The sequence below is a fragment of the Pseudomonas sp. P9_2 genome (assembly GCF_034008255.1).
Classification (GTDB): Bacteria; Pseudomonadota; Gammaproteobacteria; order Pseudomonadales; family Pseudomonadaceae; genus Aquipseudomonas; species Aquipseudomonas synxantha_A.
On sequence record NZ_CP125376.1, the window covers coordinates 285,286 to 342,956 of the forward strand.

Genomic DNA, 57,671 nt, shown 5'->3' on the forward strand with positions numbered 1-57,671 from the left:
AAGGAAGCTGAGGTTCAGGCTATCTGCGCCACCGGCGTCAATCTGTTCCGCCAGTTGGTGATCTTCCTCAAGCCGGTGCTGCCATTGCTGGCCGCCGATGCCGAGGCGTTCCTGAATGTGACGCCGCTGACCTGGAACGATCACGCCACCTTGCTCGGTAATCATCAGTTGAACGCGTTCAAGCCCTTGATGACCCGCATTGACCCGGTGAAAGTCCAGGCCATGACCGATGCTTCGAAAGAAGACCTGGTCGCCAGCCAGACCGATACCGGCCAATCCGCGCCTGCGGGCAATGGCGAACTGGCCAAGGACCCGATTTCTCCGGAAATCGATTTCGACGCCTTTGCCGCCGTGGACCTGCGCGTAGCACTGATTATCAAGGCCGAAGCCGTGGAGGGCGCCGACAAGTTGCTGCGCCTGACATTGGATATCGGTGACGAACAGCGCAACGTGTTCTCCGGGATCAAGAGCGCTTACCCGGACCCGTCCAAGCTCGATGGGCGCCTGACCATGATGATCGCCAACCTCAAGCCACGGAAAATGAAGTTTGGCATTTCCGAAGGCATGGTGATGGCGGCTGGCCCTGGCGGCGAAGAAATCTACCTGCTGAGCCCCGACAGCGGCGCCAAGCCGGGCCAACGCATCAAGTAACCCCTGCAAAATGCCCCGCTGTTGCCACGGCGGGGCTTTTCAGCTTGCCCACCTCCCTGGGCCGGGCGTCAACGCTATGATCACAGCATGAACCTCATTCAACGTATCGACGCGCTGCTGCCGCAGACTCAATGCGGCAAGTGCGGGCACCCGGGTTGCAAGCCTTATGCAGAAGGCATCGCCAAAGGCGAGGCCATCAACAAGTGCCCGCCCGGTGGGCAGGAAACCATCGCCGGGCTTGCGCAACTGCTGCGCCTGCCAATGCTGGACCTGGACACCAGCCGCGGGGAAGCGCCCGCGCAGATTGCCTATATCCGTGAGGCCGAATGCATCGGTTGTACCAAATGCATCCAGGCTTGCCCGGTGGACGCCATTGTGGGCGCCGCCAAGCTGATGCACACCGTGATTACCGACGAGTGCACCGGTTGCGACCTGTGTGTCGCCCCCTGCCCCGTCGACTGCATCGAGATGCGTGCGCTCGCTGACGTGCTGCCTATCGTGGGCGGCTTGGCAGCCAACGAGGAGGAGCGGCGTGAACGCGACCGCAAACGTGACCGGGCGCGGCGGCGTTTCGAACAACGTAACGCCCGCCTGCAACGTGAGGAAGCCTGCAAGCTCGCCGAACGCCTGACACGGGCCAAACGCGCAGCTGCGGTGGAAACGGCACAGGTCAATAATCATCAGGCCGCTCAGGACGCCGCAATCAAGCAGGCCAAAATCAGCGTCACCATGAGTCGCGCTCAATTGCACAAGTCGTTGAAGGCGTTTGGGCATCCCCCGACCTTTGAGCAACAGTCACAACTGATTATGCTGCAACGGCAGTTCGAGGCTTGCGAACAGGCGCTTGCTGCGCTGGAGGCCAACAGTGCGCCGCCGACAACGCCCCCAAAGAGCGCCGACCTCAAGCGTGCAAAGATCCAACTGGCCATGCGCCGAGCCGAGTTGAAAAAGGCCCAGGCCGAGCAGGCTGGCGAGCAGCAACTGGCAGCCTTGAGCGCTGCGTTGAACGCCGCCGAGCAGACGCTGCAGGATGCCGAGGCCAACACCGACGCCTGAACCTGCGCTTTGCATTGCTAACATCACGTCGACCGCCAGCAAGGAAACGTCCGCCCCTATGAATGCCGCAAAACGCCTGGAAATCTTCCGCAGGTTTCATGAAGACAATCCGGAACCGAAAACCGAACTGGCCTACTCCTCCCCCTTCGAATTACTGATTGCGGTGATCCTGTCAGCCCAATCCACGGACGTCGGTGTCAACAAGGCCACGGCCAAGCTGTATCCCGTGGCCAATACCCCGGCCGCGATTTACGCCCTGGGTGTGGAAGGCTTGTCCGAGTACATCAAGACCATCGGCCTGTATAACAGCAAGGCCAAGAATGTGATCGAAACGTGCCGCCTGCTGGTAGAGCTGCATGGTGGTGAAGTCCCGCAAACGCGCGAAGCCCTGGAAGCCTTGCCAGGGGTGGGCCGCAAAACGGCCAACGTGGTGCTCAATACCGCATTCCGGCAGTTGACCATGGCTGTGGATACGCACATCTTCCGGGTCAGTAACCGAACCGGCATTGCGCGGGGCAAAAATGTAGTCGAGGTGGAAAAGCAACTGATGAAGTTCGTGCCCAAGCCGTATTTGCTCGACTCCCATCATTGGCTGATCCTGCATGGGCGCTACGTTTGCCAGGCTCGCAAGCCCCGCTGCGGCAGCTGTCGCATCGAAGATTTGTGTGAATACAAGGACAAGACGTCCGACGATTGAGCGACCATTGCTTTTTTTGATCAGTCGATTGAAAAAATCTTTTTTACCCGTTCGCAGATTATCGCTATAAGGAGCCCCAATGGCAGTCTTAGCCCGGAGTTAATCTTATGAGCGCTGGCAAAGAACAACTGGAAGTGGAAGACGACCTCGCTGAGTCGGATGAGGACGCGGTAGAGACACCTGTAGAGGTAGCCAAGACCAATTTGAGCAAACGTCGCACTATCGACAATCTTCTGGAAGAGCGACGCTTGCAAAAACAGCTGGCCGATTACGACTTCGATCTGTGATCGATGCGTGAACGACCGGAAGCCTCCCTGACGGAGGCTTTTTTCTGCCGGATACACGGGTTTTGAGCGTTGCAACGTCCTCCTACACCAAGCCGTTGCGCTGGGCCAACTCGATCAGGTCCACAAGGGAGCGGGCATTGAGCTTGAGTAGCAGGCGGGTCTTGTAGGTACTGACGGTTTTGTTGCTGAGGAACATGCCGTCGGCAATCTCCTTGTTGGTTTTGCCACGTGCCAGTTGCTGCAGCACCATCATCTCTCGCCCCGACAAGCGTTCAACCATTTCAGCTTCACTGGCGTTGCCCATGGTTGAGCGCACTGAATTGAGCGCCTGGTTCGGGAAGTAGCTGTAGCCGGAGAGCACCGCCTTGATGGCGCTCAACAACTCGGTAAGATCCTGCTGTTTGCAGACATAGCCGGCCGCCCCTGCCTGCATGCAGCGCATGGAAAAATGGCCAGGGGCCTGGGACGTCAGCACCAGCACCTTGAACGATATGGCCTGCTTGGTTGAAGCCAACCGACAAATCACCTCCAGGCCGTCGAGCTTGGGGATTCCGATATCCAGTATCACAATATCCGGCATGTGTTCCCGTGCAAGTTGCAACGCATCGACACCGTTATCGGTCTCGGCAACGACCTCATAACCATGACGCTCCATTAGCATGCGCACAGCAAGACGAATGACGGGATGATCATCCACGATCAGCACTTTATTCATGAGAAAGTCCAATTTCGCTGTTCGAATTATTTAGAGCAAACACAATAGCCTAGTCGATTACTAGTTGGCATAGCATTCCACCCCGAGCAACGGCAGGGAGAGACCCAACCCACAGGAAGTTAGGAATTAGCCTACAAAAAATCGCAAACTTAGATGTATAGGGCTTTATGGATGCTTTCAGACTTTTCTCGACGCGCACATATTTTGAGTGAAATGTCCTTGGCATAAGCCTATGAAGGTAAACGCACCGCACAAGACTTTCAGGAAATGCCCCTTGCCTGGAGCCAGGCTGCACGCAGAACGACAAGGAAAGCCCGTCTGTATTAGTTCCATTTAACATATTTATAGAATTCCATAATTCCTACAGAAGATTCAACGAATAACCTCGCCATTGCAGTTATATGAGTGAATTTTCTGTCAGACATAGTTCCTCTGCAGATGTAAAAAATCATTCAGCGTTAAAAACAAAACGCAAAAAAGTAAAACAACCGGCAAAGTTTCAGAAAAAACACACTCAAGCACTCGCTAAACGCGGATAAACATCAGCGTCCTATTTATGTTCATCCAATAATAAACAAGCAAAAAAAATGGCCCCTTGGATAAGGGGCCATTTTTCACAACCGAGGCAACACTCAGAACAACGAGCGGCCCTTGTTGGCAGCAATCCGCATACGCAGGGCGTTCAGCTTGATGAAGCCCGCCGCATCCGCCTGGTTGTAGGCGCCACCATCTTCTTCAAAGGTCGCAATGTTGGAGTCGAACAGCGACTCATCGGATTTACGACCCGTGACGATCACGTTGCCCTTGTAGAGTTTCAGGCGCACAACGCCATTCACGTGGGCCTGGGAGGCGTCGATCATCTGTTGCAGCATCAGACGCTCAGGGCTCCACCAGTAACCGGTGTAGATCAGGCTGGCGTACTTGGGCATCAGCTCGTCTTTAAGGTGTGCGACTTCACGGTCCAGGGTGATGGATTCGATGGCACGGTGGGCACGCAGCATGATGGTGCCGCCCGGGGTTTCATAGCAGCCGCGGGACTTCATGCCCACATAGCGGTTCTCGACGATGTCGAGACGGCCGATACCATGCTGGCCACCGATACGGTTGAGGGTCGCCAGCACGGTGGCCGGAGACATTTCAACGCCGTCCAACGCGACGATGTCGCCGTTGCGGTAAGTCAGTTCCAGATACTGTGGCTTGTCTGGAGCGTTCTCCGGGGAGACCGTCCATTTCCACATGTCTTCTTCGTGCTCGGTCCAGGTGTCTTCCAGCACGCCGCCCTCATAGGAGATGTGCAGCAGGTTGGCGTCCATCGAGTACGGCGACTTCTTCTTGCCATGACGCTCGATCGGGATCGCGTGCTTTTCAGCGTAATCCATCAGCTTTTCGCGGGAGAGCAGGTCCCATTCACGCCAAGGGGCGATCACTTTTACCCCTGGCTTGAGTGCATAGGCACCCAGTTCGAAACGCACCTGGTCGTTGCCCTTGCCAGTGGCGCCGTGGGAAATGGCATCAGCGCCGGTTTCGTTGGCGATCTCGATCAGGCGTTTGGCGATCAGCGGACGTGCGATGGAGGTACCCAGCAGGTACTCACCTTCGTAGACAGTGTTGGCGCGAAACATCGGGAATACGAAATCGCGGACGAACTCTTCGCGCAGGTCGTCAATGTAGATCTCTTTCACGCCCATGGCTTGCGCCTTGGCACGTGCAGGTTCGACCTCTTCGCCCTGACCCAGGTCAGCGGTGAAGGTCACCACTTCACAGTTATAAGTATCCTGCAGCCACTTGAGGATCACCGAAGTGTCCAGGCCGCCGGAATACGCGAGAACGACCTTGTTTACGTCGGCCATGCCATCACTCCACGGGGTTGTACGGAAAGGCAACGATTCTACCGATCAAAACCGCGAAATTACAGGGGCGCGACAGCAAATGAAGATAAAGCGACAGATTATGTCGAGTGGGCGACCGATGGTCGCACCTACGAGGTAACCGCCGGGTTGCTCGGTACCGTGGCCTGGGGTGCCGGTTTCTCGGGGGCAGCGACCCGCTCAAGCTGGATATTCACACGGCGGTTGCGGGCGCGGTTGGCGGCACTGGTGTTGGGTGCCAGAGGGTAGCTCTCGCCGTGGAAACGCAGGGTGATCTGCGATTCCTGAATGCCATTGGCCTTGAAGTAATCCATCACCGCCAGGGCACGCCGGCGCGAGACGTCGCGATTGGTCAGGCGATTGCCACTGTTATCCGAGTGGCCGTTCAACTCGACATGATTGACGGTAGGGTCGGCCTTCATGAACGCAAGAATCACAGACAGCTTCTTCTTGGCGGCAGCGTCCAGCTCAATGCCGCCACCGGGGAATCCGACTTCAGTCTGCTTGACCTGATCGTAATTCATGGGCAACAGCTTGGCAGTGCACGACTGATAGTCGCTGTAAGCCTTGCTGAACCTCACCGGCAGCAGACGCACCTCCGAGTACCCGCCCTCGCGCGCGTAATGCCGTACGGTCGGGCTGCGCCCCTCAAGCAATCCAGTGAACAGGCGCCCGGCCTGGGCCTGGGAGCTATTGAACAGTACGTCGCCACTGCCGACACGTACCGCCCCGAGGTTGATATCGCCTCGGCCCGGCTGCCAGGGCGCAGCGGCGGCCAACAAGGTTGCCGAGCCTGCGCCGAACGCACCGTTATAGGCTTTCAGGCGAAACGTCGCCTGCTCGCCGGCCCGGCGCACGAACTCCCCGGAACCAAAGTCGGTGATCGGCTGCGTCAGGCGGCACTCGAACTGGTCGCCCTCTACCTTCCACTCAATATTCTCCAGACGTGTCTGGAACGTGAGGGCCATAGCGGGCAGGCTGGCGAACACACTGAGCAGGGCTAGATAATGCTGGCGCACGGGAGGCTCCACTGGTTTCTACAACACTTCAAAGCGTCATACATCGTTAAGGCATACCCGGGGATATCGGTCGCATCCGGCAAAACTTGATAGCGAGTGCCTGCAAGAGTCTTTTCCGGTAGCATTCCCACCAGATTGACCCGCCTGGAATCCCCAATGTCCGACCGCCTGACCCTGCTGCGTCCCGACGACTGGCATATTCATCTTCGCGATGGTGCTGCGTTACCCCAAACCGTGGCCGATGTGGCGCGCACGTTTGGCCGTGCCATCATCATGCCTAACCTGGTACCTCCGGTGCGCAATGCCGCAGAAGCCGACGCCTATCGCCAGCGTATTCTCGCTGCACGACCGGCCGGCAGCCGCTTTGAACCGTTGATGGTGCTCTACCTGACCGACCGCACCCAGCCTGAAGAAATTCGCCAGGCCAAGGCTAGCGGCTTCGTACACGCTGCCAAGCTCTATCCGGCCGGCGCGACCACCAACTCTGATTCCGGCGTAACCAGTATCGACAAGATCCTGCCGGCGATCGAAGCCATGGCCGAAGTTGGTATGCCGTTGCTGATCCATGGGGAAGTGACCCGTGGCGATGTGGACGTGTTCGATCGCGAGAAAATCTTCATCGACGAACACATGCGTCGTGTGGTCGAGTTGTTCCCGACTTTAAAGGTAGTGTTCGAGCACATCACCACCGCCGATGCCGTGCAGTTCGTCACCGAAGCTTCGGCTAACGTTGGCGCGACCATCACCGCTCACCACCTGCTCTACAACCGCAACCACATGTTGGTGGGCGGAATTCGGCCGCACTTCTATTGCCTGCCGATCCTCAAGCGCAACACTCACCAGGTGGCCCTGCTGGATGCCGCCACCAGCGGCAGCCCGAAGTTCTTCCTGGGCACCGACTCGGCGCCCCACGCCCAGCACGCCAAGGAAGCCGCATGCGGTTGTGCCGGATGCTACACGGCGTTTGCCGCCATCGAGCTGTATGCCGAAGCATTCGAACAGCGCAATGCCCTGGACAAACTCGAAGGTTTTGCCAGCCTCAATGGTCCGCGTTTCTACGGCCTGCCGGCGAATACCGACCGCATTACCCTGGTCCGTGAAGATTGGACCGCCCCCGCCAGCCTGCCGTTTGGCGAGCTGACCGTTATCCCGCTGCGCGCCGGTGAAACACTGCGCTGGCGCCTGCTGGAGGAAAGCAAGTGAGTGAAGACCATTACGATGACGAACAAGAGCACAGTGGCGGCGGCTCGCGCCACCCGATGGCCGAGCGTTTTCGCGGTTATCTGCCGGTTGTCATCGACGTAGAAACCGGTGGCTTCAACTGCGCCACCGACGCCCTGCTGGAAATCGCCGCAACCACCATCGGCATGGACGAACAGGGTTTCGTGTTCCCGGAACACACCCACTTCTTCCGTGTCGAGCCGTTCGAAGGCGCCAATATCGAAGCCGCGGCCCTGGAGTTCACCGGGATCAAGCTCGACCACCCGCTGCGCATGGCCGTCAGTGAAGAAGCAGCACTGACCGATATCTTCCGTGGCGTGCGCAAGGCGCTGAAGGCCAATGGCTGCAAACGCGCGATCCTGGTCGGCCACAACAGCAGCTTCGACCTGGGCTTCCTGAATGCCGCCGTGGCGCGCCTGGACATGAAGCGCAACCCGTTTCACCCGTTCTCAAGCTTCGACACTGCCACCCTTGCAGGCCTGGCGTATGGCCAGACCGTACTGGCCAAAGCCTGCCAGGCAGCGGGTATCGACTTTGATGGTCGTGAAGCCCACTCGGCCCGCTACGACACCGAAAAGACCGCCGACCTGTTCTGTGGCATCGTCAACCGCTGGAAACAGATGGGTGGCTGGGAAGACTTCAACGACTGAGCCTGCACCGCCCCTCCCATAAAAAAACCGGCCTTTTCAGGCCGGTTTTTTTGTACCTCGACGCAGGCTTACAGCTTGCCGGCGTTCTCGGTCAGGTAAGCGGCAACGCCTTCTGGCGAAGCGTTCATGCCTTTGTCGCCTTTTTTCCAGTTGGCAGGGCAGACTTCACCGTGCTCTTCGTGGAATTGCAGGGCGTCAACCAGGCGGATCAGCTCTTCCATGTTACGGCCCAGCGGCAGGTCGTTGATGATCTGCGAACGCACGACGCCCTTGTCGTCGATCAGGAACGCGCCACGGAAAGCGACGCCGCCTTCGGATTCAACGTCGTAGGCCTTGGCGATGTCGTGCTTCATGTCGGCAGCCATGGTGTATTTGACTTTGCCGATACCGCCGTCGTTGATGGCGGTGTTGCGCCAGGCGTTGTGGGTGAAATGGGAGTCGATGGACACAGCAACCACTTCAACGTTACGCGCCTTGAAATCGTCCATGCGATGGTCCAGGGCGATCAGCTCCGAAGGGCAGACGAAAGTGAAGTCCAGCGGGTAGAAGAATACCAGGCCGTATTTGCCTTTGATGGCTTCAGACAGTTTGAAGCTGTCTACGATTTCGCCATTGCCGAGGACGGCTGGAACGTCAAAATCCGGGGCTTGTTTACCGACGAGTACGCTCATTGGATATCTCCTGATATAGGGGGTGACGATTGAAGTAAAAGGACCGGTCGAGTCTGCCTGTGGAAGCAGACAGAAATATGACGCAATCACGCTTCGTGAAGACCGATCATCATACACCGAAAAAACCGTTCGTCAGCGCACGGGCAATTCCTCTCGGATTGCTGCTGAAACTATTTTGACAATCATTCTCGTTAACATTAAGATCCATCGCACTTAAGCCATAAACCCGCGACGGTTCTCACTTATGTATGTCTGCCTCTGCACTGGCGTCACCGACGGACAAATCCGCGAAGCGATCTACGAAGGTTGCTGCAGCTACAAAGAAGTGCGTGAAACCACGGGCGTTGCCAGCCAGTGCGGCAAATGCGCCTGCCTCGCCAAGCAAGTGGTACGGGAAACCCTGACGCAGCTGCAAACAGCCCAGGCCGCGATCCCCTACTCGACAGAATTTACACACGCCTGATAGGCATGTTTTAAAGAGCCGGACCTTGTGTCCGGTTTTTTTATGCCTGTAATTCAATTAGTTAGCGCCAAGACGCGGAACACAAACATTCTTATTCCGATTAATTTTCATTTATTATTCAATAACTTAGGTTTGACACTGGGATTTTCACCGCTCAGACTCCCCCTTATACACAGCTATTACAGGGCAGGACCCCAGTCATGAAAGGCGACATCTCAGTCATCCAGCAACTCAACAAAATCCTTGCCAATGAACTGGTCGCGATCAATCAGTACTTCCTGCATGCGCGCATGTACGACGATTGGGGCCTGGAAAAGCTCGGCAAGCGTGAATACAAAGAATCGATCAAGGCCATGAAGGACGCCGACGCGCTGATCAAGCGCATCCTGTTCCTGGAAGGTCTGCCGAACGTGCAGGACCTGGGCAAGCTGAACATCGGCGAGCACACTCAGGAAATGATCGGCAGTGACCTGGGCTTTGAGCGCAAAAGCCACAGCGACATCAAGGCAGCGATTGCCCACTGTGAGACCAAAGGCGATTTCGGCAGCCGTGAGCTGCTGGAAGACATCCTGGAAGACCAGGAAGAGCATATCGACTGGCTGGAAACCCAGCTGGGACTGATAGACAAGGTCAGCCTGGAGAACTACCTGCAATCGCAGATGGGTGAATAACCCCTACCAGATACAAAAAAGCCCCGCTCTCGTCAGAGAAGCGGGGCTTTTTATTGCAGGTCAATCAAGCTTCAGTCTTGGCTGCCGCTTTTTCCGCTGCGTCTTTGATCAGCGCTTGCAGCGAACCGTCTGCTGCCATTTCAGTGATGATATCGCTGCCGCCAACCAGCTCACCGGCTACCCACAGTTGTGGGAAAGTCGGCCAGTTGGCGTACTTTGGCAGATTGGCGCGAATTTCCGGATTCTGCAGGATATCCACGTAGGCGAACTTCTCGCCACACGCCATGATGGCCTGGGAGGCTTTTGCGGAAAAACCGCACTGAGGAGCGTTAGGCGCGCCCTTCATGTAGAGCAGAATGGTGTTGTTGGCAATCTGGTCTTTGATCGTTTCGATGATATCCATGGAACACCTCGGCTGGAACTTTGCGACTCACAGGTCGGCACGGTGGCGCATTGTAACGCAAAATCCCAGCGCAGTGCTCGGGCACCTCACGCAGCCGCCACTTGCACCGGCACCCCATTGAGCGCCGCATTACCCGATAACTCATCCAATTGCCGCTCGTCGGTCAAGTCATTCGCACTCGCACCCGGCTGGCCGCTTGCGATGCTCATCTGCACGCCCGGACGATCATGACCCCAACCGTGAGGCAGGCTGACCACACCCTGCATCATGTCCGCGCTGGCCACGACTTCCACTTCGATCATGCCGATGCGCGAACTCACTCGCACCCGCTGGCCATCGCTCAACTGCCGACTGGCCAGATCGTCGGGGTGCATCAACAGTTGATGGCGCGGCTTGCCCTTCACCAGCCGGTGATAGTTATGCATCCACGAATTATTGCTGCGCACATGACGGCGACCAATCAGCAGCAGTTCGTCCACCGCAGGCACCGGTTGCGCGGCAAAACGCGACAGGTCCGCCAGGATCACCGGCGGTGCCGCCTGCACCTTGCCATCGGCGGTTTTCAGCCGCGCGCCCAAGTTTGGCTGGAGCGGCCCCAGGTCCACGCCGTGGGGGTGATCGGCCAGCATCGCCACCGACAGCTTATGTGCAGACGCATCCCCATAAGTACCGGCGCGCAGCCCGAAATCGATCATTTGCGCGGGCGGCATTGTCGGTTTTAGTGACACGCCGGTCTGCGCCGCAAAGGCTTTGGCCAAGCCGACGAAAATTTCCCAATCGTGCAGCGCGCCTGCGGGTTTTGGCAGGATCGCGCGGTTGAAGCGCGTGACATTGCGCACCGCGAACATGTTGAAGGTGGTGTCGTAGTGGTCATTTTCCAATGCCGACGTTGACGGCAGGATCAGGTCGGCATAACGCGTGGTTTCGTTGATGTAGAGATCGACACTGACCATGAACTCCAACCCATCCAGCGCCTGCTCAAGTTGACGGCCATTGGGCGTCGACAGGACCGGGTTGCCGGCCACCGTCACCAGGGCGCGGATTTGCCCTTCACCTTCGGTGAGCATTTCTTCGGCCAAGGCTGACACCGGCAGCTCTCCGCCGTACTCGGGACGCCCGGACACGCGGCTTTGCCAGCGATTGAAATGCCCGCCGCCAGTCGACGCCACCAGGTCCACCGCTGGTGTGGTGCACAACGCACCTCCCACCCGATCCAGGTTGCCGGTCACCAGGTTGATCAACTGCACCAGCCAATGACACAACGTGCCGAACGCCTGGGTCGAGACGCCCATGCGTCCGTAGCACACCGCTTTATCGGCGGCGGCAAAGTCTCGCGCCAATTGACGGATCTGCTCGGCAGGCACTGCACATTGGCGGCTCATGGCCTCGGCGGTAAAGTTGGCGATCGCCCGGCGTACGTCGTCCAGGCCTTCAACCGGCAAATGGCTGGCGCGGGTCAGCCCTTCAGCAAACAGGGTGTTGAGCACCCCGAACAACAACGCCGCATCACCGCCGGGGCGTACGAACAGATGCTGATCGGCAATCGCCGCCGTCTCGCTGCGTCGAGGGTCGACCACCACCACTTTACCGCCCCGTGCCTGAATGGCTTTGAGGCGTTTCTCCACATCGGGCACGGTCATGATGCTGCCATTGGACGCCAGCGGGTTGCCACCCAGAATCAGCATGAAGTCGGTGTGGTCGATGTCCGGGATCGGCAGCAGCAAGCCATGGCCGTACATCAGGTGACTGGTCAGATGGTGGGGCAACTGGTCGACGGAGGTTGCAGAGAACCGGTTGCGCGTCTTCAAAAGGCCAAGAAAATAATTGCTGTGCGTCATCAGCCCATAGTTGTGCACGCTGGGGTTGCCTTGGTAAACCGCCACCGCGTTCTGGCCATGCCGGGCCTGGATACCCGCAAGGCGTTCGGCTACAAGCGCAAAGGCACTTTCCCATGAGATCGGCTGCCATTCGTTGCCAACCCGCAGCATTGGCTGGTGCAAGCGGTCCGGGTCATTCTGGATATCCTGCAGCGCTACGGCCTTGGGGCAGATGTGTCCGCGGCTGAAGCTGTCCAGGGGGTCGCCCTTGATCGAGGTGATCGCCAGGCGACCGTCTTCGGCTTGAGTCGTTTCCAGGGTCAGGCCGCAGATGGCTTCGCACAGGTGGCAGGCACGGTGATGGAGAGTCTTGGTCATGGCCAGTCTCTTTATAAGGGCTTTGGCCCAACTATGGCCCGCGACCGCCCAGGGCGCCAGCAACCTTCGTGCTGTGAATCGACGGGCATAGGCAAAGGCATGGCTAACCATGAGCAAATGTTTCAGAAGCCTCCCGCGCACCGACTAAAACCGACACAACCTGGCCTGGGCCCGCCCCCGCGCATTGCAAAAGGTCTCGGCGCCAGTGTACAAATGGCCCGCTGCTGTCCGGAAATCGTCTTCAAACGCGCGTCAGCGCCCTGCTTGAACACTCTTAAAAACCGTAGCCCTATTGGTAAGACGCGACATTTAATGTCAATATCGCGCCTTCCCCTATTTCGTCGCCCCGTGCGGCTTTCGCCGCAGGTCTCGCCCGTTGTCACAATAAACAAGGCTTTGAGGATCTGCGGTCTGTTGCAAAAAGGTAGTTAATGATGAGCGCAAGGCACTTTCTCTCCCTGATGGATTGCACGCCCGAAGAGCTGGTCAGCGTGATCCGTCGAGGCATTGAGCTTAAAGACCTGCGTAACCGCGGCGTACTGTTTGAGCCCTTGAAAAACCGTGTACTGGGGATGATCTTCGAGAAGTCCTCGACTCGTACACGCCTGTCTTTCGAAGCCGGCATGATCCAGCTGGGTGGCCAGGCGATCTTCCTGTCCCCGCGTGATACCCAACTGGGCCGTGGCGAGCCGATCAGCGATTGCGCCATCGTCATGTCGCGGATGCTCGATGCCGTAATGATCCGTACCTTCGCCCACAGCACCCTGACCGAATTTGCCGCCAACTCGCGCGTGCCGGTGATCAACGGGCTGTCCGACGACCTGCACCCCTGCCAGTTGCTGGCCGACATGCAAACCTTCCTCGAACACCGCGGTTCGATCCAGGGCAAGACCGTGGCCTGGATCGGTGACGGCAACAACATGTGCAACAGCTATATAGAAGCGGCGATCCAGTTCGACTTCCACCTGCGTATCGCTTGCCCTGAAGGCTACGAGCCGAGCGCCGAGTTCATGGCCAGGGCCGATGGCCGCGTGCAGTTGCTGCGTGATCCGAAGGATGCGGTGGTTGGCGCACACCTGGTCAGCACCGACGTCTGGACCTCCATGGGCCAGGAAGACGAAACGGCCAAGCGCCTGGCCCGGTTCGCACCATTCCAGGTGACACGCGCCCTGCTCGATACAGCAGCGCCGGATGTACTGTTCATGCACTGCCTGCCTGCTCACCGAGGTGAGGAAATCAGCCTCGACCTGCTCGATGACCCACGCTCTGTCGCCTGGGACCAGGCCGAAAATCGCCTGCATGCGCAAAAAGCCTTGCTCGAGTTTCTCGTCCCACCGTCGTACCACCACGCATGAGCCAGCCATTACTGCTGAACCTGCGCAATCTGGCATGCGGCTATCAAGATCAACGGGTGGTGCAGAACCTCAACCTGCACCTCAATGCCGGTGACATCGGTTGCCTGCTTGGCTCGTCCGGTTGCGGCAAGACCACCACCTTGCGCGCCATTGCCGGCTTTGAACCGGTACACGAAGGCGAAATCAGCCTGGCGGGCGAAGTCATCTCCAGTGCTGGTTTCACCCTGGCACCGGAGAAACGGCGTATTGGCATGGTGTTCCAGGATTACGCACTGTTCCCGCACTTGAGCGTGGCAGACAACATCGTCTTTGGTATTCGCAAACATCCGCAAAAGGATCGTGTGGTCGCCGAGCTGCTGGAACTGGTCAACCTCAAGAATCTGGGCAAGCGCTTCCCTCATGAGCTTTCCGGTGGCCAGCAACAACGCGTCGCGCTCGCCCGCGCCCTAGCGCCAGAGCCGCAACTGTTGCTATTGGATGAACCCTTTTCCAACCTCGATGGCGAATTGCGCCGCAAGCTCAGCCATGAAGTGCGCGACATCCTCAAGGCACGCGGCACCAGTGCGATCCTGGTGACCCACGACCAGGAAGAAGCCTTTGCGGTCAGCGACCATGTCGGCGTGTTCAAGGAAGGTCGTCTGGAGCAATGGGACACGCCCTACAACCTTTACCACGAACCGCAGACGCCCTATGTCGCCAGCTTTATCGGCCAGGGTTACTTCATTCGAGGTCGCTTGAACTCACCGGAGTCAGTGAGCACCGAACTGGGAGACCTGCGCGGCAATCGCGCCTATACCTGGCCCACAGGTGGCGCGGTGGATGTTCTGCTACGCCCGGACGACATCGTCTACGCGCCGGACAGCGCATTGAAAGCCCGGATCGTCGGCAAGACGTTCCAGGGCGCCTCGACCTTGTACCGGTTGCAACTGCCAACGGGCGCTCAGCTGGAATCGATTTTCCCCAGCCATGTTGATCAACAGATGGGGACGGATGTGGGGATTCGAGTGGCGGCCGAGCATCTGGTGCTGTTCCAGGCGTAAGCGGTTATACATGTGGGAGTGGGCAAGCCCCCTCCCCCATTAGATCTCCAAAGGGCTGATCATCACGCCCGGCCGATGGCCGCGAATTTGGCTTGGGTATGTTCAGCCAGTACCGCGGCGGGCAATTCCACCTCCAGCCCTCGCCTCCCGGCACTGACAAAAATCGTTGCAAAGGGTTGCGCCGTTTCGTCGATAAACGTGCGCAAGCGCTTCTTCTGCCCCAGCGGGCTGATTCCGCCCAACAGATAGCCAGTAGACCGCTGTGCTGCCGCCGGGTCTGCCATTTCGACCTTTTTTACGCCAGCCGCATGGGCAAGCGCCTTCAAGTCCAGACTTCCGACGACCGGCACCACCGCCACCAACAATTCGCCCTTCTCGCTGCTCGCCAATAACGTCTTGAACACCTGCGCCGGGTCGAGGCCCAATTTCTCCGCAGCTTCCAGACCATACGACGCCGCCTTGGGGTCATGTTCATAACTGTGAATGCGATGTTCGGCGCGAACTTTTTTCAACAAATCCAGTGCGGGCGTCATGGCGTCTCCGGCAGGGAAAACAGGTGCCCAATTCTAGGCCAAGCGCCGGAAAAACGCTCTAGTCCAGGCACTGCTGGGTCAAAAGCTCGGTATGAAGGGCGTGATCATTCACCAGACCAATAGTTCGAAAGTGACCAATGGTTCACTTTCGACCTTTGACAGCGGTCATTCTTGTCTATATTTTTTCGTTTCCGAATACTGTAGGAATAGTCCATCAGTGCTCCAGCAGTAAGCCGCGGCTAAGGATGGGGATCCTCGTCACGGTGAAAATCGCGCAACCGCCCGTTGAGGCAGTGCGCCAGACAAGAACAACAACTGAGGTTTTCCATGACAACTGCTCTTCAACAGCCTTCACTTTCGAGCCAATGCATGGCCGAGTTCCTGGGCACTGCGCTGCTGATCTTCTTCGGTACCGGTTGCGTCGCTGCGCTCAAGGTCGCGGGTGCGAGCTTTGGCTTATGGGAAATCAGCATCATCTGGGGGATCGGCGTCAGCATGGCGATCTACCTGAGTGCCGGTATTTCCGGGGCTCACCTCAACCCGGCGGTCAGTATCGCCCTGTGCATTTTTGCCGACTTCGAAAAACGCAAACTGCCCTTCTATATTCTCGCCCAGGTCGCCGGCGCATTCTGCTCCGCCGCACTGGTGTACACGCTCTACAGCAATCTTTTTTTCGATTACGAACAAACCCACCAGATGGTCCGTGGCTCCCAGGCCAGCCTGGAACTGGCGTCGGTGTTTTCCACCTATCCCCATGCATTGCTGAGCACGGCCCAGGCATTTCTGGTGGAAATGGTCATCACCGCAATATTGATGGGCGTGATCATGGCCCTCACCGACGACAACAACGGCCTGCCTCGCGGCCCGCTGGCCCCGCTGCTGATCGGTTTATTGATCGCCGTGATTGGTAGCGCCATGGGCCCGCTGACCGGATTTGCGATGAACCCGGCACGGGACTTCGGGCCCAAGCTGATGACCTTTTTCGCCGGTTGGGGTGAAATGGCCTTTACTGGCGGTCGCGATATTCCTTACTTCCTGGTACCGATATTCGCCCCGATTGTCGGTGCTTGCCTCGGTGCTGCCGCCTATCGCGGGCTGATCGCTCGCCACCTGCCGAGCGCAGCACCTGCTATAGCTGAAACACCTGACACGGCTGTCAACGGCAAGACTCGTATTTCCTGAAAGCGCCAGCCTGGTCCCCTGCCCTTCACGGCCCAGGCTGATTTCTGACTTCCTTATTTCGTTCAAGGCAATTGACATGACCGACCTTCAGAATAAGAACTACATCATTGCCCTCGATCAGGGCACCACAAGCTCGCGGGCGATCATCTTCGATCGCGACGCCAACGTGGTGTGCACCGCGCAACGTGAATTCGTCCAACACTACCCGCAGGCCGGCTGGGTTGAGCATGACCCGATGGAAATCTTCGCCACCCAAAGCGCGGTGATGGTAGAGGCGCTGGCCCAGGCCGGCTTGCACCATGATCAGGTTGCCGCCATCGGTATCACCAACCAGCGTGAAACCACCGTGGTCTGGGATAAAATCACCGGTCGCCCGATCTACAACGCCATCGTCTGGCAGTGCCGACGCAGCACCGAAATTTGCCAGCAACTCAAGCGCGACGGCCATGAGCAGTACATCAGCGACACTACCGGTCTGGTTACCGACCCGTACTTCTCCGGCACCAAGCTCAAGTGGATCCTCGACAACGTCGAAGGCAGCCGCGAACGTGCGCGCAATGGCGAGCTGTTGTTCGGCACCGTCGACAGCTGGCTGATCTGGAAATTTACCGGCGGCAAGACCCACGTCACCGACTACACCAACGCGTCGCGCACCATGCTCTTTAACATCCACACGCTGGAGTGGGATGCGAAGATGCTGGAGATTCTCGACATCCCGCGGGAAATGCTCCCCGAAGTGAAGTCGTCCTCCGAAATCTACGGCCGCACCAAAAGTGGTATCGCCATTGGCGGTATTGCCGGTGACCAACAGGCCGCGCTGTTCGGCCAGATGTGCGTCGAAGCCGGCCAGGCCAAGAACACCTATGGCACCGGTTGCTTCCTGCTGATGAACACCGGCGACAAGGCGGTGAAATCCAAGCACGGCATGCTCACCACCATCGCCTGCGGCCCCCGCGGTGAAGTGGCTTACGCTCTGGAAGGCGCGGTATTCAATGGTGGCTCCACTGTGCAATGGCTGCGTGACGAACTGAAAATCATCAACGACGCCCACGACACCGAATACTTCGCCGGCAAGGTCAAGGACAGCAACGGCGTGTATCTGGTACCCGCCTTTACCGGCCTGGGCGCACCGTACTGGGACCCGTATGCCCGTGGCGCGCTGTTCGGCCTGACACGAGGCGTACGCGTGGACCACATCATTCGTGCGGCGCTGGAGTCGATTGCCTACCAGACCCGCGACGTACTCGACGCCATGCAGCAGGACTCGGGCGAACGCCTCAAGGCCCTGCGCGTGGACGGTGGGGCGGTCGCCAACAACTTCCTGATGCAATTTCAGGCCGACATCCTCGGCACTCAGGTCGAACGCCCACAAATGCGCGAGACCACGGCCCTCGGCGCCGCCTACCTGGCTGGCCTGGCGTGTGGTTTCTGGGGCAGCCTGGAGGAGTTGCGTGGCAAGGCGGTGATCGAGCGCGAGTTCGAACCACAGCTGGATGAAGCAGCCAAAGAGAAACTCTACGCCGGCTGGCAAAAAGCGGTGAGCCGCACCCGTGACTGGGAACCGCACGAAGGCGCTGAATAAGGTTGTAACTGGCAGGGAGCGGATTCCTGCGTCATCATGGGCCACTTTTGTATGGCAGCCCAAAGGACGCCCCATGAATCTGCCTCCCCGCCAACAACAAATCCTCGAACTGGTCCGCGAACGCGGCTACGTCAGTATCGAGGAAATGGCGCAGCTATTCGTTGTCACCCCGCAAACCATCCGCCGCGATATCAACCAGCTGGCGGACGCCAATCTGCTGCGCCGCTACCACGGCGGCGCGGCCTATGACTCCAGTGTCGAGAACACTGCGTACGCCATGCGGGCCGATCAGATGCGTGACGAGAAGCAACGCATCGGCGAAGCGATCGCCGCTCAGATTCCCGACCATGCCTCGCTGTTCATCAACATCGGCACCACCACCGAATCCATCGCTCGTGCGCTGCTCAATCACAGCCACCTGAAAATCATCACCAATAACCTCAACGTCGCCACCATGCTCAGTGCCAAGGACGACTTCGATGTGTTGCTGACCGGCGGCAACGTGCGCCGCGATGGCGGCGTGGTGGGCCAGGCCAGTGTCGATTTCATCAATCAGTTCAAGGTGGACTTTGCCCTGGTAGGTATCAGCGGGATCGACGAGGACGGCAGCCTGCTGGACTTCGATTACCAGGAGGTGCGGGTTTCCCAGGCCATCATCGCCAATGCGCGGCAGGTGATCCTGGCGGCAGACTCCAGCAAATTCGGGCGCAATGCCATGATTCGCCTGGGGCCGATCAGCCTGGTGGATTGCCTGGTGACTGACCAGCAGCCGGTGCCGGCGCTGGTGCAAGTGCTGAATGAACACAAGGTGCGGCTGGAAGTGGTGTAGCGCCTGTTCAGGCGTCATCGCGGGCAAGCCCGGCTCCCACAGTTTGAAATTCGATCAAATGTGGGAGCCGGGCTTGCCCGCGATGACGGCCTCACTAACACCAATACATTCACCTTTGTTCACAATTCTTCCTTTTCCCACCCTTCGATGAGTTTTTTCAATCGAAGTCAGCTGGCTGTGCCCGCATTTATCAGCTACCATTTTCGCAAATGAACATTAATGTTCGAATTCCAAGACGAAAAGATCGCGAGGCTAGCCGATGAACCCTTCCACCTTGCCTGCTCCACCGCTTGCCGAAGTCTATGACGTTGCCGTAATTGGTGGCGGGATCAACGGCGTCGGCATTGCAGCAGACGCAGCCGGTCGCGGGTTGTCGGTATTCCTTTGCGAAAAGGATGACTTGGCCAGCCATACGTCGTCGGCCAGCAGCAAGCTGATCCACGGTGGTCTGCGTTATCTGGAACATTACGAATTCCGCCTGGTGCGTGAAGCCCTCGCCGAGCGTGAAGTACTGCTGGCCAAGGCCCCGCACATCGTCAAGCAAATGCGCTTCGTCCTGCCACACCGCCCGCACCTGCGCCCGGCGTGGATGATTCGTGCCGGTCTGTTCCTTTATGACCACTTGGGCAAGCGCGAAAAGCTGGCGGGCTCCAAAAGCCTCAAGTTCGGCGCCGACAGCCCACTCAAAAGCGAAATCACCAAGGGCTTTGAATACTCCGACTGCTGGGTCGACGACGCCCGCCTGGTGGTACTCAACGCCATGGCTGCCCGCGAGAAAGGCGCGCACATCCACACGCAGACCCGTTGCGTCAGCGCCAAGCGCAGCAACGGCATGTGGGAAATGAACATGGAACGTGCCGACGGCAGCCTGTTCTCGATCCGCGCACGCGCGCTGGTGAATGCCGCCGGCCCGTGGGTAGCCAAATTCATCAGGGACGACCTGAAGCTGGATTCGCCTTATGGCATTCGCCTGATCCAGGGCAGCCACCTGATCGTGCCAAGACTGTACGAGGGTGCCCATGCGCATATCCTGCAGAACGAAGACCAACGCATCGTCTTCACCATTCCGTACCTGAACCACCTGACCATCATCGGCACCACCGATCGCGAATACACGGGCGACCCGGCTGCAGTTGCGATTACCGAAGGTGAAACCGACTACATGCTCAAGGTGGTCAACGCGCACTTCAAGAAGCAACTGAGCCGCGAGGATATCGTCCACACGTATTCCGGTGTGCGCCCACTGTGCAATGACGAATCGGACAACCCGTCGGCCATTACGCGTGACTACACCTTGTCGCTGTCCGGCGGTACCGGCGAAGCGCCGATCCTGTCGGTGTTCGGCGGCAAGCTGACCACCTATCGCAAGCTGGCCGAATCGGCCATGGCCCAACTGGCGCCGTACTTTACCCAGATGCGCCCAAGCTGGACCGCCACCGCCAGCCTGCCCGGCGGCGAAAACATGAGCACGCCTGAAGCGCTGGCCGAAGCCATCCGCAACAAGTTCGACTGGGTGCCGAGCGAGATCGCCCGCCGCTGGTCCACCACTTATGGCAGCCGCACCTGGCGCCTATTGGAAGGCGTGCAATCGCTGGCTGACCTCGGTGACCACCTGGGTGGCGGCCTGTATACCCGCGAAGTCGACTACCTGTGCGCCGAAGAGTGGGTGACCCAACCGCAGGACGTGCTGTGGCGCCGTACCAAGCTTGGCCTGTTCACCACACCGCAGGAGCAGGAAAACCTGCAGCGTTACCTGTCCAAGGTCGAGCAGAGCCGCAGCAAGATCGAAGCGGCCTGACCGCCCAATTGTAAGAGCGAGCTTGCTCGCGAAAAACCTGAGAGCGCCGCGTTTATTCAGCATAAACGCGGCGCTTTTGCGTTTTTCGCGAGCAAGCTCGCCCCTACGGACTATTCGGTTTTCCGAACACCCCCCCTCCACCCTATTCGGTTTGCCGGACCCCCGCCTGAAAATATCGCCGAAACAAAAAGTTAATCTCCATATAAATCATGTAGTTATCCTTTTATTTTCGGTATGGCACGACTCATGCTCTACACTCTCTGACGATTACCTGAGGCGCCTTAGGAGCCGTCACGGGCATTCGCTATACAAGAGAGCCGTTCACCTGGCTTCATAAAAAAAACAAATGTCGAGGAAGTATTGATGCGTATCGTTCCCCATATCCTGGGCGCAGCTATCGCTGCTGCTCTGATCAGCACTCCAGTTTTCGCCGCAGAACTCACCGGCACGCTGAAGAAAATCAACGACTCCGGCACCATCACTCTCGCTCACCGCGACAGCTCTATTCCGTTTTCCTACATTGCGGATGGTTCGGGCAAACCCGTGGGCTACTCCCACGACATTCAGTTGGCCGTCGTTGAACAACTGAAAAAAGACCTGAACAAACCCGACCTGAAAGCCAAATACAACCTGGTGACCTCGCAAACCCGTATCCCGTTGATCCAGAACGGCACCGCGGACCTGGAATGCGGCTCCACCACCAACAACGCCGAACGTGCCCAGCAAGTCGATTTCACCGTCAACATCTTCGAAATCGGCACCCGCCTGCTGGTCAAGAAAGACAAGGAAGGCAAGCCGTCCTACGCTGACTTTGCCGACCTCAAAGGCAAGAACGTCGTGACCACCGCCGGCACCACGTCCGAGCGCATCATCAAGGCGATGAACGCCGACAAGCAGATGGGCATGAACGTTATCTCCGCCAAAGACCACGGCGAATCCTTCCAGATGCTCGAAAGCGGCCGTGCCGTTGCGTTCATGATGGACGACGCGCTGCTGGCCGGTGAAGAAGCCAAGGCCAAGAAGCCGGATGACTGGGTTATCACCGGCACTCCGCAGTCCTTCGAAGCCTATGCCTGCATGGTTCGCAAAGGCGACCCGGACTTCAAGAAAGCCGTGGATGACGCCATTGTCGCCCTGTACAAGTCCGGCGAGATCAACAAGATCTACGCCAAATGGTTCGAAAGCCCAATCCCACCGAAGGGCCTGAACCTGAACTTCCCGATGAGCGACAAGGTCAAGGAGCTGATCGCCAACCCAAGCGACAAACCAGCGCCAGAAGTAAAAATCTGATACCTGACTAAGCTTATCTCCTGAGGGAGCCAACCCTCCCTCAGGCGTCTGTAATTACCTGCTGGCTTCAACTTGGAACACTCGACCTGGCGGTTTTCGAGCCGATCGCGTGTGCCTGGCATTCATTGTCGGGCGGAAAAGGATCTTCCCAAGCAGGTGCTTGTACATCGATCGATCTCGAGGGGAGACCCTAATGAATTACAACTGGGACTGGGGCGTGTTCTTCAAGTCCACCGGCGTGGGCAGCGAGACTTATCTCGACTGGTACATCTCCGGGCTGGGCTGGACCATCGCCATCGCCATCGTGGCATGGATTATCGCCTTGCTGCTGGGCTCCATTCTGGGGGTCATGCGCACGGTGCCAAACCGCCTCGTGTCGGGCATTGCGACCTGCTACGTAGAACTGTTTCGTAACGTGCCGCTGCTGGTTCAGCTGTTCATCTGGTACTTCCTGGTACCGGATATGCTGCCGCAAAACCTGCAGGACTGGTACAAACAAGACCTGAACCCGACCACCTCGGCCTACCTGAGCGTTGTGGTGTGCCTGGGCCTGTTCACCGCCGCCCGTGTGTGTGAGCAAGTACGTACAGGCATCCAGGCGCTGCCACGTGGCCAGGAATCCGCCGCGCGCGCCATGGGCTTCAAGCTGCCGCAGATCTACTGGAACGTGCTGCTGCCCCAGGCGTATCGCATCATCATTCCACCGCTTACCTCCGAATTCCTCAACGTGTTCAAGAACTCCTCCGTGGCGTCCTTGATCGGCTTGATGGAACTGCTGGCGCAAACCAAACAGACCGCCGAGTTTTCGGCCAACCTGTTTGAAGCCTTCACCCTGGCCACGCTGATCTACTTCACCCTGAACATGAGCCTGATGCTGCTGATGCGCGTAGTGGAGAAGAAAGTCGCAGTGCCCGGCCTGATCTCCGTGGAGGGTAAATAATGGACTTCGATTTCAGCGGCATCATCCCCGCCATCCCGGGCCTGTGGAACGGCATGGTCATGACCTTGAAGCTGATGGTCATGGGCGTGGTCGGCGGCATCATCATCGGGACCATCCTGGCCCTGATGCGCTTGTCGTCCAATAAACTGCTGTCGCGTGTGGCCGGCGCCTATGTGAACTACTTCCGCTCGATCCCGCTGCTGCTGGTGATCACCTGGTTCTACCTGGCGGTGCCGTTCGTACTGCGCTGGATCACCGGCGAAGACACGCCGATCGGTGCGTTCACGTCCTGCGTCGTGGCGTTCATGATGTTCGAGGCTGCGTACTTCTGCGAAATCGTGCGGGCCGGCGTGCAGTCGATCCCCAAGGGCCAGATGGCAGCGGCACAAGCGATGGGCATGACCTACGGCCAGACCATGCGCCTGATCATCCTGCCCCAGGCGTTCCGCAAGATGACGCCGTTGCTGCTGCAACAATCGATCATCCTGTTCCAGGACACCTCCCTGGTCTACACCGTGGGCCTGGTGGACTTCCTCAACTCCGCCCGCTCCAACGGCGACATCATCGGCCGCTCCAATGAGTTCCTGATCTTTGCCGGTGTCGTCTACTTCATCATCAGCTTTTCCGCCTCGCTGCTGGTCAAGCGTCTGCAAAAAAGGTTTGCCGTATGATCTCTATCAAGAACATCAACAAGTGGTATGGCGACTTCCAGGTGCTGACCGATTGCAGCACCGAGGTTAAGAAAGGCGAAGTGATCGTGGTGTGCGGGCCCTCCGGCTCGGGCAAGTCCACCCTGATCAAGTGCGTCAACGCGCTGGAACCGTTCCAGAAGGGCGACATTGTGGTCGATGGCACCTCCATCGCCGACCCGAAGACCAACCTGCCAAAACTGCGTTCACGCGTTGGCATGGTGTTCCAGCACTTCGAGCTGTTCCCGCACCTGACCATCACTGAAAACCTGACCATCGCGCAGATCAAGGTGCTGGGCCGCAGCAAGGAAGAAGCCACCAAGAAGGGTCTGCAACTGCTCGACCGCGTAGGCTTGTCGGCACACGCCCACAAGCATCCTGGCCAGCTCTCCGGCGGCCAGCAGCAACGTGTGGCGATTGCCCGCGCCCTGGCCATGGACCCGATCGTCATGCTGTTCGACGAACCGACCTCGGCGCTGGACCCGGAAATGGTCAACGAAGTGCTCGACGTGATGGTGCAACTGGCCCATGAAGGCATGACCATGATGTGCGTGACCCACGAAATGGGCTTCGCGCGCAAAGTGGCCGACCGCGTGATTTTCATGGACGCCGGCAAGATCATCGAAGACTGCCCGAAAGAAGAGTTCTTCGGCGACATCAGCGCACGCTCCGAACGCGCACAGCACTTCCTTGAGAAAATCCTGCAGCACTAAGTACTAAGCAGCTCCCACTGTAGGAATATGGCCAATGTGGGAGGGGGCTTGCCCCCGATAGCGGTGGATCAGTGACAGATGTATCGACTGACACACTGCTATCGGGGGCAAGCCCCCTCCCACACTGGATCGCACAGGCTGGCAGCTCTGGTTGACCCAAGGCATCTGTGATGAAATGCGACCCCAATCAATATCGCGCCGCACCGCCATCACTTGCCGTGAAGCCTCGTCTGATACGCCAACTGTTCCTTCCGCCGTTGATCATCGCCCTGATGATCGGCCTGGGTTATATCGGCTTTTGGGTCAGCGAGTACTATGGCATCCGCACCCTCAGCGACAACGGCGAACGCCAGTTGGAGTTGCACGCCCGCACCGTCGAAAGTGAACTGAGCAAATACACCTACCTGCCCAGCCTGCTGGAGCTGGAGTCCAGCGTGTCGCAATTGCTGGCCGAGCCGAATCAGGAAACCCGTAAAACGGTCAACGACTACCTTGAGGGCCTGAATCGTCGCAGTCGCAGCAGAGCCATCTACGTGATGGACACCACCGGCCGCGTGCTGGCCACCAGTAACTGGCGCGATGCCGACAGTTACCAGGGTGAGGACCTGTCTTTTCGCGCCTATTTCCAGAATGCCGTACGCGGCCAACCCGGCCGTTTCTACGGTATCGGCAGCACCAACGGCGAACCCGGCTATTACCTGGCCCATGGCCTGGAAGAGCACGGCAAGATCATCGGCGTCGCCGTGGTCAAGGTGCGCCTCGAAGCCCTCGAAGAACGCTGGCAGCGTGCCCGTCTCGAGGCGTTCGTGAGCGACGAGAACGGCATCATCATTCTGTCCAGTGACCCGGCGCGCCGCCTCAAGGCTGTACGCCCGCTGAGCGATGACACCAAGGATCGCCTGGCCCACAGCCTGCAATATTACTGGGCGACGCTCAATGAACTGCAACCCCTGGCCCGCGAGCGCCTGAACGAAGGCACCGAGAAACTGACCTTCCCGGCCAATTCGGAAGTGGTCAACGACCAGCACGCTGTCAGCTACCTGGCGCAAACCCGACCGCTCAACGACACGCCGTGGAATTTCACCCTGCTCACCCCGCTCAATGACCTGCGCCGTGCCGCGATCAATCAGGGCATTCTGGTAGCAGTTGCCTTCGGCCTTGTCGCCTTCCTGCTGATTGCCTGGAACGAGCGACGCAAGGTCATCGCCACCCGCCTCGCCGCTCGGGAAGCCCTGCAGGAAGCCAACAGCCAACTGGAGCGGCGGATCGCCGAACGCACCGCCGACCTGCGCGCCAGTAACGAACGGCTCAAGGGCCAGATCCGTGAACGGCGCCAGGCCGAAGAGACCCTGCGCCGCGCCCAGGACGAATTGGTACAGGCCGGCAAACTCGCCGCCATCGGCCAGATGTCCACCAGCATCGCCCACGAGTTGAACCAGCCGCTGGCCGCGCTGCGCACCCTGTCCGGCAATACCGTGCGCTTCCTTGAGCGCGGCGCCCTGGACACCGCCAGCACCAACCTCAAGACCATCAACGAACTGATCGACCGCATGGGCCGTATCACCGCCAGCCTGCGCTCGTTCGCCCGGCGCGGCGATGACCAGGGCGAAGCCAGCCTGGGCAAGGCCGTGGACGCTGCGTTCCAGGTGCTGGGCGCACGCCTGGACGGTTTGCCACTGACCTTGCACCGCGACTTCGCACCCGCCCAGTTGCAGATCGACCAGACGCGCCTGGAACAGATCCTGGTCAACCTGATCGGTAATGCTCTGGACGCGATGCAGGCGCAACCGGCGCCGCAATTGTGGTTGGAGGGCCAGAGTACCGAGGGCAAATACCGCCTGCTGGTACGCGACAATGGTCACGGCATCGCCCCTGAGGCACGCAAGCATTTGTTCGAACCCTTCTTCACCACCAAGCCCGGCGAACAAGGCCTGGGCCTGGGCCTGACCCTGTCCGCTAGCCTCGCAGCCGCGACCGGTGGCAGCCTGGCCGTGGAACACCCGGCCGGTGGTGGTACTGCCTTTGTCCTGAACCTGCCGCTGGCGGGCGCTAAAAAAGTTGAGTCGACATGAATACTGATCCCCAAGACCTGACCGTGCTGATCGTCGAAGATGATCCCCACGTGCTGCTCGGTTGCCAACAGGCCCTGGCGCTGGAAGACATCCCCAGCGTCGGCGTGGGCAGCGCCGAAGAAGCGCTAAAACGTATCGGCGAAAACTTTGCCGGCATCGTCATCAGCGATATTCGCCTGCCGGGCATCGATGGCCTGGAGCTACTGACCCGCCTCAAGGCGTTGGATAAAAGCCTGCCGGTGGTCCTGATTACCGGGCATGGCGACATTTCCATGGCCGTCGGCGCCATGCGCAACGGCGCCTACGACTTCATGGAAAAACCCTTCTCTCCCGAGCGCCTGGTCGATGTTGCCCGTCGCGCCCTGGAGCAGCGTGGGCTGGCGCGAGAGGTCTGGTCACTGCGCCGCCAGTTGGCCGAGCGTGATTCGCTGGAAGGCCGCATCATTGGCCGCTCGCCGGCGATGCAGAACCTGCGCGAGCTGATCGCCAACGTCGCCGACACATCGGCCAACGTGCTGATCGAAGGCGAGACTGGCACCGGCAAGGAGCTGGTTGCCCGTTGCCTGCATGATTTCAGCCGACGCCACTCCCATCAGTTCGTCGCCTTGAACTGCGGGGGCCTGCCGGAAAACCTGTTCGAAAGCGAAATTTTCGGCCACGAGGCCAATGCCTTCACCGGCGCCGGCAAACGCCGCATCGGCAAGATCGAACACGCCCACCAGGGCACGCTGTTCCTCGATGAAGTGGAAAGTATGCCGATCAACCTGCAGATCAAACTGCTGCGGGTGCTGCAGGAACGCACCCTGGAGCGCCTGGGATCGAACCAGAGCGTGGCGGTGGATTGCCGGGTAATCGCTGCCACCAAGTCCGACCTCGACGAACTGAGCCGCGCCAACCAGTTCCGCAGCGACCTGTACTACCGCCTCAACGTGGTCACCCTGGAACTGCCGCCTTTGCGCGAGCGGCGCGAAGACATCCTGCAACTGTTCGAACACTTCCTGCAGCAATCGTCGCTGCGCTTCGACCGGGCGGTGCCGGAGTTGGACAACCAGACCCTGTCGAGCCTGATGAGCCACGACTGGCCGGGCAACGTGCGTGAACTGCGCAACGTCGCCGAACGTTTTGCCCTGGGGCTGCCCGCCTTCAAGAAAAGCGGCGCCAGCAGCGGCAACCACGGCCTGGCCTTTACCGAAGCGGTGGAAGCCTTTGAGCGCAACCTGCTGGTGGACGCCCTGCAGCGTAGCGGCGGCAACCTGACCCAGGCCAGCCAGGAATTGGGCATGGCCAAGACCACGCTGTTCGACAAGGTCAAGAAATACGGGTTGAGTCACTGATGGATCTGTTCTTGAAGGCCGCACTTGGCGCGGCGGTGGTGCTGATCCTGGCGGCACTGGCCAAGACCAAAAACTATTACATCGCAGGCTTGGTGCCACTGTTTCCGACCTTCGCACTGATCGCCCACTACATCGTCGGCAAAGGGCGTTCGGTGGAGGATTTGAAGACCACCATCGTGTTCGGGATGTGGTCGATCATTCCGTACTTCGTGTACCTGGCGACCTTGTATGTGATGGTCGATCGGATGCGGCTGGAGGCATCACTGGCAGTAGCTGCCGTGGCCTGGTTGATGGCCGCGACGATCCTGGTCAGCATCTGGGTTCGCCTCCACTCCTGACTCAACTCGGTCAACAATGTGGGAGGGGGCTTGCTCCCGATAGCGGTGGATCAGTGAAATAGGTACTGACTGACACACTGTTATCGGGAGCAAGCCCCCTCCCACATTTTTTGCCCGCCGTGTGTCAGCGGACGATTTTGTCGACTTGAATCCCGAGTTTTTTCAGGCGATACCAGAAACTGCGTTCGGAAATGCCGATCCGCTGCGCCGCCGCAGCCTGCACCCCGTTGCTCTCCTGCAACGCCGCCAGGATGTAGGCTTTCTCCACCTCGGCCAGCGCCGCATCCAGATCCTGCGGCACGCCCGGGCCGTCGCTGAGGATCGCCGTCACATCGCCCTCGCTCGGTTTTGAAGCAAACAGATAACCCGGCAAATCAATATCCTCGATCACCGGCGACGCTGCGACGATGGTCGCGCGCTCCACGCAGTTTTGCAGCTCGCGGATATTGCCCGGCCAGTGATACGCCGCCATCGCCTGCAATGCCTCGGGGCTGAAGCCGGTAATGCGCTTACCGGCGGTGGCGCTCAAGGTCTGGGCGAAATGCCGGGCCAGGGGCGCGATATCTTCCACGCGCTCACGCAGGGCCGGCAATGGAATCGGGAAGACGTTGAGGCGGTAGTAGAGGTCTTCGCGAAACTCTTTGTTCGCCACTGCGTCCAGCAGGTTCTTGTTGGTGGCGGCAATGACCCGCACATCCACCTTGCGCTCGCGTGGGTCACCCACCGGCTCGATGACCCGCTCTTGCAAGGCGCGCAAAATCTTGGCCTGCAACGCCAGGGGCATGTCCCCCACTTCATCGAGGAACAACGTGCCCTTGTCGGCCTGCATGAAGCGCCCTACCCGGTCGGCCACGGCGCCGGTGAAGGCACCTTTGCGATGGCCGAACATCTCGCTTTCCAGCAAACCTTCGGGAATCGCCGCGCAGTTGACGGCCACAAAGGGTTTGTCGGCACGGCTGCCATGCTTGTGGATGGCGCGGGCGACCATTTCCTTGCCGGTGCCGCTTTCGCCGGTCAGCAGGATGGTTGCGCTGCTGTCACGCACCGAATCCACGGCTTGCAGCACCTTGCGAAACGCCGGGCTGTCGCCCACCAGGCTGTCGAACTGCGCATGTTCGTCCAGCTCGGCGCGCATCCGTGCGTTATCGCGCATGATGTCGCGAAATTGCAGGGCCTTGGCCACGGTGATGTCCAGCTCATCGATATCGAACGGCTTGGCGATGTAGTCATAGGCACCGTTGCGCATCGACTGCACGGCATTTTTTACCGTGCTGTAGGCGGTCATCACAATCACCGGCACCTGTGGATAGCGCACCTTGATCTCGGCCAGCAATGCCGGCCCGTCCATGCCCGGCATACGCCAGTCGCTGATCACCAGGTCGATGTCCTCCTCGCCCAGCACCTTGAGCGCATGCAGGCCGTTGCCCGCGCTGAACACCTGGATACCGTTCTGGCTCAGGGCCTGGGTCAGCAAATCACAGAGCTTGGGCTCGTCGTCGACCACCAATACGTTATGCGTCATGCCCGTCCTCATCCTCACCGTCGTCTTCACCGTTAGCCGGAATGTACAGGCTGAAGGTGGCGCCGGCATCTTTCTCACTGGCGCATTCGATGCTGCCGTCGTGACTTTCCATGATCGAATAGACTTTGGCCAGACCCAGGCCGGTGCCCGATGCCTTGGTGGTGACAAACGGCGTGAAGATACGCTCGACCATATCCGCCGGGATACCCTGACCGGTATCGGCGATGCTGATCACCGTGTTGTCGCCCACGTTGCGGATGCCCAGGGTCAGGCGCCCGCCTTCGGGCATCGCGTCGATGGCGTTGAGTATCAGATTGAGGCAAGCCTGCTTGAGCTGCTTGGCATCGGCATAGATCGTGGCGTCGGGCGCCTGGTCGTCAATCTGTGCATCAATATTGTGGGTGCTCAGCTCCGGGCCGCAAAAACCGAGGATTTCTTCCACCAGGGCACGTGCCGGCTGCAGCACGCGTATCGGTGGATTGGGTTTGGCGAAATCGAGGAACTCGGTAATCAGCTCGTTGATGCGGCTGACCTCGCTGATGACGTACTCCAGGTGACGCTTGTCGGTTTCCGCCAGGTCGGCACGCCGGTGCAACAATTGGGTGGCGGTCTTGATGATGCCCAGCGGGTTGCGGATTTCATGGGCCAGGCCCATGGCGACTTCACCCAGGGCATGCAGCCGATCACGCCGGCGCAGTTGGGCTTCCAGGTGGTGCAGTTCGCCGAGGCGCTCGGTCATGTGGTTGAAGGTACTGCTCAACTGCGCCAGTTCATCACCGCCACTGACCACCACGCGATGCGCGTAACTACCGGAAATCACCGCGTTCACACCTTGGGACAAGTCGCGCAGCGGTTTGGTCAGGCGCTGCGACACCAGCACCCCGGCCGCCAGTGACAGCGCCGAGCTGAGCAGGAAGATCAGCACGAACAGGTTGCTCTGGTTCACCAGCCCTACCAGGCTGGTGTGACGCAACAGGCCGCTGAATATAACGCCTTGCAGTTCGCCGGCATCATTGAAGATCGGCCAGTACAAACCGCTGTACTGGTTAGTGAATTGCTCGCTGGGCTGCTTGGTGCTGCGCAGCGCGGCCTCGACGTTCTTCGGGATGCGCGAAGGGTGATTCTCGAAACGCTGGGTGGAAAATATCTCGGAAAAACCCGCCGGGTTGGCCAGGTACAAACGCAGGTCCAGGGAGTGCACATCGGCCACGCTGGTGAGGAAACTGCTGTCCAGGTAGGTCGCCACCAACAACAGGTAATCAACGCCATCGCGGCTGGTCTCGAAGGTTGACACCACCAGCCCCGTGCTCACCCCCGCGACTTGCACGGTCTGCAGCACGGCATTGCTGGTCAGGTTGATCTGCCTGACGATGTCATCGGCGGCTGTGCTGAACACCACTTTGTGGTCGCTGGTGCGAATCAGCGCGACCACGTCGATATCGGTGGCATCGGCAATGTCGGCGGTCAGCCGGTCATGCCTGGCCGCCTGTTTCGACGACGGTGGGCTGGTATAGCGCAAGAACAGCTTGGCCATGCGCGCGTTGTCATGAAGGATGTCACCGATCTCATCCTTGACGATCTTGGTCGATTCTTGCAGCCAGATACGCACGTTGCTGTCGAAAATCTGCGACAGCGTGGTGGCGGCCAGCTCAGCGGCAATCATGGTCGGAATAACGCTGACCAGCCAGAACGCCAGCACCAGCTTGCGCTGGACGCTCCAACGCGAAATGGCAAAGGGGCGGGCTTTCTGGCGGGTCTTGGTGATCATCAGGTTTCGCTTATCGCAGCAGCCATGGCAGGGTCGGAACGATCCGGTCGAATAAACAGTTTTACAAGCTTGAGCAGGCCGTTGACCAGCCGGTTGCGATGGCGAAAGAACAGGCTGTTGCCCTCGAACTCGCACCCCAGCCGCAGTTTACTGGCATACCCGGCCTGGCCGCACTCGTACACCGGGATATTGTGTTCAATACAATAGTCGACATTGGTCAGCCAACTGCGAAAGTACAGGTTGTACTCACGGCTGAATTCGATGTCGTGGCCAAAGAACTTATCCACCAGCCGCTGCTCATCCAGCAGGATCAGGTTGAACGCCACCAGGCGTTCGTCCACCCAGTAAAGAACACAGACCGCCCGCTCGTGAAGGTGTTCAAGCACGCCGGTGAAGTAAGCGGCAGGCAGGCGCTCGAACTGTAGATCCGCGCGCGCAAGCGTGGCCTCGTACAGGCGCATGATCTCGGGCAGCACATCATCGACGTTGTGCCGCCACTCGATGCGCGGCCCGGGTGCCCGTAGCTTGCGGCGCAGGTCCTTGCGCGTGGATTTGCCCAGCGAGCCCAGGTACGCATCCACCGACCCGTAGGGCAACGGCAACACCCCGGTCGGCAAGCTCGGCATGGTCTGAAAGCCGGCTGCACGACAACTGTCGGCCCAATGCGGGTCGTTGGTCGGCGCGTCCTTGACCGCCACCAGCCCAATACCGAAGTGGTCGGCATCCCGACGCGCAGCCGCCAGTAACTGCTGCAACAACAACGCGCGGCGGCCCTCGGGCACATGGCTGGCGACCCCCGCATCACAACGCTCAGCCACCGGCGAACCAATGGCGTACAGCGCCAATTGCAAAGCCTGCGGCCACAGGCGAGCCAGGCGTTCGGTCACGCGCTTGCCCGCCCCCGACACCGTGGTGTCGAGGCGATAATGGGTAATGAACGCAGCAGCCACAGCCACCAGCGTTTCATCTTCGTAGACCGCCAGGTAACGCCACTGAAAATCATCGATAGCGGCGTTTTCTACGGCCAGGTAATAGTCCCAATCCTCCAGGGCACCGGGAAAACAGTCGTTCCAGGCATCGCGCTGGATAGCCCGGATGGTCGGGAAGGCTTGGGTGGTTATCACAGATTGCCCTTATTTCTATGGCGAACGCCGATCAAATGTGAGAGCTGGCTTGCCGGCGATGCAGGCCCCTCGGTGCGTCAGGCAGACCGCAGTGATGCCATCGCCGGCAAGCCAGCTCCCACCTTGACCGGCGTTGACCTGAAGGCTGTGTGCTGCTCGATAAACTCGACACTCAACTCGATCACCCGTCGGTATTGCAGGTCGACCGTGATCATGTGGTAGCAGTTATCCAGCAAAATCTTGGTCACCGGGCCGCCGAGGTGGCGTTCCACGTAGTCGGCGTTCCAGCGGCTGGTGATGTCGTCTTCGATGGAATGCAGCACCAGCGCCGGCACCTTGATGTCGGGCATGCGCTTCTTGACCACCGCGTTCATGCGGTGCAATTCGCGCACGGTGATGCCTTCCATGGTCAGCAACCCTGCCTCGCTGCTCTCCCCTTCCTTCATCTGCCGTTCGACGATGGCCCGCAGGCGCTCATTCTTGATGCCGTAGGGCGGCTTCTCTTCGAAGCTGCAAACGTGCACGCCGAATGGAATTTTCATCAGCAACGGCGTGAGGAACGCCAGCTTGTTGATGCTCCAGCCGTCGTACTTCAGGGTGGTGGAGTACATCAGCAGCCCGGCGACCTGGCCTGGGTGTTCGGCGGCCACATACATAGACATCACCGCGCCCATGGACAAGCCGCCGACAAACACCTGCCCGTGGCGTTGCTTGACCTGCAGGAAGGTCTTGCGCACGCCTTCGTACCAGTCACGCCAGCCGGTAGCCTGCAAGTCGCTGTTATCGCCGCAGTGCCCGGCCAACGTGGGCACATACACCGTGCAATTGCCTGTCTTGGCCAGGCCCTTGGCGACCTGGCGCAACTCGGTCGGTGTGCCGGTCAAGCCGTGGATCAACAGGATCCCGACCGGACCTTCACCGAGAACGAAGCCGGCGGTACCTTCACCGAGGTCGATCCCTTGCGCATTCACCGATTGGTCGCTCGCACCAGCAGTTGCTCAAGCAGCTTGAGACCCAATTCGATTTCCGGGTAGCTGATTTCCAGGGACGGTGCCAGGGTGATCACGTTCTTGTAGTAACCGCCCACGTCGAGGATCAGACCCAGCTTCTGGCCGTCCACCACCATGTCGCCTTTCATGCCTTCCTCGACCATATAGTCCAGGGTCGCCTTGTCTGGGGTGAAGCCGTCCGGGCCGCAGATTTCGCAGCGCAGCGCCAGGCCCAGGCCGTCGACATCGCCAATGATCGGGAAGCGTTTTTGCAGGTCCTGCAAGCCTTCCAGGAAGAACTTGCCCTTGGCCATGACCATCGCGCCGTAATCGACTTCGTTGGTCATCTTGAACATTTCCAGGCCGACGGCGGTGCCCAACGGGTTGGAGGCGAAGGTGGAGTGAGTCGAACCTGGCGGGAACACCTTCGGGTTGATCAACTCTTCACGGGCCCAGATACCGCCCAATGGGTTGAGGCCATTGGTCAGGGCCTTGCCGAACACGATCACGTCCGGCTGCACATCGAAGTGCTCGATCGACCAGAGTTTGCCGGTGCGGTAGAAGCCCATCTGGATTTCGTCGGACACCATCAGGATGCCGTGCTGGTCCAGGACGTGCTTGAGCTCGCGGTAGAAGTTCATCGGTGGGATCACGTAGCCGCCGGTGCCCTGGATCGGCTCGACATAGAAAGCTGCGTATTCGCACTGGTTGGTTTTGGGGTCCCAGACGCCGTTGTATTCGGTCTCGAACAAACGGGCGAACTGCTGCACGCAATGGCTGCCGTACTCTTCCTTGGTCATGCCCTTCGGGCCACGGAAGTGGTAAGGGAATGGGATGAAGTTGGCGCGTTCGCCAAAGTGGCCGTAGCGACGACGATAGCGGAAGCTGGAGGTGATCGACGAGGCGCCGAGGGTGCGGCCGTGGTAGCCGCCTTCAAAGGCGAACATCAGGCTTTTGCCGTTGCTGGCGTTACGTACCACTTTCAACGAGTCTTCGATGGACTGCGAACCGCCGACGTTGAAGTGCACGCGGCCGTCGAGACCGAACTTCTTCTTGGCGTCGACCGCGATCATTTCCGAGAGCTCGATCTTGCCTTTGTGCAGATACTGGCTGGCAATTTGCGGCAGGGTGTCGATCTGTTGTTTCAGCGCATTGTTCAGGCGCGGGTTGGCGTAGCCGAAGTTGACGGCCGAGTACCACATCTGCAGGTCGAGGTAAGCCTGGTCTTCGGTGTCCCACACGTAGGAGCCTTCGCAACGGCTGAAAATACGCGGAGGCTCGATGTAGTGAACGGTGTCGCCGTAGGAGCAATACTTGGCTTCTTTATCCAGAAGGATCTGGTCTTCGGCGGTAGCGATACGGATATCAGACATGATGGAAGAGTTCCTGAGTGTCAGAAGAGGTGTTGAAGGTGGTGGCGTTGGCGGCGATGCCTTGGGGCAGCTTGGCCAGCAGTGCGGTCACTTGCGCAAAGGTGTCGAAGCGCGCGTGAGGAATGTGGTTGGCGACGCAGTAGTCGGCGAGGCTGCCCTTGGCGAACACGAAGTCGGCGGTGGACGCCACGCACATGTCGGACTTGCCGTCACCGATCACCAGTACGCGCTTGTTGCGCGGGGTGGATTTGCACTTGCAGTTGCCGGAAGCGGCGCGGCAAGCATCGCTGGCGTAGGGGAAGTCGATACGCCAGCTGTTCTGGTCGACCTGGCGCAGACGGTTGGCGAGGATCGGCAACAAGGTCACGTAATTGCGCGACAGGATGCGCGCGATGCCCTGTTCGATGCCGTCGCTGACCACCTCGATAGAGGCGCCCAGGTCCATGACGTGATCGACGAAATCCGGGAAGTCCGGGTCGATCTCGACGCTGTCGAAATACGCCAGCAGTTCGCTTGGGGTGGCCTTGATCAGCGCCAGTTGGCGGCTCAGGCATTCGCGTGAACCGATATGCCCGTCCAGCCATTGCTGTTCAATGGTTTCCCACTCGGGGCCGGCGAAGCGTTGGAGGACGTTGTCGATGACATCCGTGGGGGTAATGGTCCCATCGAAGTCACACACGATATGCCAGTGGATCATCTACCTGTACCTGAGAGAGCGCGCTGTATGCGCTTGCAACAGGGATAGAGCAGGGAGTGTGCCAACTAGTCAAAACCCAGTCGGGCTGGGGGTTTGCCGGCAGAGTCGCAGTGATAGGCGTGCTGCAAGCTACAATTTTTGTAGCTTGCTACAAACAACATGAGTGCTTGCGCAGGCGCGAGGGTTTGCGCGTTCATGCGCGCCTGTCACCTCAGGAACGTACACCATGACCAACATCACTTCTGCCGTATTCGCAGGTTTGCTCGGCCTATGGGGCTGCTCCAGTGCGGCCTGGGCAGACGGCATCAGCGGCGACGTGGGCGCGGGCCTGAGCTATCAGCCCCATGACCCGACCGGCAGCCGCTACGAAACCCGGCCCGTGCCCTACCTGGACCTGGATTGGGGCGACGTCAGCCTGAGCACCGACGACGGCCTGACCTGGAGCGCCCTGAACACCCACGGCATCACCGCCGGCCCCTATATCAATTACCTGGCAGGGCGTACCTCCAACGGTGAGTTGCAGGGCTTGCGCAATGTGTCGGACATGGCTGAGGTCGGCGGTTTCATCCAGTACGCCCCGGCCAATTTCTGGCGGGTCTACGCGCAGCTGGGCCAGGCCGTGGGCGGCGGTCACTCCCAGAGCGGCACCCTGGGTAAGATCGGCGGCGAACTGGGCTACCCGTTGGGCGGCGGGATTATCGGCAGCAGTGGCCTGGTGGCGCATTTTGCCGATGCGCGCCAGGCCAATACCTTCTTTGGCGTAGACAACAACGAAGCTGCCGCCACCGGCTTTCGGCCCTACAACGCCAGCGGCGGCTTCCAGAACGTGACGTTGAGCCAAAGCTTCGCTTTTCCCCTGGCGCCCCACTGGTCACTGCTGACCAGCGCAAGCTGGGTGCATCTGGTGGGCTCGGCGGCCCGGAGCAGCATCGTCAAGCAGGCCGGCGAGGTGAATCAGGGGCAGGTGCAGACGGCGATCAGCTACACCTTCGATTAAAAACCGACGCAGTTCTGCCTTAAGTAAGCAGATCCAAATGTGGGAGGGGGCAAGTCGAATCGTCGCACCGCCCCTCCCACATTTTGCCTGTGTTTCGCAGCAGAATTTTCAGTGCTCTTCGCCCTCAGCCAACAGCGCGATACCACCGATAATCACCACCACCCCTACCCAATGCAACAGGCTGATGTGCTCACCCAACCCCAACCACGACCCCAGCAGCACCGCCACAAACACCAGTGAACTCAGGGGAAACGCCAGCGACAAACTGCTGCGCCGCAAGATCAGCATCCACACAAAAAACGCCCCCAGGTAACTGGCAATCGCCGCCAGGATCCCCGGGTTACGCGCCACGTCGGCCAGCCACTGCCAGGTGAAATCCATCTGCCCCAATTGATCACCAGCCACCTTGGTAAACAATTGCCCGGCGCTTTCGGTGGCAATCAGTAGCGCCCACAGCACCAGGGTGCCCAGGCGCCCATGTAACCAACCGCTATCGACTGTCTGCGTCGTCATGCCTGGCTCCCCGCAATCGCTACCAACATCACACCCAAGGTAATCACCAGCGTGCCCAGCCAACGCCTTGGGCTGACCCTTTCCTTGAGCACCACCCTGCCCGCCAGAACCACCAGGCAATAGGCCAAAGCCGCCAACGGAAACAGCAGACTCAATGGCGCACGGGACAGGGCTTCGAGCCAGACGAAAAACTCGATGACATAGGCGCCGACGCCCGCCCAGAGCAGTGGAGCATTGAACACCTGGCCCCAGAATGCGCGCAGGCTGAACCCGTCATCGAGTTGCGGTAAGCGGTCCACGCCCAGTTTGAAACACAGCTGGCCAATTACATCGAGAACAATGGAAAACGCCAGCAGCAACACCACGGTCAGGGTCACGGGAACAGCTCCTCAAACAGGTTGATCAAGGCCTCATTGGTCGCGGCATTGCGCTGCAAGTCTTGCGCGCTCCAGCGCTGCGGTGGCGGCTGGTCGGACTTGGCTTCCCAGCGCTTGAACGCGTTGCTGAACACCGGCGTGGCGAACTCACCGCACACGTCGATGCCAATGATGCGTTTATGCGCCGCCAACGCCCGCAGGGCCTGGAGCAGATGGGTCAGGCGCATACCGCCCTGGTCCCAATTGGTGGCGGCGTCTTCGCTGGCCAGCACATCCTTGTCGATGGTGATCCAGATCGCTTCGGTGGGCAGGCTGGCGATCATCTGGTCGAGGAATTTCGCCCAATCGAGCTCTGCCAGGTTGCGCCAGTGCAGGTGGTTTTCCTGCTGCTGGTGACCCGCTCCATCACCGACCCGACCCCAGACCTTCGACGGCGGGTGCTGCCAGGGAAACAGCTGCAATTGCCCGCGCTTGAGCGCGCCAAGGTTGCCGCCACGCAGTTGTGGGTTATGCAGGTCATCGCTGCACGGGCCGAGGGTGACGATGCGCTTGATCGCCGGCATCTTCAGTGCGCGGTTGACCCACGAACCACAGTGGCGCTTGGGCGCAAAGCGTACCCAGTCGGGGTGGTTGTCGAAGTGGATCAGGCTGACGGGCTCTTTCAGATCAGCCAAAAAGGCCGGCGTAAGGTGGTGATAGTCGCCGGAGCCGACAAACAGGATTTCCGGGCGCGCATCCCTGGGCCGAGACCGTTGGGCCAGGCGTTCGGTAAATCGTTTCCAGGTTTTTTCTGTGGACCACAGGCGCAGTTTCGGCCCCAGGTCGAGCAGGTCCAGACGCGTGGCCCGGCCGCTGGCCAACCGCCGGGCAATGGGCGCCTGACCGGTTAGGCTGTGGTCGAGGTCAAGTATGTTCAAGGTAGTTTTCACCCCTAATGGCAGCGCCCAACCGCAGGCCGGCCGGGCTTTAGGGGGGTAATGCAAGGGATGGGCCAGCGCTTGGATGAGCGCCGTTTTTGAAAACAATGAGTATCAAGTGTGGGAGCTGGCTTGCCTGCTCCCACATTAGAGCGGCGTCAGGATCGCGCTTCGGCAATGATCTGGCGAATCGCGCCCACAAAGGCTTCAGCCGGCTGGCCGCCGCTGACAGCGTACTGGTCGTTGAACACAATGGTCGGCACCGAGGTCACTCCGCGGGTGATCCACAGTTTTTCCTGCTCGCGCACTTCGGCGGCATATTCATCAGAGGCAAGAATTTCGGCGGCGCGCTTCAAGTCCAGGCCGACGCTTTCGGCAATGATCGCCAGGGTCGCGTGGTCGGACGGGTCCTGGCCATCGCTGAAGTACGCCTTGAAGAGGGCTTCCTTGAGGTTGTACTGCAAGCCTTTCAACCCGGCCCAATGCAACAGGCGATGCGCATCGAAGGTGTTGTAGATGCGGCTCTGGCCGTCGGTGCGAAAAGCGAAGCCCAACGCTGCGCCCATGTCGCGGATGCGCGCACGGTTGGCCTGGGATTCTTCGGCGGTGGAGCCGTATTTCTCAGTGATGTGCTCGACGATGTTCTGACCTTCGGCGGGCATGTTCGGGTTCAGCTCGAACGGCTGGAAATGAATCTCTGCCTGCACCTCGGCGCCAAGCTGGTCAAGGGCTTCGGTCAGGCCGCGCAGGCCGATGATGCACCAGGGGCAGGACACGTCGCTGACGAAATCGATTTTCAGGGCAGTACTCATGGTAGGCAACCTCGCTGGCATTAATGCGCCGCAAAGCTACACGATACACCACCGCTACAGCAGCTTCGACCGCTCGCCCTGATCAATCTGCGCCCAGTGCGCCGTATCCTGGCGATGGGCTTGCAGGTAAGGCAACACCGCCGCCAGCAACGGCGCCTTGAACGCTTCCTGGAAACGGTGGGCCAGACCCGGGATCAATTTCAGCTGACTACCCTGGATATGCGCGGCCAGGTGCACACCATGCATCACCGGTAACAACGGATCGGCCGTGCCGTGCACCACCAGGGTCGGCACGCGCAGTTGGTTGAGCAACGGCACGCGGCTCGGTTCGGCAAGGATCGCCATGATCTGACGCTTCACGCCTTCCGGGTTAAACGCGCGGTCGTAGGACTGCGCCGCCTGATGCAGCAACGCCTGACGATCATCCTTTACATTCGGGCTGCCCAGCGCTGCGAGCAAATCGGCTTGCTGCTCCAGAGCCACTTCGCGATTGGGCGCGCTGCGCCGCGAGAGCAATTGCACGAGTGCCGCGTTCGGGGCGGGCAGGCCCTCGGCGCCGGAGCTGGTCATGATCAAGGTGAGGCTTTCCACCCGCTGCGGCGCCATTGCCGCCAGGTGCTGGGCGATCATGCCGCCCATGCTTGCGCCAAGGACATGGAATTGCTGCACCTGCAACGCATCCATCAAGCCCAGCGCGTCGTCGGCCATGTCGGTCAACGTATATGGCGCAGCCACCGGCAAGCCGAGCTTGTAGCGCAGCACCTCGAAGGTCAGGTTGGCACTGGCCGGCGCTTGCCGCCAGGTGGACAGGCCGACGTCACGGTTGTCGTAGCGGATCACCCGAAACCCTTGCTCGCACAGGGCGACCACCACTTCATCCGGCCAGTGGATCAACTGCCCACCCAGGCCCATCACCAGCAGCAAGGCAGGGTCTGACGCCCGCCCGATGCTCTGGTAGGCGATGCTCACCTTTTCCAGGTCGACGGTTTGGGTCGGGACATTGACATCACATCGAGAAGCCGCAAAAGACGGCAGGCCGAATAAAAGAGCGGCCAGTAGAAGCAACACACGCATGAAAAACACCGAAACGCAGAACCCCAGTAGAGCGCGAGTCTGATGAAGTTTGTGCAAGCGCGCTGCCACGGTTGCATGACAATTTGATGAATGACGCTAAACGGTCATCGGTCTCTAACTATGTAGGCCACAACCTTGCGCTTGCTCAACGTTAATGAGGCTCCCTTTATTTACGCGAGCACGATCCCATGGCCCTCCAGGCGCAACTACGCAGCAAGGCCCAGGAACCGATCACCACAGGTCGTGCCATGCGCACTCGCCAGTCACTGCGTATGCTCTACTTCAAGGATTGAAACCATGACCCACACAACAAGCCCCACCGATTTCGGCGCCTGGTCTCCACTGCCGCTAACGAGCATTGACGAAGACCTGTTGGTCGACGCCACACAACGCTGGCAAGACTGCCGCAGCGATATGCTCACGCTGATGGCCGGCATTCCCACGGTTCGCAGTTCGATCAACCGCCTGCTCCAAACCGATCTGCAACTGGACGGCGAGCGCGTGATGCTGCAGTTCTCCGCCACCGAACAACGTGGCCGCAGCCTGATCAGCCTGACCGATGCCTGCCTCTACCTGCAGCAACACCCCAGCCTGGACACCGCGCAAATACCGGAATGCAACCTGCTTTACCTGCCAGCGCAACACACCTTGGCGCAGCACACCGCTGCCCAACTGCTCAATGAGCTTAAAACCCTGGATCTGGAGCAAGCCATAGAGGACAACTGGTTGCGCTATTGGCGCACGGAGCGGGCCCCCAATACGCCTCTGACCTGCCTCAACCGGGCGATCGAACTCTACCGGATCCACTTCGAAGCCAGCGGAGAACACTTGCTGGCCGAGAACAAGGTCCATCCCGAAGTGCTCACACCGTTGTTCTCACTGATCAACCCGGTAGCGCCCACGGCCGACGCGCCAAAATTCTGCGCCGAGCAGCTGTTGCTCAAGCGCACCGGGGCCAATACCATCGCGCTGCCCGGCGCCTGGGTCCTGACCCTGGATACAGAACAACCGGTCAGCCAACTGGTGTACCTGCCGACACAGGCGCCTGCCTGGCATACCTTTAGCCGGCGCCTGGACCTGGAACGCTGGTTGCTCGACCGGCAGACCACGTTGTTCGCAGCCAGCGACATCGATCCCCTGGCCATCATCGAGTACAAGATCAACAACAACCCGCTGGAAGCCGGCCTCAATCTTTGGCTCAAGCAGTTGGCCAACCAGCAATACGAGGACGCGATCAAGCCGTTGGCCCACGTCAAGCTCCACGATGCCTACCAAGCCAGCCAGCATATTGACCAACGCGATGTCCAGCGCCGGGCCCAGGCACTCTTTGCGCAAGCGCCCGAACAACCGGGGACGACCGTCGATGCACAGGTCGACAGCGACCTGCCACAGTTCGGCCTGCTGCATAACGGCATACACGCCAGCCAACGCAAGGTCTTGATACGGCAGCACCGCCTTGCCCTGGAAAAACTGCTCGGCAGCAACACCCCGACGAGCCCAGCCTGGCAATCGTTCGAGCAGCAACTCAATAACCTGAAAGTGCAGCAACGCGCCGCTGAAGACGCGGCACGCGCCATGCTGAACCGTAGGCACCTGGATTTAGCCGCACTCAACACCCACTACTCCGCGCTCTACCAGGCGCGCGTGCAGGGGCTGCGGATCGAAGCGAACATTCAGCGAACCCTGGACCAGATCACCGAAGCCGAACTGCTACAGATCACCAGCGCCCTCGACACGCCTAAGCCCGACGTCATGGCGTTGATGTTGTCGGTCAAGCGGCCCGGCGATCTCCAACCGACACACACCGAACTCAACGGACCGCTGGTCTTGCTCCCCCCCCAGGCCCCGCAACCCCGTACCAACGGCAGCGGCACGCATTTCGTCTACTGGCCCGGTAACGACGGCGGCTTGCAACGCTTCGCCTCCCGACAGGCGCTGGAAGAAGGTTTGTTCGCCATCCATCCCCAAGATGAGGTGCTGGCCCTGCGGTTCAAGCCATTGACACAAGCCCCCTTCGAGTACAGCCTGAGCAGTCAACAAACCGCCTTCGAAGAACAAGCCGCGAGCCTGCGCCAAACCTGGTCCGCCCCCGAACAAGCATCAAGACTTGCCAGTGAGTTGGAAATACTGCGCAAGCAAACACTCCCGACGCTGCTGCTCCCCAATAACATGGCACGCGAAGTGGCGTTTTTACAGCTTATCGAGCAACACAACAGCCAGATGCTTGCCGAGCTGCTGCCAGAGTGGCTGCGCACAAACACCGCTGAAAATCGAGAAGCCTTCAAGGCGATGCTCCCGACCTACGTTCGTGCCCTGAAAAACGCGCAAGCGCTGATGGAGCGCTCGTTGTCACCTCGAGACGAGTTTGTCAGGAAAACGGTCGACGCACGTTTACGCAAGGATTTCTCCCTTAAGCAAGGTTTTACTCTCGACCTGGAATTGCCCGACTCGGTGGTGCAAAAACCTAATATTTTCCTCGATTCATTACCGAACGCACCCCATATCCTCTTCGACGAGCCCAGCGCTGAACGCAGCAAGGTATCTCTGGACTCACTGGCGCTGCAAAATCTCGACAGTGCCCTCAGTGCACGCCTGAAGTTCGTGAGCGTCGAGGTCACCGCCGACGACGTCAATGAGCGCGATGTACTTAAGGCTGGAGTGACGGAGCGGTACCTGGCCAGCACCATTCGCGATCTCAACCTGGCGCAGAAGTATGAAGACCTTATCCGCCAAACATTCAAAGGTGGACCAGAGGAGTCCATGCACCAGAAGCAATACCGACACGAATGCCTGACAGAACCTCTGCGTCTATTGCTCAAGATGCAGGGCAGACTGGCCGTCATGCAAAACCACATAGACACAGGCCAATTGCACCTGCTGAACATCGCGATTGACGCCGCCACCGATGCCGCCTGGAACATTGATGGCAAGCGCATCCGCCTACTGCCGGCCCACCTGAGCGCAGGCGGCAAGGATACGAACGACGAGAGCCCAATCACGCTGTCGGGTATCACGTTTATCGAAGAGCAAAACTCGGGAAATACCTTGCTCTATCTGCCTGAGGCGCCCGATGAACGCTACTTGCGTGGGTTTACCAGCCTTGAGCAGGCGCGCATTGCCCTATTTGAGCTGTGCAACCTCGACTCCATGGCGACATACGTGGCGGGGCGCGCGATCAAGGGTGATGTGCGGGCCCACGTCGGGCGCATCGGCGACGCCATCGGCAAAAGATACAATGCAATGATCCAGGCCGGCTTCCCCTGGCCGGCCACCACGTCCCTGGCTGCCTATCAGTTGGATGCCCAAATGGGCCGCCTGATCGAGGCCAACCGCAATGACGCACGCTCCAACGACGACTTGGCAAATGAACGGTACGCACTCAAGAGCGGAACGCTTCTTCTCGGTATCAAAATCGCCGTGTCTTTTGTGCCCTTTGTAGGTGCCGTCGTATCCCTTGTGGACGCCTCCACCACCATGAATCAAGCGGTGGCCGCGTTTCGGCGAGGTGACACCAAACAAGGCCTCGAACAAATGATCTCGGCGCTCCAGTCTCTGGCCCAGGCGGTTGGGGACGTCGCGATATCCGCCGCCTTACCCGGTCCACGCGGCAGTGCGGCCCGGCAAATGACTCGCGCTCATCAGCTCAAACACCTGCCTGGCACCAGCTTGTGGCGATCATTGAAGTCACGCCAGGGGACAACCACCCGCGAGCGCTTCGCCGGCTTCGAACACCCCGAGACCATTAAGGCCGGCAATCTGCAACCGGTGTTGACCGGGCCCTATCGCCACACCTTGCGCCATAATGTGTCCGGCGATTACTTCATCCTCAGTGAAGGTCGTTACTACAGGGTCAGGTTCGACGCCCACACCGCAGAAATGCGCCTGATTGCCAGAAACAGGTATGACAGCGTGGTCATTGAACTGGACCCTGCCCTGCAATGGGACACCTACGGCGCGCTGCACGGTGGTCGCAACACCGTTTATGGCGGTGGCAGCCGGCGCGGAGGACGCGGGGGAGGCCAGCCGGGGAGCGTTCCACCTGCAGTCAATCGAGAACTCCCGGCATCCGCGCTAGAGGTCAATACGCAGCGCGCTACGCTCGGTAAAAATGTGATAACCCAACACAACGACCTTGTGACCCAAGTCGATGCCTGCACCGCAAAATTAAGAAAACACGCAAACGACTATCCAGACCCCCAAGTCGCGTCCACTCAAAGAACAACAGACAGCAAAGCCCTGGATGTCGACCTGGCCAGGGACATCGAAAGCGCCAAGAAGATGTATACGTCGCTCGAACTGGCCCAGCAACAGCAAGTCCGCCTACCCAACTTCAACTATGCTGTACAACTGAGTAAAACAGCCCACATTGTGTCTGACCGACTCAATCACCTGATTCACCATGCCACCAATCGGTCCGTGGCGTCATTTGACCGATCCATGGCGATCATCCAGCAGCTGGATAACCTGCCTTCAGCCTCCCCCATCACTCAAACACTGCTCAGTGAAGTGAGGCAATGCCGCCTGGACATACTTGATGATCTTAACGTGATAGAGCGCTCGATGAAGGACATGGGCACCTGGAGCAAACGCATTACCGCCAGAACGGCACGCACTGAGGTCGCGGCCAACCTGGCTTATTGGAAGCAGAGATTTACCGACCTGCGCATTACCAGTATGCGCAGCGGCCAACTGTTGCACCCAATCACCCGCCGACAGCAAACCGTGGACATTGACTGGATCTACCAGGAAACTGCGGTGAATCAGGCCAGGAACAACGTCAGCCGCGCTCTAACCGCGCACATGACCCTACCCGAAGCCAATATCAGCCGGGTTGAACGCAATCGAATATTGCAGAACTGCATCAAGGTCTATGAAGAGTTTTCACGTGATCTGAGTGCCTGGAACGAGAGGTCACCAGATCATTTCGATCCGAACTTTTTCCAACTCATGCAAAAAGACCTTGACCGCTTGATTCGAAAAGCCGAACGGGCCATCAAGAAACCCGCCTCCGAGCCCAATCCAAACGCTACTCGGACCGCCTTTGAAACCGAGGACGGGCAACTATTGATAGGCACCGAAAAACCCGCCGGGCAACAATCACCGCGACAATTCATCATCAGCGACGCCGACGGCAATCCCACTGAGGTATGGGATAAGATTGGCGACAGCAACACCTACCGTTTGAACCTGACCCAGAGCCAACCTGCCGCCGCCCCGCCTGCGCTGCCCACCGACCGCCGCGCCACACTTGCGGATGCCCGTACCCGCCTGGACGGAGTGGATGCTTATGAACAGCAGGTGCGAGGGTACAAAACCATGGAGCCGATCAACCTCGAACACAGGCTGGTCACCGAAGCCAAACAACTCAGGACTCGCGCCAACAACGTGCAAAGCCTCGACGCGGGCAACCCGATTGTCGATCAATTGCGCATTCGTGCAACTGCGCTTGAACAGGCAGGCGAAGCCTTACGGATTCAACGTAGCCTGGAAAGCCCAACGCCGACTGAAGGCTACCTGGACTATCTGGTCGGTAAAGGCCGAGTGGTGATTCGAAAAATCGGCGCGCGTAAAAAGCTCAGGGACAAACGCCCCGACGGCAAAGACGACTACCTGCAGGAATACGAGATCTACGACTCGAACCGGCAGGCTAAGGCTGACCAACCGATCTGGTACGCGCACTTTCACTATGACGCGCTGCAGTCCTCGTTCGACAGTTTCCCCAAGGCGCATTTAAAGCTCTTTGCACAACGCTACTTGGGCATGAAATGGCAAGCCGCAGCAGAGGGACTGGCCTTTGTAGACACTAAAATCTGGCGTGGGTCTATCGAAAAGCCCTTCGCCAGAATGCACTTCCAGGCGCTGAAGTAATCCCAACAGGTGGGCGGCCAACATGAAGAGCTTTCAATGAATTATCATTGTGCGCAAATACTATTCATGGAGGCCACAGTGCTGGAAATTCGTCATCTAAAAACACTGCATGCCCTGCGTGAAGCCGACAGCCTGGTGGAGGCAGCCGAGCGCCTGCACCTGACCCAGTCCGCCTTGTCCCACCAGTTCAAGGAACTGGAAGAGCGCCTGGGCATGCCGCTGTTCGCACGCAAGACCAAGCCTGTGCGCTTCACCAGCGCAGGCCTGCGTCTGCTGCAACTGGCGGACGCCACCCTGCCCTTGCTGCGTGGCGCCGAACGCGACATCGCACGGCTGGCAGGCGGCACCGCCGGGCGCCTGCACATGGCCATCGAATGCCACAGCTGCTTCCAGTGGCTGATGCCGACTATCGACCAGTTCCGCGATGCCTGGCCCGAGGTCGAGCTCGACCTGGCCTCCGGCTTTGCCTTCGCGCCATTGCCGGCACTGGCCCGTGGAGACCTCGACCTGGTGGTGACTTCCGACCCGCTGGAGCTGCCGGGTATCACCTATGTGCCGCTGTTCACCTACGAAGCCATGTTGGCCGTGGCCAACCAGCACCCGCTGGCGAACAAGTCATACATCGTGCCGGAAGATCTGCTGACGGAAACCCTGATCACCTACCCGGTGGAAAGAGACCGCCTGGACATCTTCACCCGCTTCCTGGAACCTGCCGACGTGGAACCCGCCCTGGTACGCACCTCGGAGCTGACGGTGATGATGATGCAACTGGTGGCCAGCGGCCGAGGCGTCTGCGGTATGCCCCACTGGGCGCTGCATGAGTACAGCTCACGCGGGTATGTGAAGGCCAAGCGCCTGGGCGAGAAAGGTCTGTTCGCCACGCTGTACGCGGGCATTCGGGCGGACATGCTGGATGCGCCGTACATGCGCGACTTCTTGCTGACGGCCAAGGACACGTCGTTTTCCACCCTGGATGGGGTCAGCGCAGTGCGTTAAGCGACTTCGCAGCCCCCCTAACCACGATGCGAAGCGAGCCGCTCTTGATCCTGATCTGCTTTTGATCTTGATCTTAAGCGCCCCGTCAAACCATGCTGGCCGTAATCCGCCATGGATTTGGGGCTCTTTTCCAAAAGTGACCCGCTGTAAAAGCGGAACCAATAGCAGCCGTTACCCAAATAACGGATATGTACTCGGTCTGATCCAGCATCCCAACCAACCCTGAGGCCGCCATCGGGAGCAAGTCGAACCGTCGCACCGCCCCTCCCACATTGGATATCACTGATCTTTTAACTCACGCCACATGTGGATCTTGTCGAAATACTCCTCACCAACCCGCACCGCCAACGGCTCCAAGCCGTACTGAATGAAGCCGCAACGCTGGTACAGCGCAAACGCTGCCTCATTCCCGGCAGTGACAGTCAGTTGGATCAGTTCCAGCCGCGGGTGTCTACGGGCCTCCTCCAGCGCAGCCTCTACCAGTTGCCGCCCCAATCCCCGTTGTTGATAAGCCGCACTCACATACATGCCGAATAATGTTGCCTTGTGCCACGCCTTCTCCCGCGGCTCGAACGCCAGGCCGGCGATACCCGCCAGTTGGTCGCCCTCGAATGCGCCAAGCAGGTGATCCAGAGCGCTGCTCACGCGTTTTTCCCACCAGCTCAGGGGCATCGCGGCGCGCTCGGCAACACTGGAGGTAAACGCCTGGGGATAAGCGCCATAAGCCTCAAGCATCAACGCCCGATACGCCAGGGCATCGCTAGCCTGCAGCGGGCGAATCATCATGCGCTGAGCAAGGAAGCACGATAATGCGGCAGGATGAACTCACGCGTCAGCGGCGCCAACTCCAGGCCGCCGTCGCCTATGGGGTCGATCCAGCATATTTCTTCTATTTCAGCCGCCGGTTCGACCGCCACGTCGATATGCAGCTGGTACATATCGGCCTGCACCATAAAACCCGGCTCGTTTGCGGCCCGGCTCGAGAATTGGCCGAGGTACACGGCCTCTTGCGGATTGATGTGCAGGTTCAGCTCTTCGTGCAGCTCACGAGCCAACGCCTGGAGCGGGGTTTCGTCAGCGTCGATCTTGCCGCCAGGCTGCATGAAAGCCCGGGTGCCGCGCTTGCGTACCAGCAGGGTTTGGCCGTCTTTATCGATCAGGACGGCGGCGGCGATGCGGATAGTTGAATGGCTCATGAAGGAATCGAGGTCTCGTCCGGTTGTTTGATGAATATGCTGTATTTGGCACCCTCCATGGCTTCGAAGGCAATCAGCTTGTCTACCAGCGGCAGGTTCAACACCTTGCCGGCGTTGAGCAGCAACATGCCGTTGTCGGCATTGAGGTTGCGGGCCAGCACCATCCCGGCTTCAAGTTCGCGGGTAGTGAGGACTTTGACCGTAGGGTCGCCCAGGGTCACGTCACTGAGGAAAGTCGCGCAGGCCAGCACAAAGTCTTCCACCAGCGCCGGGTCATACAAACGCCCGGCGTATTTGCGGATATACAGCAGCGCTTCGTCGCTGTTCAGGTGCCGCTCCAGGATCAGGCCCTTTTGCAACTCGATGAAGTCCACGGCCAGTTTCAGCAGGCGCGAACCCGACGGAATCGCGTCGCCCTTGAGGTGGTCGGGAAACCCCGAGCCGTCCCAGCGCTCCTGGTGATGACGAATGATCCGCGCTGCATCCTTCATCGGCTCCAGGGTCATCAACAGTGATTCGCTCTGGGTCGGGTACTCGCGATACTGCGCGCGGTCGGTGCTGTGCAGCTTGTCCGCCGGCGACACCATCATGCTGTCGCTCCAGCTCAGCTTGCCGATGTTGTACAGCGCGGCGGCCATGGTCAGGTCGCGGGTGCTGGCTTCATCCAGGGACTGGGCGGCACAGCACACGCGGATCAGCTCGATCAACGCGCGGTTGGTCTGCTTGTTCTTGGGCAAGCGCAGGTTGGCCAACAGCGAAAACACTTCAGTGCCGGTCACGTAGCTGCGCTTGAGCTCGTCATAGGCCAGGTCGAGCATATCGGCGGTCTGCTGCAACTCGGCGGTGCGCGCGGTCACGCGTTTTTCCAGGGTGGCGTTGAGCGCTTTGAGCTGCTCGTTCTGCTCGCGGGTCAGGTGTTGGAGCCGCTGGTGTTCGAGGCACTGCTGCAGCACCAGTATCAGCTCTGCGTCATTCCAGGGCTTGCTGATGTAACGGTGGATCTGCCCGTCATTGATTGCCTTGATGATGGTGTCATGGTCTGCGTAACCGGTGAGCAGGATGCGGCCGGTGGCGGGATACAGGCGGTGAACCTGCGCCAGAAGCGTGGCCCCGTCCATACCGGGCATACGCGCATCGCTCATCACCAAATCCACGGGCCGACTGGCCATGATCTCCAGCGCCTGGGCGCCGCTGGTGGCCAATAACACCTCGTAAGGCTGGCCGCGCAGCAAGCGGCGCAGGCTATTGAGGATCGATTCCTCATCGTCAACCAGCAAAACGGCAGACTTCGTAGCGAGTTGTTCATCCATGGTGACTCTGCCTTCAAATTGAACGAAGTTAAGCTAGATTGACGCGGGGGGGGGGCGTGCCCGTACCGGCTCCCGGCGCACAGCGCTGTTGATTTGACGCCAACTGGCCGTCGATATCAAGGAGCTCGACTATGCTGTCACTGCCAGTGGGCACCGAGCTATGCAGTCCAGCCAGGGAAGGAATCGCTATGCCATCAAGTCTTTTGCCTAGGCCAGACGCGTCATGAACACCCAAGGTGAACGGGCCAACCGTCGCATCCTCATCGTCGATGACACCGCCTCGATCCATCAGGACTTTCGCAAGATCCTCTGCGCCGATGAAGACGGCAAACCCTCCCTCGACACTCTGGAGTCGACCCTGTTCGGCACCACTGCACCGTTGCGCCAAGCGTTCGAGCTGGATTCCGCCTACCAGGGTCAGGAAGCGCTGGCGCTGGTGAACAAGGCGCTGGCGGACAACGCCCCCTACGCCATGGTGTTTATCGACATGCGCATGCCGCCCGGCTGGGACGGGCTGCAAACCATCGAACAGCTCTGGAACGTCGACCCCAACCTGCAAATCGCCCTGTGCACCGCCTACTCCGACTATTCCTTTGAGGCCATCGAAGCGCGACTGAAATACAGCGATCAGTTGCTGATCCTGAAAAAACCTTTCGACCCCTTGGAAATCCGCCAGATGGCCAGCGCACTGACCTGGAAATGGCAACTGGCCCAGGACGTGGCCCACAAGGTGCTCGGCCTGGAACGCATCATTGAAGAACGTGTGCAGGAACTGCTGAAGGTCTCGCACCTGTTGCAATACGATGCCCTCACCGAGTTGCCCAACAGCACGTTACTCGGCGACCGGCTGACCCAGGCCATCGCCCTGGGCCGGCGGCATGACTCGCAACTGGCGGTGATGTTTATCGGGCTGGACCGCTTCAAACGCATCAACAACGCCCTTGGCTATCCGGTGGGCGATGAAGTGCTGCAGCACGTCAGTCGCAGCCTGGTGGCGACGGTACGCGCTTCGGACTCAACGTTTCGCTACGGCGCCGATGAATTCGTGATCCTGCTCAACGATATCCAGCACCCTCAGCAAACCCAACACATTGCGCAAAAACTGCTCAGCGCCGTCAGCGCAACGCGTCATATTGCGGGGCACGACCTGAACGTCACCGCTAGCCTGGGTATCAGCATTTACCCCAATGACAGTACCAATGCGGTGCAACTGATCAAGCACGCCGAAACCGCCATGCGCACCAGCAAGGAACGCGGCCCCAACGACTTCAGCTTTTACACCGAAGACATGAACCGCCGCGCCCAGCACCAGCAAAACCTGGAGAGCGCGATGCGCCAGGCCCTGGAACGCCATGAGTTCGTCCTGCATTACCAACCCAAGCTGGATCTGGCGTCCGGGCGGATCGTCGGCGCCGAGGCGTTGACCCGCTGGTTTGAACCGCAGTCAGGCTGGATCAGCCCGGCGCAGTTTATTCCGGTGGCCGAAGACAGCGGGCTGATCGTGCGCCTGACCCAGTGGGTGTTGCGCCAAGCCTGCGAGCAAGCCCAAGCCTGGCGGGATCTGGGCCTGGTGCCGCTGCGCATGTCGGTGAACATCTCGGCGATCGACTTTCGCCAACGGGACTTCGTCGACAACCTGGCCGCCATCCTCAAGCAAACCGGCCTGCCGCCCGCCCAGCTGGAGCTGGAAATCACCGAAAGCGTGCTGATGCAGAATGTCGACGAGACCGTAGATACCCTGCGCAGAATCAAGGCCATGGGCGTGCGTCTGGCGCTGGATGATTTCGGTACCGGCTATTCGAGTCTGAGCTACCTGCGGCGCTTTCCCATCGATGTGCTGAAAATCGACCAGTCCTTCGTGCGCGGCCTCAGCGTAAATAACCAGGACGAACAACTGATCAGCGCTATCATCGGCATGGGCAAGAGCCTGGAGCTGAACATCATTGCCGAAGGCGTGGAAACCGTCGAGCAACTCAATTTCCTCAAGGCCCACAAGTGTGAAGAGGGCCAGGGTTTCCTCTTCAGCAAGGCGTTGCCCCCCAAGGATTTCGTGCAGTTGCTGCAAGTGGGTTGCGCGACACTGATGCCCCATCCATAGCCCTGGGCCTGCAAGGAGTGCTCGCTTGAGCAACGTTTCAACTACCCGATTCAGCCTTGTGCTCGCGTTTTGCCTGTGCACCGGCGCAGCACTCGCAGCCGCACCGCTGGACGAAGCGCTCAAGCCGTTGCCGAGTGTTCCCCTACAGGATCCGGCCAAGGTTGAGCTGGGCCGTCGGCTGTTCAATGAGCCGCGCTTATCGGCTAATAACAGCTTGTCCTGCGCCAGCTGCCATCACCTGGAAACCGGCGGTGCCGACAACAAACCTTTCTCCCTAGGCCTGGATGGCAAGCCGGTGCCACTCAATACGCCCACCGTGTTCAATGCCAGCCTGAACTTCAAGCAGTTCTGGGATGGCCGGGTCGACACCCTTCAAGCGCAGATCGAGCACGCGGTCATCAGCCCGATGGAAATGGGCAGCGACTGGAAAGCCGTGGAATACAACCTGTCCGCCCACCCTGATTACCAGCGCGCCTTCGCGCAGGTGTATGCCGATGGCGTCAGTGCCGCCAACGTGCAGGACGCGCTGGCGAGTTACGAGCGCACGCTGCTGACGCCCAACTCGCGATTTGACCAGTACCTGCTGGGCAACACCGAAATTCTGACGATCAAGGAAAAATACGGCTACCAGCGTTTCAAGGAGTACGGCTGTATCGCCTGCCATCAGGGCGTGAATATCGGCGGCAATATGTTGCAGAAATTCGGCGTGATGGGCGATTACTTCAAGGCACGTGGCAACCCGGTCGAATCGGACCTGGGCCGCTACCTGCTGACCGGCGATGAAGAGGACCGCCACGTGTTCAAGGTGCCCAGCCTGCGCAATGTGGCCGTCACCGCGCCCTACTTCCACGACGCTTCGGCCAAGACCCTGGAGGACGCGGTCGACGTGATGTTCAAGTACCAGTTGGGGCGCACTCCGTCCCAAGAAGACAAGGAACTGATTATCCAGTTTCTCAGAACCTTGACCGGCGAATGGGCGGGCAAGCCGCTATGAGACGTTTTTCGCGCCGTCGTGCCAGCCAGATGCTGCTGGGCCTGATAGCCTTGTTATTGGCCTCTACACTGGTGTTTTTGTACCTCAAATCTTCCCGCGACCAAACAGCCACTTATACCCAGTCCCGAGACCTGATCCGCCAGCTTCAGCAACTCAATGCCCAATGGGACAGTGAAGTGCTCAAGGCCCGGATCGCGATTACCCACAACTACGATCCGCTGGTCACGCCCCTCTCGGACATGACCCGTATCTGGTCTGAACTGCAAGGCCGCGACACCTACCACAACCCTGCCGACCTGCCGAGTTGGCAAGCCAGCCAGGCAGCGTATGTGGCCGCCATCCAGGAAAAAGCCCGCCTGGTGGATCAGTTCAAGTCCCACAACGCCGTGTTGCGCAACTCGCTGGCGTTTTTGCCGACCGCCGAAGACGACATTCAAGCCCAATTCAACCAGATTGACGATCAAGGCCGGCTGCAACTGCAAGGCGTGGCCACCGACACTTACGACCTGCTGCTCAGCAGCCTGGAGTTTGCCCAGGTCACCAGCGATGAACGCGCCGCCGATATCCTGGTGGGCCTGGGCAAACTGGCGATCAACAAACAGAGCCTGCCCAGTGAGTTCCAGGCGCCGGTGGAGATCCTCAGCAACCATATTTCGCTGATCCTGCGCGAGCAGCCGCTGGTCAACAGCCTCCTCGAACGCATTGCTGCCGTGCCGGTGGCCGAGCGCCTCGATGACCTGACCACCCACCTCAATCAGGACCAGCAGACCGCGGACCTCGTTGACCATCAATATCATCGCTACCTGCTGATTTTCTCGACGCTGCTGGTGGTGCTGTTGCTCTACCTGGCGGTGCGCCTGCTGCGCAGTTTCGCCGAGATCAACCGCGTCAATCGCGCCTTGCAATCGGCCAACGAAACCCTGGAGCAACGGGTGGAACGGCGCACCCAACAACTCAAGGATGCCCAGAGCGAACTGCTGGACAGCGCCCGCCAGGCAGGCATGGCAGAGATCGCCACCAACGTGCTGCACAACGTCGGCAACGTGCTCAACAGCGTGAATATTTCTGCCGAGCTGGTCAGCCGTAAACTGCGCGGCAGCAAAGCGCTGGGCCTGGGCAAAGCGATGCAATTGATCAACGCACACCAGGGCGACCTGGGCAGCTTTTTCACCGAAGATGAAAAGGGCAAATTGCTGCCCGGCTACCTCAACCAACTGGTGGAAGCGATCGCCGTGGAGCAACAGGGCATGAGTGATGAGCTGGCGCAACTGAGCAAAAGCATCGATCACATCAAGGACATCGTCTCGACCCAGCAATCCTATGCCGGCGCTGCCACATTGCTGGAGCCGATCAATATTGGCGCCTTGATGGACGATGCCCTGCGCATGAACGCCGGCGCGCTGAGCCGTCACCACGTCACTGTGGTCAAGGAATACGCACAGGTACCGCAGATCCTCGGCGACAAACACCGCCTGCTGCTGATCATGGTCAACCTGATCAGCAACGCCAAGTACGCCATGTCCAACCTTTCCGAGAGGCCACGACAAATCACGCTGAAGGTCGAGGCCCAGGGTGAAGACACCTTGAAGATCAGTGTGAAGGACGATGGCGAAGGCATACCGCCCGAGAACATGACACGGATCTTCACCCATGGTTTTACCACGCGCAAAGAAGGCCATGGCTTCGGCCTGCACAGCTGCGCCCTGGCCGCGGTGCAAATGCACGGCCAGCTCAGTGCTCACAGCGACGGGCCGGGCCTCGGCGCGGTATTCACCTTGACCATTCCCCTGACCCTTGCCGGAAGCAGCTCATGAACCAACCTCCCAACCGGCGTGTACTGCTGATCGATGACACACCGTCCATTCATGAGGATTTTCGCAAGATCCTGATGCCGGACACTGCGCCCAACCAGGTGCTGGATGACATGGAGTCGGCACTGTTTGGCGAAGCGGCCAAGCCCCAGGCCCAGGCGTTCGAACTGCATTCGGCCTATGGCGGCGAAGAGGGCCTGGGCTTGCTCACCAGCGCCATGGCGCAGCAGCGTCCTTATGCACTGGCGTTCGTTGACATGCGCATGCCCCAGGGCTGGGACGGCGCGAAGACGATCGAGGCGTTATGGCAGGTCGCACCCGAGTTGCAAGTGGTGGTGTGCACCGCGTACTCGGATTACTCCTGGGAAGACCTGCTGTTGCGCCTGCAGGCCCATGACCGTTTGCTGATCCTGAAAAAACCGTTCGACAATATTGAAGTGCAACAGATGGCCAATACCCTGGCCAATAAATGGGACATGGCCCGGCGTGCGTCGCTGCAGACATCTCTGCTGGAACAACTGGTTGAACAACGCACCCAGGCGCTGCAATTGGAAATCAACGAGCGCAAGCATCTGGAAAGCCAACTGGTGCAGTCGGAAAAGCTCGCCTCCCTTGGGCAGCTCGCCGCGGGCGTCGCCCATGAAATCAACAACCCGGTGGGGTTTATTTCCTCCAACCTCAGCACGCTCGACAGCTACTTCACGCAGCTGCAACAGATGCTCGACGCCTATCAACGCAGTGAGGAACACCTCGCGGCGCCAGAACAGCGCAATCAGCTAAAGGTTTTGCGCACCGACCTGGAACTGGATTTCCTCAAGGAAGACATACCGATCCTGATCCGCGAATCCAAGGAAGGCATTGGCCGTGTCGTGCAGATCGTCAAAGACCTGAAGAACTTCTCACGCGTGGATAACGACCAGACCTGGCAACTGGCTGACCTGCAGCAAGGCATCGATTCGACCCTGAACATCGTCGCCAGCGAACTCAAGTACAAGGCCGACGTGGTCAAGCACTACACGCCCCTGCCGGACATCGAATGCCTGGCCTCGCAGCTCAATCAGGTAGTGATGAACCTGGTGATCAATGCGGCCCAGGCCATGGGGCCGGAGCGTGGCACCATTACCATCAGCAACGGTGTGGAAGGCGAAAATATCTGGCTGGAAGTAGCCGATAACGGCTGCGGAATTGCCCCTGAAAGCCTACAGAAGATTTTCGACCCGTTCTTTACCACCAAGCCCGTGGGCGAAGGGACTGGACTGGGGTTGTCACTGTCCTACGGCATCGTCAAGAAACACGGCGGGGATATTTCCGTCAGCAGCGAACTGGGCAGAGGCACGACATTTCGCGTGGTGTTGCCGATTCGCCAGACGGCGGCGTAGGGCACGCCGCCGAATCATCCTCATGCTTCGGCTTTTTTCGGGTTCGAACCAAACGAGGCAAAGCGCTTGTTGAAGCCGGCAATGCGGCCTTCGGCTTGGGTCTTGCGCTGTTGGCCGGTATAGACCGGGTGCGAAGCACTTGAAACGTCCAACGGGATATAGGGATAGGTGTTGCCGTCGCTGTGCGTGTGGGTGCGGTCGCTGTCGGCAGTGGAGCCGATGAGGAAGTACACGTCGGCGGCGGTGTCGTGGAACAGTACGGTGCGGTAGTCGGGGTGGATACCAGCTTTCATAAAGCCTCCGGGGCGTTTGAGTGCAATTTGAGTGTTATACAGTAACACAAACAATGCAGGCAAACGAGAACGTATTGCAATAACCCTAAGCCTATAGCTTGTCCCGAAAGCTCACTGTAGGTCGCCAATTGTCTATTGCGGGCCAGTCTGTCCCAGTGATGAGGTCAAACTGATTATTCCCACAGGTTGTCTAGGGTTTCCTCAGAGGCGCAGAATGGGTGATCGACCTGAAGAGTCCGAACCCAAGGAAACCGTATGAGCCTGTCCTTGTTAAGCCGCTACGCCTTCTTTGCTGTGTGCGTCATTTTCACCCTCGCCAGCCTGCCCTTTATCGAACATGAATGGCTGTGGCCCATTAGCCTGGTCACCGGCATCCTCAGCCTGATCGGCATTTTCGACCTGCTGCAAAGCCCCCACGCGGTGCGCCGCAACTACCCGATCCTGGGCAATATCCGTTACCTGGTCGAAGGCATCCGCCCGGAAATCCGCCAATACCTGCTCGAGTCCGACAGCGACGCCCTGCCCTTCTCCCGGGCCCAGCGTTCGCTGGTGTATTCGCGCGCCAAGAACGAAACCGCAGACAAGCCCTTCGGCACCTTGATCGATGTATACCAGTCGGGCTTCGAATTTATCGGCCACTCCATGCGCCCGGCACCGTTGAGCGACCCCAGCGCATTTCGCGTGATGGTCGGCGGCCCGCAGTGCACACAACCGTACTCGGCGTCGGTGTTCAACATCTCGGCGATGAGCTTCGGCTCGTTGAGCGCCAACGCGATTCGCGCCCTCAACCAAGGCGCCAAGCTCGGCAACTTTGCCCACGACACCGGTGAAGGCAGCATCAGCCCCTACCACCGTGAAAACGGTGGCGACCTGACTTGGGAACTGGGCAGCGGCTACTTCGGCTGCCGCACCAGCGACGGCCGTTTCGACCCGGAACGCTTTGCCGCGCAGGCGCAAAACCCGCAGGTGCGCATGATTGAAATCAAGATGAGCCAGGGCGCCAAGCCCGGCCATGGCGGGATCCTGCCCAAGCACAAGGTCACCCAGGAAATCGCCGACACCCGCGGCATCATGATGGGCGAAGACTGCATCTCGCCGTCGCGCCACAGTGCGTTTTCCACGCCCATCGAACTGATGCAATTCATCGCCCAATTGCGTGAACTGTCCGGCGGCAAACCCGTGGGTTTCAAGTTCTGCCTGGGCCACCCATGGGAATTCATGGGCATCGCCAAGGCCATGCTCGAAACCGGCATCCTCCCCGACTTTATCGTGGTCGATGGCAAGGAGGGTGGCACGGGCGC

General features: G+C 59.4%; 51 protein-coding genes (2 of these 51 only partly in view). 29 read left to right on the plus strand and 22 right to left on the minus strand.

Going from position 1 to position 57,671, the window contains the following annotated elements; all coding sequences use genetic code 11:
* The 4 genes from metG to QMK52_RS01380 form a co-directional block, all read left to right on the plus strand.
* On the plus strand, positions 1-651 hold the end of the coding sequence (metG, locus tag QMK52_RS01365; protein ID WP_005785283.1) for a methionine--tRNA ligase. It extends 1,401 nt beyond the left edge of the window; only the last 651 of its 2,052 coding nucleotides appear in the window; its start codon lies off the left edge, out of view; it ends in the stop codon at positions 649-651.
* Positions 652-738: 87 nt separating this feature from the next.
* Positions 739-1,707: an electron transport complex subunit RsxB gene (gene rsxB / locus QMK52_RS01370; protein WP_005785282.1), complete on the plus strand. Its 969-nt coding sequence runs from the start codon at positions 739-741 to the stop codon at positions 1,705-1,707.
* Positions 1,708-1,765: 58 nt separating this feature from the next.
* Complete coding sequence (gene nth, locus QMK52_RS01375; RefSeq protein WP_005785281.1) at positions 1,766-2,404, plus strand: endonuclease III; 639 nt, start codon at positions 1,766-1,768, stop codon at positions 2,402-2,404.
* A 107-nt stretch (positions 2,405-2,511) separates the two neighbouring features.
* On the plus strand, positions 2,512-2,691 hold the full coding sequence (locus tag QMK52_RS01380; protein WP_005785279.1) for a PA3496 family putative envelope integrity protein: 180 nt from the start codon (positions 2,512-2,514) through the stop codon (positions 2,689-2,691).
* 82 nt (positions 2,692-2,773) lie between these two features.
* On the opposite strand, the gene QMK52_RS01385 is transcribed toward QMK52_RS01380, so the two are convergent.
* The 3 genes from QMK52_RS01385 to QMK52_RS01395 form a co-directional block, all read right to left on the minus strand.
* Entirely contained in the window at positions 2,774-3,406 is a 633-nt protein-coding gene (locus QMK52_RS01385) for a response regulator transcription factor (RefSeq protein WP_005785278.1), read from the minus strand.
* 632 nt (positions 3,407-4,038) lie between these two features.
* Positions 4,039-5,256, minus strand: a complete 1,218-nt coding sequence (locus tag QMK52_RS01390; protein ID WP_005785276.1) for an argininosuccinate synthase — start codon at positions 5,254-5,256, stop codon at positions 4,039-4,041.
* A 128-nt stretch (positions 5,257-5,384) separates the two neighbouring features.
* Positions 5,385-6,293 (minus strand): flagellar protein MotY, encoded by a 909-nt coding sequence (locus QMK52_RS01395; protein ID WP_005785275.1) that lies wholly within the window; start codon positions 6,291-6,293, stop codon positions 5,385-5,387.
* Positions 6,294-6,449: 156 nt separating this feature from the next.
* Between QMK52_RS01395 and pyrC the strand changes: the two genes are divergently transcribed.
* Together pyrC and rnt are read left to right on the plus strand one after the other, a co-directional pair.
* Positions 6,450-7,496: a dihydroorotase gene (gene pyrC / locus QMK52_RS01400; RefSeq protein ID WP_005785273.1), complete on the plus strand. Its 1,047-nt coding sequence runs from the start codon at positions 6,450-6,452 to the stop codon at positions 7,494-7,496.
* Positions 7,493-8,164, plus strand: a complete 672-nt coding sequence (rnt, locus tag QMK52_RS01405) for a ribonuclease T (protein WP_005785271.1) — start codon at positions 7,493-7,495, stop codon at positions 8,162-8,164. The genes pyrC and rnt overlap by 4 nt, the downstream gene beginning before the upstream one ends.
* 68 nt (positions 8,165-8,232) lie before the next feature.
* On the opposite strand, the gene QMK52_RS01410 is transcribed toward rnt, so the two are convergent.
* Complete coding sequence (locus tag QMK52_RS01410; protein ID WP_003172097.1) at positions 8,233-8,835, minus strand: peroxiredoxin; 603 nt, start codon at positions 8,833-8,835, stop codon at positions 8,233-8,235.
* Positions 8,836-9,079: 244 nt separating this feature from the next.
* Between QMK52_RS01410 and QMK52_RS01415 the strand changes: the two genes are divergently transcribed.
* Both QMK52_RS01415 and bfr read left to right on the plus strand, forming a co-directional pair.
* Entirely contained in the window at positions 9,080-9,298 is a 219-nt protein-coding gene (locus QMK52_RS01415) for a bacterioferritin-associated ferredoxin (RefSeq protein ID WP_005785268.1), read from the plus strand.
* Positions 9,299-9,498: 200 nt separating this feature from the next.
* Positions 9,499-9,969, plus strand: a complete 471-nt coding sequence (bfr, locus tag QMK52_RS01420; protein WP_005785266.1) for a bacterioferritin — start codon at positions 9,499-9,501, stop codon at positions 9,967-9,969.
* Between the two features lie 64 nt (positions 9,970-10,033).
* Here the strand turns inward: bfr and grxD are convergent, their stop codons facing one another.
* Positions 10,034-10,372 carry a Grx4 family monothiol glutaredoxin gene (gene grxD / locus QMK52_RS01425; protein WP_005785264.1) on the minus strand — a complete coding sequence of 113 codons (339 nt, stop codon included), beginning with the start codon at positions 10,370-10,372 and terminating at the stop codon, positions 10,034-10,036.
* Between the two features lie 86 nt (positions 10,373-10,458).
* Positions 10,459-12,567, minus strand: coding sequence for a molybdopterin oxidoreductase family protein (locus QMK52_RS01430; protein ID WP_005785262.1), 2,109 nt, complete (start codon positions 12,565-12,567; stop codon positions 10,459-10,461).
* A 434-nt stretch (positions 12,568-13,001) separates the two neighbouring features.
* Here QMK52_RS01430 and argF point away from each other — a divergent pair, with 434 nt between their 5' ends.
* Positions 13,002-13,922 carry an ornithine carbamoyltransferase gene (gene argF / locus QMK52_RS01435; protein WP_005785261.1) on the plus strand — a complete coding sequence of 307 codons (921 nt, stop codon included), beginning with the start codon at positions 13,002-13,004 and terminating at the stop codon, positions 13,920-13,922.
* Positions 13,919-14,962: an ABC transporter ATP-binding protein gene (locus QMK52_RS01440; protein WP_005785259.1), complete on the plus strand. Its 1,044-nt coding sequence runs from the start codon at positions 13,919-13,921 to the stop codon at positions 14,960-14,962. Before argF ends, QMK52_RS01440 begins: the two co-directional genes overlap by 4 nt.
* 62 nt (positions 14,963-15,024) lie before the next feature.
* Here the strand turns inward: QMK52_RS01440 and ybaK are convergent, their stop codons facing one another.
* Positions 15,025-15,495 (minus strand): Cys-tRNA(Pro) deacylase, encoded by a 471-nt coding sequence (ybaK, locus tag QMK52_RS01445; RefSeq protein WP_005785257.1) that lies wholly within the window; start codon positions 15,493-15,495, stop codon positions 15,025-15,027.
* A 327-nt stretch (positions 15,496-15,822) separates the two neighbouring features.
* On the opposite strand from ybaK, the gene QMK52_RS01450 reads away from it, so the two are divergent.
* From QMK52_RS01450 to QMK52_RS01500, 11 genes are all read left to right on the plus strand, one after another.
* Positions 15,823-16,677, plus strand: coding sequence for an MIP/aquaporin family protein (locus QMK52_RS01450; protein WP_194440195.1), 855 nt, complete (start codon positions 15,823-15,825; stop codon positions 16,675-16,677).
* A 76-nt stretch (positions 16,678-16,753) separates the two neighbouring features.
* Positions 16,754-18,259: a glycerol kinase GlpK gene (gene glpK / locus QMK52_RS01455; RefSeq protein WP_005785253.1), complete on the plus strand. Its 1,506-nt coding sequence runs from the start codon at positions 16,754-16,756 to the stop codon at positions 18,257-18,259.
* 73 nt (positions 18,260-18,332) lie between these two features.
* Positions 18,333-19,088 (plus strand): DeoR/GlpR family transcriptional regulator, encoded by a 756-nt coding sequence (locus tag QMK52_RS01460; protein ID WP_003188962.1) that lies wholly within the window; start codon positions 18,333-18,335, stop codon positions 19,086-19,088.
* A 259-nt stretch (positions 19,089-19,347) separates the two neighbouring features.
* Entirely contained in the window at positions 19,348-20,886 is a 1,539-nt protein-coding gene (gene glpD, locus QMK52_RS01465; protein WP_194440194.1) for a glycerol-3-phosphate dehydrogenase, read from the plus strand.
* Between the two features lie 363 nt (positions 20,887-21,249).
* The gene (locus tag QMK52_RS01470) at positions 21,250-22,176 is read left to right on the plus strand and encodes a glutamate/aspartate ABC transporter substrate-binding protein (protein WP_005785249.1); all 927 of its coding nucleotides are present in this window, start codon (positions 21,250-21,252) and stop codon (positions 22,174-22,176) included.
* 193 nt (positions 22,177-22,369) lie between these two features.
* The gene (locus QMK52_RS01475) at positions 22,370-23,116 is read left to right on the plus strand and encodes an amino acid ABC transporter permease (RefSeq protein ID WP_320403738.1); all 747 of its coding nucleotides are present in this window, start codon (positions 22,370-22,372) and stop codon (positions 23,114-23,116) included.
* Positions 23,116-23,787, plus strand: coding sequence for an amino acid ABC transporter permease (locus tag QMK52_RS01480; protein WP_003188954.1), 672 nt, complete (start codon positions 23,116-23,118; stop codon positions 23,785-23,787). Before QMK52_RS01475 ends, QMK52_RS01480 begins: the two co-directional genes overlap by 1 nt.
* Positions 23,784-24,518 (plus strand): amino acid ABC transporter ATP-binding protein, encoded by a 735-nt coding sequence (locus QMK52_RS01485; protein WP_003188952.1) that lies wholly within the window; start codon positions 23,784-23,786, stop codon positions 24,516-24,518. Before QMK52_RS01480 ends, QMK52_RS01485 begins: the two co-directional genes overlap by 4 nt.
* Before the next feature lie 170 nt (positions 24,519-24,688).
* Positions 24,689-26,590 carry a sensor histidine kinase gene (locus QMK52_RS01490; RefSeq protein WP_320403739.1) on the plus strand — a complete coding sequence of 634 codons (1,902 nt, stop codon included), beginning with the start codon at positions 24,689-24,691 and terminating at the stop codon, positions 26,588-26,590.
* Positions 26,587-27,924 (plus strand): sigma-54-dependent transcriptional regulator, encoded by a 1,338-nt coding sequence (locus tag QMK52_RS01495; protein WP_005785243.1) that lies wholly within the window; start codon positions 26,587-26,589, stop codon positions 27,922-27,924. The genes QMK52_RS01490 and QMK52_RS01495 overlap by 4 nt, the downstream gene beginning before the upstream one ends.
* A complete protein-coding gene (locus tag QMK52_RS01500; protein WP_005785241.1) occupies positions 27,924-28,262 on the plus strand; it encodes a GlpM family protein in 339 nt (112 codons plus the stop codon). Before QMK52_RS01495 ends, QMK52_RS01500 begins: the two co-directional genes overlap by 1 nt.
* Positions 28,263-28,386: 124 nt before the next feature.
* On the opposite strand, the gene QMK52_RS01505 is transcribed toward QMK52_RS01500, so the two are convergent.
* The 6 genes from QMK52_RS01505 to QMK52_RS01530 form a co-directional block, all read right to left on the minus strand.
* Positions 28,387-29,784, minus strand: a complete 1,398-nt coding sequence (locus QMK52_RS01505) for a sigma-54-dependent transcriptional regulator (protein WP_005785239.1) — start codon at positions 29,782-29,784, stop codon at positions 28,387-28,389.
* On the minus strand, positions 29,774-31,552 hold the full coding sequence (locus QMK52_RS01510; RefSeq protein ID WP_005785237.1) for a HAMP domain-containing sensor histidine kinase: 1,779 nt from the start codon (positions 31,550-31,552) through the stop codon (positions 29,774-29,776). The genes QMK52_RS01505 and QMK52_RS01510 overlap by 11 nt, the downstream gene beginning before the upstream one ends.
* The gene (locus tag QMK52_RS01515) at positions 31,552-32,676 is read right to left on the minus strand and encodes a GNAT family N-acetyltransferase (RefSeq protein ID WP_005785235.1); all 1,125 of its coding nucleotides are present in this window, start codon (positions 32,674-32,676) and stop codon (positions 31,552-31,554) included. Before QMK52_RS01515 ends, QMK52_RS01510 begins: the two co-directional genes overlap by 1 nt.
* A 77-nt stretch (positions 32,677-32,753) precedes the next feature.
* A complete protein-coding gene (locus QMK52_RS01520) occupies positions 32,754-33,647 on the minus strand; it encodes an alpha/beta hydrolase (RefSeq protein ID WP_320403740.1) in 894 nt (297 codons plus the stop codon).
* On the minus strand, positions 33,644-35,038 hold the full coding sequence (locus tag QMK52_RS01525; protein WP_005785231.1) for an aspartate aminotransferase family protein: 1,395 nt from the start codon (positions 35,036-35,038) through the stop codon (positions 33,644-33,646). The genes QMK52_RS01520 and QMK52_RS01525 overlap by 4 nt, the downstream gene beginning before the upstream one ends.
* Positions 35,031-35,735, minus strand: a complete 705-nt coding sequence (locus QMK52_RS01530) for an MtnX-like HAD-IB family phosphatase (RefSeq protein WP_005785229.1) — start codon at positions 35,733-35,735, stop codon at positions 35,031-35,033. Before QMK52_RS01530 ends, QMK52_RS01525 begins: the two co-directional genes overlap by 8 nt.
* Positions 35,736-35,961: 226 nt before the next feature.
* Here QMK52_RS01530 and QMK52_RS01535 point away from each other — a divergent pair, with 226 nt between their 5' ends.
* On the plus strand, positions 35,962-36,732 hold the full coding sequence (locus QMK52_RS01535; protein ID WP_005785228.1) for a MipA/OmpV family protein: 771 nt from the start codon (positions 35,962-35,964) through the stop codon (positions 36,730-36,732).
* Between the two features lie 108 nt (positions 36,733-36,840).
* Here the strand turns inward: QMK52_RS01535 and QMK52_RS01540 are convergent, their stop codons facing one another.
* The 5 genes from QMK52_RS01540 to QMK52_RS01560 all read right to left on the minus strand — a co-directional run bounded on the left by QMK52_RS01540 (position 36,841) and on the right by QMK52_RS01560 (position 40,425).
* Complete coding sequence (locus QMK52_RS01540) at positions 36,841-37,245, minus strand: EamA family transporter (protein ID WP_005785226.1); 405 nt, start codon at positions 37,243-37,245, stop codon at positions 36,841-36,843.
* Positions 37,242-37,622, minus strand: a complete 381-nt coding sequence (locus QMK52_RS01545) for an EamA family transporter (RefSeq protein ID WP_005785225.1) — start codon at positions 37,620-37,622, stop codon at positions 37,242-37,244. Before QMK52_RS01545 ends, QMK52_RS01540 begins: the two co-directional genes overlap by 4 nt.
* Entirely contained in the window at positions 37,619-38,539 is a 921-nt protein-coding gene (locus QMK52_RS01550) for an arginase family protein (RefSeq protein WP_032803279.1), read from the minus strand. The genes QMK52_RS01545 and QMK52_RS01550 overlap by 4 nt, the downstream gene beginning before the upstream one ends.
* A 158-nt stretch (positions 38,540-38,697) precedes the next feature.
* The gene (locus QMK52_RS01555) at positions 38,698-39,351 is read right to left on the minus strand and encodes a DsbA family oxidoreductase (RefSeq protein ID WP_005785221.1); all 654 of its coding nucleotides are present in this window, start codon (positions 39,349-39,351) and stop codon (positions 38,698-38,700) included.
* 54 nt (positions 39,352-39,405) lie between these two features.
* Entirely contained in the window at positions 39,406-40,425 is a 1,020-nt protein-coding gene (locus QMK52_RS01560) for an alpha/beta fold hydrolase (protein ID WP_005785219.1), read from the minus strand.
* Positions 40,426-40,722: 297 nt separating this feature from the next.
* Here QMK52_RS01560 and QMK52_RS01565 point away from each other — a divergent pair, with 297 nt between their 5' ends.
* Positions 40,723-46,293, plus strand: coding sequence for a dermonecrotic toxin domain-containing protein (locus QMK52_RS01565; protein ID WP_005785217.1), 5,571 nt, complete (start codon positions 40,723-40,725; stop codon positions 46,291-46,293).
* Between the two features lie 78 nt (positions 46,294-46,371).
* Complete coding sequence (gene metR, locus QMK52_RS01570; protein ID WP_005785216.1) at positions 46,372-47,289, plus strand: transcriptional regulator MetR; 918 nt, start codon at positions 46,372-46,374, stop codon at positions 47,287-47,289.
* 279 nt (positions 47,290-47,568) lie between these two features.
* Here the strand turns inward: metR and QMK52_RS01575 are convergent, their stop codons facing one another.
* From QMK52_RS01575 to QMK52_RS01585, 3 genes are read right to left on the minus strand one after another with little or no spacing between them, the layout of a single operon-like run.
* Positions 47,569-48,075 carry a GNAT family N-acetyltransferase gene (locus tag QMK52_RS01575; RefSeq protein WP_005785214.1) on the minus strand — a complete coding sequence of 169 codons (507 nt, stop codon included), beginning with the start codon at positions 48,073-48,075 and terminating at the stop codon, positions 47,569-47,571.
* The gene (locus tag QMK52_RS01580) at positions 48,072-48,485 is read right to left on the minus strand and encodes an NUDIX domain-containing protein (RefSeq protein ID WP_320403741.1); all 414 of its coding nucleotides are present in this window, start codon (positions 48,483-48,485) and stop codon (positions 48,072-48,074) included. Before QMK52_RS01580 ends, QMK52_RS01575 begins: the two co-directional genes overlap by 4 nt.
* The gene (locus QMK52_RS01585; protein WP_005785210.1) at positions 48,482-49,795 is read right to left on the minus strand and encodes an HD domain-containing phosphohydrolase; all 1,314 of its coding nucleotides are present in this window, start codon (positions 49,793-49,795) and stop codon (positions 48,482-48,484) included. Before QMK52_RS01585 ends, QMK52_RS01580 begins: the two co-directional genes overlap by 4 nt.
* A gap of 223 nt (positions 49,796-50,018) precedes the next feature.
* On the opposite strand from QMK52_RS01585, the gene QMK52_RS01590 reads away from it, so the two are divergent.
* The 4 genes from QMK52_RS01590 to QMK52_RS01605 are packed head-to-tail and all read left to right on the plus strand — an operon-like array spanning position 50,019 to position 56,077.
* A complete protein-coding gene (locus QMK52_RS01590) occupies positions 50,019-51,893 on the plus strand; it encodes a putative bifunctional diguanylate cyclase/phosphodiesterase (RefSeq protein WP_320403742.1) in 1,875 nt (624 codons plus the stop codon).
* A 25-nt stretch (positions 51,894-51,918) separates the two neighbouring features.
* Complete coding sequence (locus QMK52_RS01595; RefSeq protein WP_005785206.1) at positions 51,919-52,887, plus strand: cytochrome-c peroxidase; 969 nt, start codon at positions 51,919-51,921, stop codon at positions 52,885-52,887.
* Complete coding sequence (locus QMK52_RS01600) at positions 52,884-54,701, plus strand: DAHL domain-containing protein (RefSeq protein ID WP_005785205.1); 1,818 nt, start codon at positions 52,884-52,886, stop codon at positions 54,699-54,701. Before QMK52_RS01595 ends, QMK52_RS01600 begins: the two co-directional genes overlap by 4 nt.
* Complete coding sequence (locus tag QMK52_RS01605; RefSeq protein ID WP_005785203.1) at positions 54,698-56,077, plus strand: ATP-binding protein; 1,380 nt, start codon at positions 54,698-54,700, stop codon at positions 56,075-56,077. The genes QMK52_RS01600 and QMK52_RS01605 overlap by 4 nt, the downstream gene beginning before the upstream one ends.
* 20 nt (positions 56,078-56,097) lie before the next feature.
* Here QMK52_RS01605 and QMK52_RS01610 read toward each other — a convergent pair whose 3' ends face one another.
* Positions 56,098-56,370: a type B 50S ribosomal protein L31 gene (locus QMK52_RS01610; protein ID WP_005785201.1), complete on the minus strand. Its 273-nt coding sequence runs from the start codon at positions 56,368-56,370 to the stop codon at positions 56,098-56,100.
* A 255-nt stretch (positions 56,371-56,625) separates the two neighbouring features.
* On the opposite strand from QMK52_RS01610, the gene QMK52_RS01615 reads away from it, so the two are divergent.
* Positions 56,626-57,671: the 5' portion of an FMN-binding glutamate synthase family protein gene (locus tag QMK52_RS01615; RefSeq protein ID WP_320403743.1), read on the plus strand. 574 nt of this gene lie beyond the right edge of the window; only the first 1,046 of its 1,620 coding nucleotides appear in the window; the start codon lies at positions 56,626-56,628; its stop codon lies beyond the right edge, outside the window.

Bases quoted from the DNA above. Each gene is read 5' to 3' on its own strand.
- rsxB (WP_005785282.1), top strand. From the start codon at position 739: ATGAACCTCATTCAACGTATCGACGCGCTGCTGCCGCAGACTCAATGC.
- nth (WP_005785281.1), top strand. From the start codon at position 1,766: ATGAATGCCGCAAAACGCCTGGAAATCTTCCGCAGGTTTCATGAAGAC.
- QMK52_RS01380 (WP_005785279.1), top strand. From the start codon at position 2,512: ATGAGCGCTGGCAAAGAACAACTGGAAGTGGAAGACGACCTCGCTGAG.
- QMK52_RS01385 (WP_005785278.1), bottom strand. From the start codon at position 3,406: ATGAATAAAGTGCTGATCGTGGATGATCATCCCGTCATTCGTCTTGCT.
- QMK52_RS01390 (WP_005785276.1), bottom strand. From the start codon at position 5,256: ATGGCCGACGTAAACAAGGTCGTTCTCGCGTATTCCGGCGGCCTGGAC.
- pyrC (WP_005785273.1), top strand. From the start codon at position 6,450: ATGTCCGACCGCCTGACCCTGCTGCGTCCCGACGACTGGCATATTCAT.
- QMK52_RS01410 (WP_003172097.1), bottom strand. From the start codon at position 8,835: ATGAGCGTACTCGTCGGTAAACAAGCCCCGGATTTTGACGTTCCAGCC.
- QMK52_RS01415 (WP_005785268.1), top strand. From the start codon at position 9,080: ATGTATGTCTGCCTCTGCACTGGCGTCACCGACGGACAAATCCGCGAA.
- bfr (WP_005785266.1), top strand. From the start codon at position 9,499: ATGAAAGGCGACATCTCAGTCATCCAGCAACTCAACAAAATCCTTGCC.
- grxD (WP_005785264.1), bottom strand. From the start codon at position 10,372: ATGGATATCATCGAAACGATCAAAGACCAGATTGCCAACAACACCATT.
- QMK52_RS01430 (WP_005785262.1), bottom strand. From the start codon at position 12,567: ATGACCAAGACTCTCCATCACCGTGCCTGCCACCTGTGCGAAGCCATC.
- argF (WP_005785261.1), top strand. From the start codon at position 13,002: ATGAGCGCAAGGCACTTTCTCTCCCTGATGGATTGCACGCCCGAAGAG.
- QMK52_RS01440 (WP_005785259.1), top strand. From the start codon at position 13,919: ATGAGCCAGCCATTACTGCTGAACCTGCGCAATCTGGCATGCGGCTAT.
- ybaK (WP_005785257.1), bottom strand. From the start codon at position 15,495: ATGACGCCCGCACTGGATTTGTTGAAAAAAGTTCGCGCCGAACATCGC.
- QMK52_RS01450 (WP_194440195.1), top strand. From the start codon at position 15,823: ATGACAACTGCTCTTCAACAGCCTTCACTTTCGAGCCAATGCATGGCC.
- glpK (WP_005785253.1), top strand. From the start codon at position 16,754: ATGACCGACCTTCAGAATAAGAACTACATCATTGCCCTCGATCAGGGC.
- QMK52_RS01460 (WP_003188962.1), top strand. From the start codon at position 18,333: ATGAATCTGCCTCCCCGCCAACAACAAATCCTCGAACTGGTCCGCGAA.
- glpD (WP_194440194.1), top strand. From the start codon at position 19,348: ATGAACCCTTCCACCTTGCCTGCTCCACCGCTTGCCGAAGTCTATGAC.
- QMK52_RS01470 (WP_005785249.1), top strand. From the start codon at position 21,250: ATGCGTATCGTTCCCCATATCCTGGGCGCAGCTATCGCTGCTGCTCTG.
- QMK52_RS01475 (WP_320403738.1), top strand. From the start codon at position 22,370: ATGAATTACAACTGGGACTGGGGCGTGTTCTTCAAGTCCACCGGCGTG.
- QMK52_RS01480 (WP_003188954.1), top strand. From the start codon at position 23,116: ATGGACTTCGATTTCAGCGGCATCATCCCCGCCATCCCGGGCCTGTGG.
- QMK52_RS01485 (WP_003188952.1), top strand. From the start codon at position 23,784: ATGATCTCTATCAAGAACATCAACAAGTGGTATGGCGACTTCCAGGTG.
- QMK52_RS01490 (WP_320403739.1), top strand. From the start codon at position 24,689: ATGAAATGCGACCCCAATCAATATCGCGCCGCACCGCCATCACTTGCC.
- QMK52_RS01495 (WP_005785243.1), top strand. From the start codon at position 26,587: ATGAATACTGATCCCCAAGACCTGACCGTGCTGATCGTCGAAGATGAT.
- QMK52_RS01500 (WP_005785241.1), top strand. From the start codon at position 27,924: ATGGATCTGTTCTTGAAGGCCGCACTTGGCGCGGCGGTGGTGCTGATC.
- QMK52_RS01505 (WP_005785239.1), bottom strand. From the start codon at position 29,784: ATGACGCATAACGTATTGGTGGTCGACGACGAGCCCAAGCTCTGTGAT.
- QMK52_RS01510 (WP_005785237.1), bottom strand. From the start codon at position 31,552: ATGATCACCAAGACCCGCCAGAAAGCCCGCCCCTTTGCCATTTCGCGT.
- QMK52_RS01525 (WP_005785231.1), bottom strand. From the start codon at position 35,038: ATGTCTGATATCCGTATCGCTACCGCCGAAGACCAGATCCTTCTGGAT.
- QMK52_RS01530 (WP_005785229.1), bottom strand. From the start codon at position 35,735: ATGATCCACTGGCATATCGTGTGTGACTTCGATGGGACCATTACCCCC.
- QMK52_RS01535 (WP_005785228.1), top strand. From the start codon at position 35,962: ATGACCAACATCACTTCTGCCGTATTCGCAGGTTTGCTCGGCCTATGG.
- QMK52_RS01540 (WP_005785226.1), bottom strand. From the start codon at position 37,245: ATGACGACGCAGACAGTCGATAGCGGTTGGTTACATGGGCGCCTGGGC.
- QMK52_RS01555 (WP_005785221.1), bottom strand. From the start codon at position 39,351: ATGAGTACTGCCCTGAAAATCGATTTCGTCAGCGACGTGTCCTGCCCC.
- QMK52_RS01560 (WP_005785219.1), bottom strand. From the start codon at position 40,425: ATGCGTGTGTTGCTTCTACTGGCCGCTCTTTTATTCGGCCTGCCGTCT.
- QMK52_RS01565 (WP_005785217.1), top strand. From the start codon at position 40,723: ATGACCCACACAACAAGCCCCACCGATTTCGGCGCCTGGTCTCCACTG.
- QMK52_RS01575 (WP_005785214.1), bottom strand. From the start codon at position 48,075: ATGATGATTCGCCCGCTGCAGGCTAGCGATGCCCTGGCGTATCGGGCG.
- QMK52_RS01580 (WP_320403741.1), bottom strand. From the start codon at position 48,485: ATGAGCCATTCAACTATCCGCATCGCCGCCGCCGTCCTGATCGATAAA.
- QMK52_RS01585 (WP_005785210.1), bottom strand. From the start codon at position 49,795: ATGGATGAACAACTCGCTACGAAGTCTGCCGTTTTGCTGGTTGACGAT.
- QMK52_RS01590 (WP_320403742.1), top strand. From the start codon at position 50,019: ATGAACACCCAAGGTGAACGGGCCAACCGTCGCATCCTCATCGTCGAT.
- QMK52_RS01600 (WP_005785205.1), top strand. From the start codon at position 52,884: ATGAGACGTTTTTCGCGCCGTCGTGCCAGCCAGATGCTGCTGGGCCTG.
- QMK52_RS01605 (WP_005785203.1), top strand. From the start codon at position 54,698: ATGAACCAACCTCCCAACCGGCGTGTACTGCTGATCGATGACACACCG.
- QMK52_RS01610 (WP_005785201.1), bottom strand. From the start codon at position 56,370: ATGAAAGCTGGTATCCACCCCGACTACCGCACCGTACTGTTCCACGAC.